Here is a 56,102-nt window from a genome sequence, read left to right as displayed (position 1 = left end):
CCGTTGATACGCTTGATCAGCAACTCGGCGTACTCGCCAGCCGGACGCGGGAAGAACGGTGCGCCGAAGCAGGTGGAGAAGGTCGACTTGATGCCGCCGCCCGAACCCATTTCAGTGGAACCGACCAGCGCGGTGTAGCCGGACAGGAAGTGGTAGGCCGCCTGCTCGTTGTTCAGGATCGAAACCGGAGGCAGAACACCTGTAAGGTCGCAGGTGAGGAAGATCACTGCGTTAGGCTCGCCGCCCAGGTTCGCTTCCGAACGCTTGGCAACGTGCTCCAGCGGGTAGGCCGCACGGCTGTTCTGAGTCAGGCTGACATCGGTGTAGTCGGCGTGCTTGTTGGCGTCGAGAACGACGTTTTCCAGTACTGCGCCGTGCTTGATGGCTTTCCAGATGACCGGCTCGTTCTTCTCGGACAGGTCGATGCACTTGGCGTAGCAGCCGCCTTCCATGTTGAAGACAACGCCTTCGCCCCAACCGTGCTCGTCGTCACCGATCAGGTAACGGCTTTCGTCAGCCGAAAGGGTAGTCTTGCCAGTGCCGGACAGGCCGAAGAACAAGGTCACATCGCCTTCTTCGCCGATGTTGGCCGCGCAGTGCATAGGCAGTACGTCGGCAGCCGGCAGCAGGAAGTTCTGCACCGAGAACATGGCTTTCTTCATTTCGCCGGCGTAGCGCATGCCAGCGATCAGCACTTTCTTCTGGGCGAAGTTGATGATCACGCAACCGTCGGAGTTGGTGCCGTCACGCTCAGGCTCGCACACGAAGTTGGCGACGTTGAGGATCTGCCACTGGTCGCGGCCAGCCGGGTTGAACTGCTCCGGGTTGATGAACAGGCAACGACCGAACAGGTTCTGCCAGGCAGTCTGGGTGGTCATCTTCACCGGCAGGTAGTGCTCGGCTGCGGCCCCTACGTGAACATAGGAAACGAAGTGATCCTGGGCGTTGTTGAACGCCTCGACGCGAGCCCACAGGGCATCGAACTTGTCGGCCGGGAACTTGCGGTTGATCGGGCCCCAGGAAATGGCGTCCTGGGTGGAAGGTTCTTCGACGATGAAACGGTCAGCCGGCGAACGGCCGGTACGGTGACCAGTCTCCACGACCAGTGCGCCAGTATCGGCTAGTACGCCTTCACCGCGTTGCAGCGCTTCTTTTACCAGCTCATCGACGCTCAGGTCGGTGTACACGGTGTTGTTGGCTTGCGTCATGAGATACCCCATCCGGCCCGAGGCCGAGTGCTCCAAACGTTTTGTAGTTGTCTTGAAAAAACTACTACAGCGAAAAAAGTGGCCGGATTATGCCAGAAACGCCCAAAAAAAGTAGGCCCCTCCTGTCAGAACTGCGCTTTTGCGCAATTCGACAGGAGATTATCCTGTGATTTAACGTTTCAGTGACGAGTTTCTGAGGCCACGTCAGTACCGCCACCCGCAAACAATTGCGCCACATCGCTGGCATCGAAGAAGTAGCGCTCGTTGCAGAACTGGCAATCGATCTCTACCGTCCCGCCACATTCGTCCACCAGCGCCTTGGCGTCGTGCTCGCCCAGACTGACCAGCGCATTGCCGGAGCGTTCCCGCGAACAGCTGCAATTGAAGCGCAGTGGCTGGATATCGAACAGGCGCACGGCGTCTTCGTGATACAGGCGGTGCAGCAGGGTTTCGTTGCCCTCTGTCCACTCTTCAGGCTTGAGCGTCTTGGCCAGGGCGACCACATGCTGCCAGCTGTCTTCGCGCTCTTCATCATCCGGCTGGCGATCACGCGGCAGTTGCTGCAGCAATAGCCCACGGGCCTTGCCGCCTTCGGCATTGAGCCAGAAACAGGTATTGAGCTGCTGCGACTGGACGAAGTAGTTGGTGAAACATTCAGACAGGTTGACGCCATCGAGGTCGACGGTCCCCTGGTAGCGCTGGCCCTTGACCGGGTCGATGGTCAGGGTCAGGTGGCCGTCGGGCATCAGCTGCGACAGGGTGGCACAAGCCGGAATCTGGTCCGCTTCGTAGCGGGCCATGCCACGAATCTCGCGCTCACTGGAACATTCCACCATCAGCAGCGGAATCGGCCCGGCCGAACGCGCCTGCAGAATCAGCAGGCCATCGAACTTCATCGCACCCACCAGCAAGGCGGTGGCGGCCATCAACTCGCCGAGCAGCACCTTGACCGGCTGGGGGTACTCATGACGCGCCAACACCGCGGCGTAGCTGTCATCGAGAGACACCCACTCGCCGCGCACATCGCGCTCGTCGAAGATGAAACGTTGGGTGAAATCGGTATCAGGCAAATCGCTCATAGGTTTCGGCTATCTAAAAAATGATGACAAAATGGTTACAAGGGTTGTCGAAAACCGGCGAGAACCCGTGACAGAGCGCTTACAAGGCGCTCCGATTCCTGTTTGCAATAGAGGTATTTTATGGACAATCGACCACTGTTCCAAGCAAGGTGGTCCTGGGGGCCATTGGCAGCCTGTACGCTGCTTCCCATCGCTCTACTGTGTTTCTGGTTATGGCCTTTTGGCCAGATCCTGTGCCTGACTTTCGACGAGTGGCTGTTCCGCAGCCTGAACGCGCCGCTGGCCGATAGCACCACCTGGCGCTACATCTGGACCATCGGCAGCCTACGCCCGTTCGACATCGTCGTCGGCCTGATCCTGCTGGCAGTGCTCATTCGTGGTGACTGGGTGTTCAAGGCTGCTCAGGTTCGCCAGGCATTTTTCGGCTTTCTGGTCACGCTACTCCTCTTAGTGGTGATTCGCGCGCTGTTTTCCAAGTGGGTGGATGCAGCCGGGTGGCAACACAAGAGTCCATCGATGATCTTCGACGACGTCGTGCACCTGAGTGACTATTACCCGAACCTGGAGGCTGCCTGGGAACTCAAGGACCGCTCCAGCAAGAGTTTTCCGGGTGATCACGCCTCGGTGCTGTTGATCTGGGCGCTGTTCATGAGCGTGTTCAGCCGCGGCCTTGCGCAATACCTGGTGGTCTGGGGGCTCGCAGCGCTGTTCATGCTGCCGCGCCTGGTGGCCGGTGCCCATTGGGGGCAGGACGACTACATTGGCGGCTTGCTGATGGCCGTACTGGCGCTGGGCTGGAGCTACTACACGCCGCTGGCGGCCAAAGGCAGCGAGGCGTTGATGCGCTGGACAGCGCCGTTGTTCAAGCTGCTGTCCACGTTACCGTTGGTCGGACGAATGGCGGTGTTGCGCTAGATTTTTGGGGCTCGCAGCAGCCCCATTCAATCGTAACTTCCATGCAGCTGATGAATCTGCCGCCGCTGCTTCTTGGTCGGCCGGCCATCGGTGGTCACGCCCATGGCCCCGGCCTTACGCATCTCAGCCGCCTGTTCACGGCGACGCACACTTTCTTCGGTTTCCTCGTACAACGCCTGCGCCTCTGGGGCACCACGACGCACCACCGACAGCGCCTTCACCACCACCGTGCGCTCATCGAAGCCGGTACGCAGCACGAACTCGTCGCCCACCCGCGGCTCCTTGCCCGGCTTGCAACGCTCGCCCCGGCAATGCACCTTGCCACTCTCGATCGCCGCCTTGGCCAGCGCTCGCGTCTTGTAGAAGCGCGCCGCCCACAGCCATTTGTCCAGGCGAACCTTGTCGTCGTCTTCGGCTTTTTGTGCCATCCCGTTACCTCGGATTCTGTCTTTCATCGAACTGTACTACCTTCACATACGGATGCAAAAAGTCCCCGCCGTGCTTAAAGTTCACCACCTCATTCGCAGGGTGCGCTTCGTGAAGACATTTGACCATTTGACTGTGATCGGCCTGCGCGAGTGGGTCGCCCTGCCTGACCTCGGCGTGGCCGGGCTGCGCGCCAAGATCGACACCGGTGCCAGCACGTCGAGCCTGCATGCCACCGAAGTGGAACCCTTCGAGCGCGACGGCCAGCCCTGGGTTCGCTTCACTGCGCACCTGGGCTCGGTGGTGCAGTTGCGCCACCGCCGCTGCGAGGCACCGTTGGTGACGATGAAAACCATCAAGAGCTCCAACGGCCACGCCCAGACCCGCTACGTCATCCGCACGTCACTGGCGCTGGGTGATGGTGTGTGGGAGGTGGAGTTCACCCTGGCCTGCCGCAAGAACATGCGCTACCGCCTGTTGCTTGGCTCCAAGGCCCTGATACACGGCCAGCTGGTAGTGAACCCAGGCCTGAAATACGTACAAGACAAACCGGCCTTCCCGGCCACCCTTTCCCCTGTCACAGGTGCTGCATGAAGATCGCTGTGCTGTCGCGCAATCCGCGTCTGTATTCCACCCGCCGCCTGGTCGAAGCCGGTACCCAGCGTGGCCACGAAATGGTGGTGATCGATACCCTGCGGGCCTACATGAACATTGCCAGCCACAAGCCGCAAATCCACTACCGCGGCAAGCCGCTGGAAGGCTTCGATGCAGTGATCCCGCGCATAGGTGCTTCGGTTACGTTCTATGGCTGCGCGGTGCTGCGCCAATTCGAAATGATGGGCGTATACCCGCTCAACGAGTCGGTAGCCATTGCCCGCTCGCGCGACAAGCTGCGCTCGTTGCAACTGTTGTCGCGGCGCGGCATAGGCCTGCCGATCACCGGTTTCGCCCACTCGCCGGACGATATCCCCGACCTGATCCAGATGGTCAACGGTGCCCCGCTGGTGATCAAGGTACTGGAAGGCACCCAGGGCATTGGCGTGGTGCTGTGCGAAACGCCCCAGGCGGCCGAGTCGGTGATCGAAGCGTTCATGGGCCTCAAGCAGAACATCATGGTGCAGGAGTACATCAAGGAGGCCGGTGGCGCAGATATCCGGTGCTTCGTGGTAGGCGACAAAGTGATTGCTTCGATGAAGCGTCAGGCCAAACCAGGCGAGTTCCGCTCCAACCTGCACCGGGGTGGCGTCGCCAGCCTGATAAAAATCACCCCTGAAGAGCGCATCACCGCCATTCGGGCGGCCAAGGTGATGGGGTTGAGCGTGGCGGGTGTGGATATCCTGCGCTCCAACCACGGGCCGTTGGTGATGGAGGTAAACTCGTCGCCAGGGCTGGAGGGCATCGAAGTCACCACCGGCAAGAACGTCGCCGGGATGATCATCGAGCATCTGGAGAAGAATGGCGGGCCCAATCAGACCCGGACCAAGGGCAAAGGCTAATTCAAGCCTGTACCCGCCGCTTCGCGGCCAAGCCGCTGCCACAGGTACTGCGCAATCCCTGTAGGTGCGGCTTTAGCCGTGAAGAGGCCAGTGAGTCTCACACAGCATTACGCGGCAGCAGCAGCCCCAGCGGTAACCTGACCCGCGCCTCGATCCCGCCGCCAGACCGGTTACGCAACTCCACGTTCCCGCCATGTTGCGCAGCAATCCGCTTGACGATCGCCAGCCCCAGCCCGGTGCCCTTGCCGCCCCGTGCCCGGTCACCGCGAATGAACGGGTTGAAGATGGTTTCCAGCTCCGACTCGTCAATACCGGTGCCCCGGTCCAGCACACTGAGCACCACATACGGCGCACTCTCGTCACCTGACACATAGGCAGCCACCTCGACCCCCTTGCCAGCATGGTGCAGGGCGTTGCCGATCAGGTTACCCAGCATGCGCTTGAGCGAAACCCGGCGCAGCGGGAACGGTGGAATCGGCTCCAGACACAGGCGCACACGCTCTACCGGCTGGTTGTACGGAGCCACCACCTCACGCACCAGGTCAGCAAGGTCGACCTCTTCCACCGGCTCGTCACGGCCATCGCGGATGAAGGCCAGGAACTGATCGAGAATCGCGTCCATGTCCTCGATATCGCGAACCATGTCATCGCTCAGCTCGTTGTCGCTGTTCAGCAAGGACAGCGACAGACGCAGACGCGTCAGTGGCGTGCGCAAGTCGTGGGAAACCCCGGCCAGCATCAACTCACGCTCGCGCCCGGCCTGCTCGACATCCTCGGCCATCTGGTTGAACGCCTTGTACACCTCGGTCATCTCGCTGGGGGTATCGCTGATCGGCAGGCGCACACTGCGCCCCTGGCCAAGCTGGCGGGCGGCGAACACCAAGCGTTTGAGCGGCTGGTTGAGCTGACGCACAAAAATCCACGCCGAGGCGGTGGACAACAAGCCAATGGCCAGGAACCAGCCCAGCACGTTCCAGATCTTCTGCCCACGCAATGGATGCGGGTACAGCGGCACTTTCAGCCAACCCGGACCCAGGCTTGGCGCATTGACCCACAACGCGGGCGGTGCATGGATGCGCAGGCGCACTTCGGTGTCGTCACCCAGTTCGGCCTGCATCTGCCGTTGGTAGATTTCACTGTAGGGCCAATGCTGCTCGCCTTCGGGCACACCCGAGCCGGTCACCCGGATAAGACCTGCCGCCTCGGCGATCTTGTCGCGGTCTTCTTCGTCGGCGGCCCAATAGGCGCGCAAGGTCAGCGCCACACCATGGCTGTACTGACGGTCGACCAGCACGTCCTCGTTCATCAGCAGGTAGACCAGGGTCAGCGCCTTGGAGAACAGAACGACGATCAACACCAGCCACAGGGTGCGGGCGAAGAAACTTTGCGGAAACCAGAGCGGTGTTTTCATCGACGTCCAGGCATCATTTTCCGGCGTTTCCGTCCGGTACGAACACGTAGCCCACGCCCCAGACGGTCTGGATGTAACGCGGCTTGGACGGGTCCGGCTCGATCATGCGACGCAGGCGCGAAATCTGCACGTCGATGGAGCGCTCCAGCGCATCCCATTCGCGGCCGCGCGCCAGGTTCATCAGCTTGTCGCGGGTCAACGGCTCGCGGGCGTGCATCACCAGAGCCTTGAGCACAGCGAACTCGCCGGTGGTGAGCATGTGCACTTCGTTGCCACGCTTGAGCTCGCGGGTGGCCAGCGACAGCTCATAGTCGCCGAAGGTGACCGACTCGTCCTCGCTGCCCGGCGCTCCCGGCACGCTCGGAGCCTGGCGACGCAGCACCGCCTTGACCCGGGCCATCAGTTCGTCCGGGTTGAACGGCTTGCCCAGGTAGTCGTCGGCGCCCAGCTCCAGGCCCTTGATGCGGCTGAGCTCGTCGCCCTTGGCGGTCAGCATGATGATCGGGATCTGGTTGTTCTGCTGGCGCAGGCGCTTGCAGGCGGACAGGCCATCCTCGCCTGGCAGCATCAGGTCGAGCACCACCAGGTTGAACACCTCGCGCTGCAGCAGGCGATCCATCTGCTCGGTGTTGGGCACCGCACGGGCACGGTAGCCTTTGCTGGTGAAGAAACGTTCCAGCAGGCTGCTAAGCCCCGGATCGTCGTCGACGATGAGAATCTTGTCACCTTCAGCGGTGTTTGGCGTGCCGGTCATGAATAACTCCTCTGATATCGCCGCGCATTATGGCGTAGCCATTGCTGCACGTTGCGTGAGCATTGTTAGCAGATTTTTCCCCCGGCGCCAGTTCTGGCTGGCCGGGCGCCATCACCGCAAGCCGTTTGCGATGGGTATAATGCGCGGCTTTCATCCAGCGCCGCCGGGCAAAAAGCCCACAGGCGACCCCCGTATTCACAAATGTCAGGTGGTTTACATGGACAGCATCAACAGCCGTATCGCCGAGGAACTGGGCGTACGCCCGCAGCAGGTCGAGGCGGCCGTGAGCCTGTTGGACGAAGGCTCGACCGTGCCCTTCATCGCCCGCTATCGCAAGGAAGTGACCGGTAGCCTTGACGACACTCAGTTGCGCCACCTGGAAGAGCGCCTGCGCTACTTGCGCGAACTCGACGAGCGCCGCGCCAGCATCCTTTCCAGCATCGAGGAACAGGGCAAGCTGACCCCGGAACTGGCCCGCGAGATCAAGCTGGCCGACACCAAGACCCGCCTCGAAGACCTGTACCTGCCGTACAAGCAGAAGCGCCGCACCAAGGGCCAGATCGCCCTGGAAGCCGGCCTTGGCGAACTGGCCGATGGCCTGTTCAACGACCCGACCCTGGTCCCGGAAAGCGAAGCCGCACGCTTCGTCAACGCCGAAAAGGGCGTGGCCGACGTCAAGGCCGCGCTGGAAGGCGCCAAGTACATCCTGATGGAGCGCTTTGCCGAAGACGCCGCCCTGCTCGACAAGCTGCGCAGCTACCTCAAGCAGGAAGCCGTGCTCAGCGCCCGCGTCGTGGCCGGCAAGGAAGAAGAAGGCGCCAAGTTCCGCGACTATTTCGCTCATGACGAGCTGCTGCGCACGGCGCCATCGCACCGGGCCCTGGCGATCTTCCGCGGGCGCAACGAAGGCGTGTTGAGCGTCTCGCTGAAGGTCGGCGAAGAGCTGCCCGGCACCCTGCACCCGTGCGAGCTGATGATCGGCAACCACGTCGGCATCGAGAACCGCAGCCGGCCGGCCGACAAGTGGCTGGGTGAAGTGGTGCGCTGGACCTGGAAGGTCAAGCTGTACACCCACCTGGAAACCGACCTGTTCGGCGAGCTGCGCGACAGTGCCGAAGGCGAGGCGATCAACGTGTTCGCCCACAACCTGCACGATCTGCTGCTGGCCGCCCCGGCCGGCCCGCGCGCCACCCTGGGCTTCGACCCGGGCCTGCGCACCGGCTGCAAGATCGCCGTGGTCGACGCAACCGGCAAGCTGCTGGACCACACCACGGTCTACCCGCACGCGCCGAAGAACGACTGGGACCGCACCATTTCCATCATGGCCGCACTGTGCGCCAAACACTCGGTGGAGCTGATCGCCATCGGCAACGGCACCGCCAGCCGCGAAAGCGACAAGCTGGTGACCGAGTTGGTCAAGAAATATCCCGCCCTGAAAATCACCAAGATCATGGTTTCCGAAGCCGGTGCGTCGGTGTACTCGGCATCGGAACTGGCCGCCCGCGAGTTCCCGGACCTGGACGTGTCGATCCGCGGCGCCGTGTCGATCGCCCGCCGCCTGCAGGATCCGCTGGCCGAACTGGTGAAGATCGATCCGAAATCCATCGGTGTCGGCCAGTACCAGCACGACGTGTCCCAGCTGAAACTGGCACGTGGCCTGGACGCGGTGGTCGAGGACTGTGTGAACGCCGTGGGCGTGGACGTGAACACCGCTTCGGTGGCACTGCTGACGCGCATCTCCGGCCTCAATGCCACCCTGGCACAGAACATCGTCGCCCACCGCGATGCCAATGGCCCGTTTGCCACCCGTGCAGCGCTGAAAAAGGTCAGCCGCCTGGGTGAGAAAACCTTCGAGCAGGCCGCCGGCTTCCTGCGCGTGATGAACGGCGACAACCCGCTGGACGCCTCTGCGGTGCACCCTGAGGCTTACCCGCTGGTGCAGCGCATTGCTGCCGATACCGACCGCGACATCCGCTCGCTGATTGGTGACAGCAGCTTCCTCAAGCGCCTGGACCCGAAAAAGTTCACCGATGAAACCTTCGGCGTGCCAACCGTCACCGACATCCTGCAAGAGCTGGACAAGCCCGGCCGCGACCCACGTCCGGAGTTCAAGACCGCCACCTTCCAGGAAGGCGTCGAAGACCTCAAGGACCTGGAACCGGGCATGATCCTCGAAGGCGTGGTGACCAACGTTACCAACTTCGGTGCCTTCGTCGACATCGGCGTGCACCAGGACGGCCTGGTGCATATCTCGGCACTGTCGGAGAAGTTCGTCAAAGACCCGCGTGAGGCGGTCAAGGCCGGCGATGTGGTCAAGGTCAAGGTCATGGAAGTGGACATCCCGCGCAAACGCGTCGGCCTGTCCATGCGCATGAGCGACACCCCGGGCGAGAAGGTCGAAGGCAACCGCGGTGGTAATCGTGGCAATGGCGGCAATCGCCAGCCGCAGGCACCGCGTCAGCGCGAAACCGCCACCGCAGCCCCGGCCAACAACGCCATGGCCGCCCTGTTCGCCAATGCCAAGCAACTGAAGAAGAAGTAATGGACGTACCTCGCGAATACGTCGAAAGCGCCTTCAGCCAGCTGCTGGGCTGCCGCCTGCAACACCTGGACACCGGTGTTGCCGAGGTAGCCCTGGCGCTCGAGCCACAGTTGCGCAACCGTGGCCAGAAGCTGCACGGCGGGGCGATCTTCAGCCTGGTGGACATCGCCATGGGCCTGGCTTGCTCGGCCAGCCATGGCTTTGACCAGCAAAGCGTCACCATTGAGTGCAAGATCAACTACATGCGTGCCGTCAGCGACGGCGAAGTGCTGTGCACCGCCCGTGTGCTGCACGCCGGGCGGCGCACCCTGGTGGTCGACGCCGACGTAGTTCAGGGCGACAAGCTGGTGGCCAAAGCGCAAGGAACCTTCGCGGTTCTCTAGCTCACCAAGCAGTATCTGCGGTATTTTCAGCAGTGCGCTGGCACTGCTGGAACCGCGTAAACCAGGCGACAACGCCAGTTCCTTTCTTCCTACCCTTGTAGACCGTTATCTCTACCCCCATATTGGGGCGACTGACGCGTGAAGGAATACATCTTGAGCGAACTCCTCAACCGCCGCCTGAGCCTGCTCGGCGCCAATCTCCCCCTGCTCAAGCAGTGCCTGCACGGTATTGAGCGCGAATGCCTGCGCGTGACCGATGAAGGTCGCCTGGCCCAGACCCCGCATCCGGAAGCACTGGGATCGGCGCTGACCAACGAGCAGATCACCACCGATTATTCCGAGTCGCTGCTGGAGTTCATCACCCCAGCGCTGGCCGACCCGGCCAAGGTGCTCGAAAGCCTCGAAGAGACCCACCGTTTCGTCTACAGCAAGCTGGGCGACGAATACCTGTGGAGCCCGTCGATGCCGTGCACGCTGCCGGCCGAGGAGGATATCCCGATCGCCGAGTACGGCAGCTCGAACATCGGCAAGCTCAAACACGTCTACCGCAAGGGCCTGGCCCTGCGCTACGGCCGCACCATGCAGTGCATCGCCGGTATTCATTACAATTTCTCGCTGCCCGAAGCGCTTTGGCCACTGCTGCGCGAAGCCGAAGGTAGCACGGAAAATGACCGCGACTACCAGTCGTCGGCCTACATCGCGCTGATTCGTAACTTCCGCCGCTACAGCTGGCTGCTGATGTACCTGTTCGGCGCCTCGCCGGCCCTGGACAAAGGCTTCCTGCGTGGCCGCCCGCACCAGCTCGAAGAGCTGGATGCCGAAACCCTGTTCCTGCCTTATGCCACCAGCCTGCGCATGAGCGACCTGGGTTACCAGAGCAACGCCCAGGCTGGTCTTACGCCCTGCTACAACAACCTGGCCAGCTACACCGACAGCCTGCGCAAGGCCGTTGGCACGCCCTACCCGCCTTACGTTGAAATCGGCACGCATGTGGATGGTGAGTGGGTTCAGCTGAACACCAACATTCTGCAGATCGAAAACGAGTACTACTCGAACATCCGCCCCAAGCGCGTCACCTACACCGGCGAGCGGCCGATCCAGGCCCTGACCTCGCGGGGTGTGCAGTATGTGGAAGTGCGCTGCCTGGACATCAACCCGTTCCTGCCGGTCGGTATCGACCTGACCGAGGCGCGCTTCCTCGACGCATTCCTGCTGTTCTGCGCGCTGGAAGAAAGCCCGCAACTGGACAACGGTGAGTGCGGCCAGTGCACCAGCAACTTCCTGACCGTGGTCAAGGAAGGCCGTCGTCCGGGCCTGGAGTTGCACCGCAATGGCCAGCCGATCAGCCTGAAAGACTGGGCCAGCGAGCTGATCGAGCGTATCCGCCAATTGGCCAATCTGCTCGACCAGGCGCAAGGCTCTGATGAGCACGCCAAGGCCCTGGATGCGCAGCAGGCCAAGGTCGACGACACCTCGCTGACCCCGTCGGCCCAGGTGCTGGCACGCATGACCGAGCATGACGAAAGCTTCGTCCAGTTCTCGATGCGCCAGAGCCGTGTGCACGCCGAGACTTTCCGCGAGCAACCGCTGAGCAACGAAAAGCAGCAAGCATTCGAGACGCTGGCCCGCGAATCGCTCGCCAGGCAGTCCGAGCTGGAGCAAGACGAAGTCGGTGACTTCGACCTGTTCGTCGGCGCCTACCAGGCCAGCATCCTGGCAATCAGCAGTTGATGAGCCGCACCACCACCCCGCGCAAACCGCGCGCCAGCAGCCAGGCCAGGATCGAGGCGATCCTGGCGGCTGCGCGTGAGCTGTTGGCCGAACAAGGGGTGGCAGCTCTTTCTATCTACAGCGTGGCCGAGCGGGCGCAGATTCCGCCTTCGTCGGTGTATCACTTCTTCGCCAGCGTGCCCGCCTTGCTGGAGGCACTTACTGCAGATGTGCACCGGGCGTTTCGCGAAGCCCTGAGCGCTCCGATCGACAGCAGCACGTTCAGCACCTGGCACGAACTGTCACGGCTGATCGAACAACGCATGCTTGATATCTATCACGAGGATGCCGCGGCGCGGCAGTTGATCCTGGCGCAGCATGGCCTGAGCGAGGTAGTGCAGGCCGACCGGCAGCACGACATGGAACTGGGCGACTTGATGCACAAGTTGTTCGACCAGCATTTTCACCTGCCGGTGATGCCACCGGATGTGGATGTGTTTGCCCTGGCCATGGAGTTGAGCGACCGGGTGTATGCACGGTCGGTGCAGCTGCACGAGGCGATCACCCCGCGCATGGCCGAGGAAGGCAAGCGGGTGTTCGAAGCGTATCTGGGGTTGTATCTGCCGCCGTTTCTGGCCAAGCGTTCCAGCTGAGAAATCTGGGGCCGCTTGGCGGCCCTTCGCGGGCAAGCCCGCTCCCACAGAGCCCGCGCGCACCCTGGAGCTTGCGAAGTACCTGTGGGAGCGGGCGTGCCCGCGAAGGGCTGCAAAGCAGCCCCAATATCGACCCGCCGCATCACAGCTTGGCGATAGACACTTCGGTCGACTTCACAAAGGCAATCACTTCACTGCCCACCTGCAACTCCAGCTCCCGCACGGAGCGGGTGGTAATCACCGAAGTGACGATACCCGAAGCCGTCTGCACGTCGATTTCCGACAGTACCGGGCCTTCGAGGATTTCTTTCACAGTACCTTTGAACTGGTTGCGAACGTTGATGGCTTTGATAGTCATGGTTTGTTTCCTTTTGGCTTCTGGGATTCAATGCGCCCAGCGCAGTTGCGTGGGCAGAGGGGCTACAGGATCCGGCTCGGGCGCAGTGCCCGGGGTGGACAGAACACGGTTGAGCACTTCGCTTTCCAGCGCGGCCAGACGGTGCGAACCACGCGCCCGGGGCCGTGCCAGGTCAACAGTGAGGTCGAGCCCGACCTCGCCGTCCTCGATCAGGATCACCCGGTCAGCCACGGCAACCGCCTCGCTGACGTCGTGGGTCACCAGCAGCACAGTGAAGCCGTGCTGACGCCACAGGCGTTCGATCAGTTGCTGCATCTCGATGCGGGTCAATGCATCCAGCGCCCCCAGTGGCTCGTCCAGCAGCAGCAGGCGGGGTTGGTGAATCAAGGCTCGGGCCAAAGCCACGCGCTGCTTCTGGCCTCCCGAGAGCGCTGCCGGCCATTCGTTGGCGCGGTCGGCCAGGCCAACCGCATCCAAGGCCTCCAGCGCACGCGGGCGCCAGTCGCCAGACAGCCCAAGGCCAACGTTGTCGATCACCTTCTTCCACGGCAGCAGCCGCGCGTCCTGGAACATCAGGCGGGTTTCTTCACGGGCCTCTTCCAGCGGCGCGGCACCCGCCAGTAGCTGCCCGGCGGTGGGCTGGTCCAGCCCGGCCAGCAGCCGCAGCAAAGTGCTCTTGCCGCAGCCGCTGCGGCCGACAATGGCCACGAACTGGCCGGCCGGGATGTGCAGGTCGATACCCTTCAAAACTTCGCGCTGGCCAAAGGTCTTGCGCAGGCCCTTGGAGGCCAGCGGGGTGCCACGCAGCAGGCGTGGCGGCTGTTCCTTGAGCACGGTCATGCGCCCTCCTTCCTGGAAACTTGATAGGCCGGGTGCCAGCGCAGCCACACACGCTCCAGGCCTCGGGCCGCAAGGTCGGCAAGCTTGCCGAGCACGGCATACAGGACGATGGCCAGCACTACCACGTCGGTCTGAAGAAATTCGCGAGCATTCATTGCCAGGTAACCGATGCCGGCGTTGGCCGAAATGGTTTCGGCAACAATCAGCGTCAGCCACATGAAGCCAAGGGCGAAACGCACACCCACCAGGATCGAAGGCAGCGCCCCCGGCAAGATCACCTGGCGGAACAGGCCGAAGCCGGACAAGCCGTAACTGCGCGCCATTTCCACCAACGCTGGGTCAACGTTACGGATGCCGTGGTAGGTGTTCAGGTAGATCGGGAACAACGTGCCCAGCGCGACCAGAAAGATCTTTGCCGATTCGTCGATACCGAACCACAGAATCACCAGCGGGATCAGCGCGAGGTGCGGCACGTTGCGGATCATCTGTACCGAGCTGTCGAGCAGGCGCTCGCCCCAGTTCGACAAGCCGGTGATGAAGCCCAGTACCAGGCCGATGCTGCCGCCGATGACAAAGCCCAGGCCTGCACGCCAGCCGCTGATGGCCAGGTGGGTCCAGATTTCGCCGCTGCGTACCAGCTCGACGCCAGCGCTTACCACTGCGCTAGGTGCCGGCAGGATACGCGTCGACAGCCAGCCGGCGCTGACGGCCAGTTGCCATATGGCCAACAGCAGCACCGGCAGCGCCCACGGCGCCAGGCGCTGGGTCAGGTTGGAAGAAGTTGCACGACTCATGGCCAGGCCCTCAGCTCTGCGACACAGATTTGGGCAGGATGTCGTTGGCCACCATTTCGCCGAACGGGCTTACATAACCACCGGTTTTCGGCTGCTCTGGGCGCTGCACATCCAGGTGCGGGAACAGCAGCTCCGCCACGCGGTAAGACTCTTCCAGGTGTGGATAACCCGAGAAGATGAAGGTATCGATGCCCAAGTCGGCATATTCCTTGACCCGTGCTGCCACGGTCGGGCCGTCGCCCACCAGCGCGGTACCCGCGCCGCCCCGTACCAGGCCAACACCTGCCCACAGGTTGGGGCTGACTTCCAGGTTGTCGCGGTTGCCGCCATGCAGGGCGGCCATGCGTTGCTGGCCCACCGAGTCGAAACGCGCCAGCGAGGCCTGGGCGCGGGAGATGGTGTCATCGTCCAGGTGCGAGATCAGGCGCTCGGCGGCGGCCCAAGCCTCTTCGTTGGTTTCCCGCACGATCACGTGCAGGCGGATACCGAAGCGTACTTCGCGCCCTTGAGCAGCCGCTTTTTCGCGCACCTGTGCGATCTTCTCGGCAACAGCTGCCGGTGGCTCGCCCCAGGTCAGGTACAGCTCGACCTGTTCGGCCGCCAGGTCCTGGGCGGCCTCGGACGAGCCGCCAAAATACAGCGGTGGGCGTGGTTGCTGAATCGGTGGGTAGAGCAGCTTGGCGCCCTTTACCTGGATGTGCTTACCGTCGTAATCGACGTTTTCGCCTTCCAGCACCTTGCGCCAGATACGGGTGAACTCGACCGAAGCTTCGTAGCGCTCCTGGTGGTTCAGGTGCAGGCCGTCACCCGCCAGCTCGTCCGGATCACCACCGGTCACCAGGTTGAATAGCGCACGGCCATTGGACAAGCGATCGAGGGTGGCCGCCTGGCGTGCTGCCACGGTCGGCGAAATGATGCCCGGGCGCAGGGCTACTAGGAACTTCAGGCGCTGGGTCACGGGGATCAGCGACGCGGCCACCAGCCAGGAGTCCTCGCAGGAACGCCCCGTCGGGATCAGCACCCCACCAAAACCAAGGCGGTCAGCAGCCTGAGCGATCTGCTGCAGGTAACCGTGGTCGACCGCACGTGCGCCTTCGGAAGTGCCCAGGTACTTGCCGTCACCGTGGGTTGGGAGGAACCAGAAAATGTTAAGGCTCATTGGAGTCGTCTCCTCAAGGGTGGCTCTAGCCGGGGCGGCGCCCCGGCACTGGCAGTCAATCAAGGCGCGCTAGCGACTTTGGCAGGGGGTGTCCAGATCACGTCCTTGATGCTCAGCGGCTTGGGTATCAGCTTGAGCGCCTGGAAGGTGTCGGCGATCTTCTGTTGCGCGGCCACCACCTCTGGGGTCAGCGGCGCAGCGCCGTAGCCTTGGCGTTTGACAGAGGTCAGGGTGATGCCGGCAGGCAGGCCGAGCAGCGGGGCAACCTGGTCGGTAACCTCTTGCGGGTTGGCCTGGGACCATTCACCCACGGCGCGCACTTCCTCGATCACGGTGTTGATCACCGCTGGGTGCTGTGTCGCATAGTTGCGGGTGGCGAGGTAGAACTGGTGGTTGTCGACCAGGCCCTTGCCGTCACGCAGGGTGCGCGCTTGCAGCTGCTGCTCGGCGGCGGCCTGGTAAGGGTCCCAGATCACCCAGGCATCCACGCTGCCGCGCTCGAAGGCGGCGCGGGCGTCGGCTGGCGGCAGGTAGACAGGCTGGATGTCGCTGTACTTGAGGCCGGCGTCTTCCAGGGCGCGGACCAGCAGGTAGTGCACGTTGGAGCCTTTGTTGAGGACGACCTGTTTACCCTTGAGGTCCTTCACCGACTGGATCGGCGAGCCCTTGGGCACCAGGATCGCTTCGCTGTGCGGCGCTGGCGGCTCGTAGGCCACGTAGAGCAGGTCGGCGCCGGCGGCCTGAGCGAACACAGGCGGGGTCTCGCCCGTGACACCAAAATCGATGGAACCGACGTTCAGCCCTTCAAGCAGCTGCGGGCCGCCGGGGAACTCGGTCCATTGCACCTGTACACCCTGCTCGGCCAGGCGCTTCTCCAGCGTGCCCTTGGCCTTGAGCAGCACCAAGGTGCCGTATTTCTGGTAACCGATACGCAGGCTCTCGGCCTGGGCTTGGGTAATGGCGCCGAAGGACACAGCCGCCGCAAACAGGGCGACCAGACCACGACGCAAGAAGACTGTGCGCATGGCGCTCTCCTGTGCGAATGGGGTTCGGGTTGCACCTGCTTGCCTCGTTAACGGGCGAGTAAGGTGGTGAAGCGGGTAATGCCGTTCAGATGCTCCAGCGAGCGCTGATCAGACGTTCGTTCAGTACGCCGGGGGCCACGGGGCGCGGCCGACGGGCCAGGGCAACGTGGAAGGTTTCCAGCGAGTCGTGCAGGCGTTCTTCCAGCGCCTGTACCAACTGCGCGGGCTTTGTGCCTTCTGCGTAAGCCACCTGGCTGTCGTCGGCAAAGATCCCTTGCAGGGTCTCTTGTGCCTTGAGTGCCGACAGCACCGGCTTCAATGCGTAATCCACCGCCAGCATGTGGGCGATGCTGCCGCCAGTGGCGATGGGCAACACGATCTTGTGAGCCAGGGCGCGCTCGGGCAGCAGGTCAAGCAAGGTTTTCAGGGCACCGGAAAACGAAGCCTTGTACACCGGGGTGGAGACGATCAGGCCATCGGCCTGGGCCACCAGCTGTTGAAAGTGTTGCACATGCGGGCTGTCGAAACGGGCATGCAGCAGGTCTTCGGCGGGGAAGTCACGCACCTGGAACGTCACCACTTCAACGCCGCGATCCTGCAGCCACTGGCGCGAACGCTCGAGCAGCACGCCGGAGCGTGAACGGAGACTTGGGCTACCACCGATTGAGACGACCAGCATTGCTGCGCTTCCTTGTGTTCTGTTGGAGGTGACATTAACAGCTGCTACATATATCTAGAAATCATATTTTTTCATTTGTTTATTCCATTATTGTCTTTATCCACGAGAGCCTCTTCGCGGGCGCGCCCGCTCCCACAGGTTTTTTGCAGGCATAAAAAAGGGCCGTCGAAACGGCCCGAAAATCCCTGCTTGGCTAAGAGCAATGCAACGAGGAATCCATTAACGATTGGGTTGAGGGGTCAGGCGCAGATAGGGTTTGACCGCCCGGTAACCTTTGGGGAAGCGCTGCTTGATCTCCTCCTCATCCTTGAGCGAAGGCACGATCACCACTTCGTCGCCGTCCTGCCAGTTACCGGGTGTGGCGACCTTGTGGTTGTCGGTCAGCTGCAGCGAGTCGATCACCCGCAGAATTTCGTTGAAGTTGCGCCCGGTACTGGCCGGGTAGGTAATGGTCAGGCGCACCTTTTTATTCGGGTCGATGATGAACAGCGAGCGCACGGTCAGGGTGTCGCTGGCGTTCGGGTGGATCAGGTCGTAAAGGTCGGACACCTTGCGGTCAGCGTCAGCAATGATCGGGAAGTTGACCACGGTATTCTGTGTTTCGTTGATGTCATCGATCCACTTGTGATGCGAGTCGACCGGGTCCACCGACAGGGCGATGGCCTTGACCCCGCGCTTGGCAAACTCGTCCTTCAGCTTGGCGGTCAGGCCCAACTCGGTGGTGCACACCGGGGTGAAGTCGGCCGGGTGGGAGAACAACACCCCCCAACTGTTGCCCAGCCACTCGTGGAAGCGGATCTTGCCTTCGCTGGAATCCTGTTCGAAATCGGGGGCGATATCGCCGAGTTTGAGGCTCATGGGCTGCGGCTCCTGGGCTGGGTTCTGTACCGTATGGGTTCAATGTGCCTGCAATCGACTAAAAACAAAAGGAATAAATAACGATTTATTTATAGCCAAGATGCATATAAATCTGCAGGCACAAAAAAGCCTCGCATCAGGCGAGGCTTTCTTTGTGGCTACGACTTACAGGAAGCTGTAAGTGTAGTTCACGATGAAGCGAGTTTGGTCTTGGTCGTTAGCAGAGCCCGACCCTGTACCGCGATATACGCCCTGACGAAGGCTGAAGCCCAAGCCTTTGAGCGTACCTTCTTGCAGAACGTAATCAACTCGCGCGTCACGTTCCCATTCAGTGAAGGTGCCGTTGCCGTTAGTGCTGCGGCCATCCTCGCCACGCAGGTAGGCTACCGAGGCTTTCAGACCCGGCACACCCAGACTGGCGAAATCGTAGGAATACTGACCAAAGGTAGTATTTTCGCCAGCCTTGGCGAACTGGTTGATCATGCTATCGGTAAACAGATAGAAGCTCGAGCCGCCGGCGCCTTCATTGGCCAAGCTGCCTTGGTTCAACCACACAAAGCCGCCATCATCACTGACTTGCTGATGACCCAGCATCAGAGCATGGCTACCAAGGGTGTAGGTGAACATGGCGGACCAGGTCTTGTTGTCGACCTCGCCAAGGTTCTTAGCGTAGCCGCCGTTGTTTTTGAACTCGTAACCGGCTTCACCATTGCGCCCGTCTTTGCTGCTATCGAAATAGCGCAAGTCAGTCTTGAACGACTGATCGTCAGCAATTTTAAAGACGTGAGTAGCACCCAGGAAGTGCTGCTTGTAGAAGTCTTCCAGGTTCGAGTAGTAGTACTGCAGGGTCAGGTCAGGGGTTAGCTTGTAATCCAGACCCGCGTAGCGGAACTTGTTACTCTCCTGAGTAGCACCTTGAACCGACAAACCGGTACGGTTGCTCGAAGCACGGCCCATGGCGTGGGTCAGCTGACCGGCGTTGATGGTCAGGTTGTCGATTTCCTTCGACTGGATGGTGCCACCCTCGAAGGTCTGCGGCAGGAGACGGCCATCGTTGGAGACCAGAATCGGCAGGTTCGGCGCCAGGGCGCTACCGTAGTGCACTTCTGTTTTGGAGAAACGCGCCTTGGCGTTGGCACCCAAGCGCGCCCACTGTTTCTCAGCAGAACCGTCGGAATCGCTAGGGAAGAAGCTGCTGCCGTTCGGGTGATAACCCTTACCACCATCGAGATGAATACCCCAGAGTGCTTGGGCATCAACGCCGAAACCTACGGTGCCTTGGGTAAATCCGGAAATATAGTCAAGCTTGAAGCCTTGACCCGACTCACGGTTGTCCGGGCGAGGCTTACTTCCCGGAGCTTCACGGTTGTCGTTGTTGAAGTACATGGTGCGCGAGCTGAGCGACAGTTTGCTGTCCTCAACGAAACCGGCAGCGCCTGCTTGTTGGGCGAGAACCCCCAGTGCCACGGCCAGAGCCAGGCTGGACTTGTACATGTTTTGCTCCTCTACGTTCTAATTTTTGTGTATCTCTGGCGGAGGGGTCTGATGCCCCGCTCACCGGGATGGGCGATTTAGTCCCAAAGCGTGACCGTTAAGTCAATCGTTTCTAAACGTTTCGCGACTTTGGTCTAAGACGCCACCTGCGCTACAGGATAATGACAATCCTATAAATCCAAAATGACTGTTTTATGAATTTGTAAGACTTTTAAGGAATATGTTAGGAACCTTTACTGCCATCCGTTGTAGCAGAGAATCTTCTAATAACTTTTGGTTATTTGCAAACGTTTGCTCATAACCTAATGCCAAATCGTTCTATAGGGTCTTGCAGGCACCTCTGGCTTCGTCAGGGGTCATGGCTTTAAAGCGTTTGGCTCCTAAGCTAATGCAAAAAAGTTATTTATTTTAACTTTCTTAGATCATTTAGCCTTCTCGTTATCCAACACGACTTGCCTGACGAGAGGTTCAACCATGATCCCGCACGCTCCGCTGCGCCTGTTCGCCGCCCTGACCCTCGCCAGCACCAGCTGGTTGGCCCAGGCAGCCGACCTGACAGTGGCCTACCAGACCACTGTCGACCCGGCCAAAGTGGCGCAGGTCGATGGCGACTACGAAAAAGCCAGCAAGGCCAGCATCGACTGGCGCAAGTTCGATAACGGCGCAGACGTGATCACTGCGGTGGCCAGCGGCGACGTGCAGATCGGCTACCTGGGCTCCAGCCCGCTGGCCGCTGCCGCCACCCGCAAGCTGCCGGTTGAGACCTTCCTCATCGCCACCCAGATTGGCGCCGGTGAAGCATTGGTGGCCCGTGACAGCATCAAGTCGCCGCAAGACCTGATCGGCAAGAAGGTCGCCGTCCCGTTCGTATCCACCGGCCATTACAGCCTGCTTGCCGCACTGAAAAGCTGGAATATCGACCCTTCCAAGGTACAGATTCTCAACCTGGCGCCGCCGGCCATCATTGCCGCCTGGAAGCGCGGCGACATCGATGCGACCTACGTGTGGGACCCGGCCCTGGGCGTGGCCAAGGAAAACGGCAAGGTCCTGATCACCTCCGGCGAACTGGCGCAGAAAGGCGCGCCTACCTTCGATGCCTGGATCGTGCGCAAGGACTTCGCCGAGAAACACCCTGATGTGGTCAAGGCCTTTGCCAAAGTCACCCTCGATGCCTACGCCGACTACCGCAAGGACCCGAAAGCCTGGCTGGCCGACAAGGGCAACGTAGACAAGCTGGTGAAGCTGTCAGGTGCCAAGGCCAGCGACATCCCGGTGCTGCTGGAGGGCAACGTCTACCCGCTGGCCGCTGACCAGGCCCACGCCCTGGGCGCGCCGACCACCCAGGCGCTGACGGACACCGCCAACTTCCTCAAACAGCAAGGCAAAGTCGAAGCAGTGCTGCCGGACTACTCGCCGTACGTCAGCGCCAAGTTCCTTCCAAACTGATCCGGAGCCCGTCATGGCCTTGCTCGAACTGGAGCGCATCAGCGCACAGTACCCAGGCGCCAGCACCCCGGTGCTGGCCGACATCAACCTGAGCCTGGGGCCACGCCAACTGCTGGTGGCCCTGGGGCCTTCCGGCAGCGGCAAGACCTCACTGCTCAACCTGATCGCCGGCTTCGTCGCCCCCAGTGGCGGTCACATCACCCTCGATGGCGTGCCGGTGCAGGGCCCCGGTGCAGAACGCGGCGTGGTGTTCCAGGACGATGCCCTGCTGCCATGGCAGAACGTGCTGGGCAATGTCGCCTTCGGCCTCGAACTGGCCGGCGTACCCCGCGCCCAGCGTGAGGCCAAGGCCCGCGAAATGCTCACCCTGGTCGACCTCGATGGCTTCGGCGAACGGCGCATCTGGCAATTGTCCGGTGGCCAGAAGCAGCGTGTGGGCCTTGCCCGGGCGCTGGCGGCCGACCCTCGGGTATTGCTGATGGATGAACCGTTCGGTGCCCTCGATGCCTTCACACGTGAGCAGATGCAAGAGCTGCTATTGCAAGTTTGGCAACGCACCGCCAAGCCGGTGTTCCTGATTACCCACGACATCGAAGAAGCGGTGTTCCTCGCCAGCGAACTGGTACTGCTGGCGCCCAACCCGGGACGCGTAGTGGAACGCCTGCAGCTGAACTTCGGCCAGCGCTATGCCGCTGGCGAATCGGCCCGGGCCATCAAGTCCGATCCAACGTTCATCGAAACCCGCGAGCATGTGCTGGCGCGGGTGTTTTCCCAACGCCAAAGCCTGCAGGAGCGCGCATGAGCAGCCTGGACCTGCCGGTCGCCGGCAAACACGACGCCCAAACCCGGCCAGCTGCCACGCTACGCCGCCCGCTGTCTACCCGCTGGATCAGCACCCTGACCCTGGCCAGCCTGCTACTGGTCTGGTGGCTGGTGACGGCCGCCGGCTGGGTAGAGCCCCTGTTCCTGCCCTCGCCCGGCGACATCCTGGCCAAGGCATGGACCTTGCTCACCCAAGGCTACATGGATGCCAGCCTGTGGCAGCACCTGAGCGCAAGCCTTGGCCGCATCGGTCTGGCGCTGGTGGCTGCGACCCTGACCGCAATACCAGTCGGCATCGCCATCGGCTACAACCGCGTGGCCCGCGGCATTCTCGACCCGCTGATCGAGTTCTACCGGCCCATCCCGCCGCTGGCCTACCTGCCACTGATCGTCATCTGGTGCGGTATCGGCGAGCTGTCGAAAGTGCTGCTGATCTACCTGGCAATCTTCGCCCCCATCGCCATTGCCACAGCCACCGGTGTGCGCACGGTAGACCCGGCCAAGCTGCGGGCGGCGCAGTCGCTGGGCGCAACCAAGGCCCAACTGATCCGCCACGTCATTTTGCCCAGTGCATTGCCAGACATCCTTACCGGCATCCGCATTGGCCTGGGGGTCGGCTGGTCGACCCTGGTGGCCGCCGAACTGATAGCCGCCACCAGCGGCCTGGGCTTCATGGTGCAGTCGGCGGCGCAGTTTCTGGTCACCGACGTGGTGGTGCTGGGCATCCTGCTGATCGCTCTGATCGCCTTCGCTCTGGAAATGAGCCTGCGTGCCCTGCAACGCAAGCTGGTGCCCTGGCATGGGCAGATTCACTGAACTCCATTGTCCACGCCAGCACACTGGCGCCCGATTGAAGAGACCGACATGAGCCTGACCATCACTCCCCTAAGCCCAGCACTCGGCGCCCAGATCAGCGGCGTGGACATCAGCCGCGATATCAGCGCAGAAGAGCGCGATGCCATCGAACAGGCACTGCTCCAGCACCAGGTGCTGTTCCTCCGCGACCAGCCGATCAACCCGGAACAGCAGGCGCGCTTTGCCGCACGCTTCGGCGACCTGCACATCCACCCGATTCACCCCAACGTGCCAGACACCCCACAGGTGCTGGTGCTCGACACGGCGGTTACCGATGTGCGCGACAACGCCGTGTGGCACACCGACGTGACCTTTTTGCCGACCCCGGCACTGGGCGCGGTACTCAGCGCCAAGCAATTGCCTGCTTACGGTGGCGATACCCTTTGGGCCAGCGGCATTGCGGCCTTCGAGGCCTTGTCGGCGCCGCTGCGTGAAATGCTGGACGGGCTGACCGCTACCCACGACTTCACCAAGTCGTTCCCGCTGGAGCGCTTTGGCACCACGCCGCAAGACCTGGCGCGCTGGGAGGCCACCCGGCGCAACAACCCGCCGCTGTCGCACCCGGTGGTGCGCACGCATCCGGTGAGCGGGCGCAAGGCGTTGTTCGTCAATGAAGGGTTCACTACACGCATCAATGAACTGAGCGAACTGGAAAGCGATGCGCTGCTGAGGCTGCTGTTCGCCCATGCGACGCGACCGGAGTTCAGCATTCGCTGGCGTTGGCAGGAGCATGACGTGGCGTTCTGGGACAACCGCGTGACCCAGCATTTTGCAGTGGATGATTACCGGCCGAACCGGCGGGTGATGCATCGCGCAACCATCCTTGGGGATGCCCCCTTCTAGCGGTTGCCCGTCCTGCCCGCTCCCGCAGGTACGACACAGGGTTCGAAACCGGTGCCGTGCCTGTGGGAGCGGGCAAGCCCGCGAAGAGGCCAGGACAGGAGAGCTTGCTCAGCGGACCAGGTGCAGGTACTGCATGTGCCGCTCATACTGGTCGAGGATGTCGTTGATGATCTGCTCCTTGCTGTAGCCCACCAGGTCATAGTTCTGGCTGCCTTCGCTCAGGTGCACCTCCGCCCGGTAATAGCGGCGGTTCTTCAACTCCTGCGTACCCAGCCCCCCCAAGGCGAACGATGGCGTGAAATAGCCACGCATCTGCACCTGGTAAATGAACGGCTGTTCCTCGCCATGGCCAATCTTCAGGCTGACGTTGTCATGGCTAGGATCGTCCTGGGTAATCAGTACCAGGCCTTTCTGCTCGAACACTTCACGCACATCGGCAATCGCCGGGCGCACCACATCATCCATGAAGCGGTACACCTCATCACGCGACGGGAAGTGCACCGCCTGGCTCAGGCGCTGGCGCCAGCCGCCACGACCGCGACGTGACTGGGCGAACGGGGCCAGCGAGTGCATCTGCGCGATCTGCCGCTGCGACTCCAGGTAGAACGCCTTGTGCAGCCCCCACATCATGCACAGCAGAATGAGCGAGAACGGCAGCGACGTCAGCACCACTGCCGACTTCAGCGAATCGATGCTGCCAGCGAACAACAGCGCGCTGGTGATCAGTGCAGTCATCGCCCCCCAAAAGATACGCAGCCAGTTCGGCCCATCTTCATCAGCGTCACCGCCCTTGGCCGACAAGGTCGACAGCACCACGGTGCCCGAGTCGGCCGAGGTGACGAAGAACACGAAGCTGATGAACACCGTGGTGGCGATGACTGCCTTGCTCCAGGGGTAGGTTTCCAGCAGCAGGTACAGGCTCATCGACGGGTTATCCAGCGCCGACTGGCCCAGTGCGGTCATGCCGTGGTTGATCACCTGGTCCAGGGCGCTGTTGCCGAAGATCGACATCCACGCCAGGGTGAAGCCCAGCGGAATCAGCAGCACGCCAAAGACGAACTCACGGATGGTACGGCCACGGGAGATGCGGGCGATGAACAGGCCCACGAACGGCGCCCAGGCAATCCACCAGGCCCAGTAGAACACGGTCCAGCCGCCCAGCCAGCCACGGTTTTCACCATAGGCATACACGTCGAAGCTCTTGCGCGGCAACGCACCCAGGTAGTCGCCCAGGTTCTGGATCAGCGTGTTGAACAGGTGCTGGGTAGGCCCGGCGAACAGCACGAACAGCAGCAGCGCACAGGCCAGGAACAGGTTGATATCGCTCATCACCCGCACCCCCTTCTCCACCCCGGCCACGGCTACGGCCACAGCCGCGCCCATCATCAGGGTGATGAGGATCACCTGCACCCACTGGCTGTGGCTGATGCCGAACAGGTAGTCCAGACCGGCGTTCAGATGCAGCACCCCAAAGCCCATGTCGGCGCCCAGGCCGAACACCGTAGCGATGATGCCGAAGCCATCCACCGCATAGCCGATTGGGCCGTTGATGCGCTTGCCAATCAGCGGGTACAGCGCCGAACGCAGGGCCAGCGGCAGGTTGTGCCGGTAGGCGAAATAGGCCAATGCCATGCCGACGAAGGCGAACACCCCCCAGCCATGCAGGCCCCAGTGCAGGAACAGGATCTGCATCGCCTGGCGCCCGGCCTCGACCGTGCCGGCTTCGCCTTGGGGCGGTTGCAGCATGTGGGTCAGCGGTTCGGAGACACAGAAGAAGAACAGCGTGATGCTGATGCCGGCGGCGAACAGCATGCCGGCCCACGACAGGTAGCTGAACTCGGGTTCGTCGTGGTCGGCACCGAGTTTGATCTTGCCGTAGCCAGACAAGGCGGTGACCACCACGAAGACCAGGTACAGCGTCATCGCCAGCATGTAGTACCAGCCGACCGTGTTGGCCGCCCAGTTCTGCGCCGCCAGCAACCAGTCACCTGCGGCTTGCGGGTTGGAGATGACTACCAGGCCAAAGATGAGGATGAAACTCGCCGCAAAGTAGAACACCGGGGGGTTCATGCGGATCTTGCCATTGGCAAGGGAAGGGTTCGGTGCACTCATAGGGCGTGCACCTCGTCGAATGACGTGAGGTTCGGAATGAACGGGTTCAGCAAAGGAATCCTCCTGTTGAACACCGGCAGCGGACCAGCGTTTTTTCATTGAACAAGCGTTCAAGTTAAACATGGATCGGATTTCAATGCGAATTGGGGCGCTGATTGGTGTCGTCCTGTTCCGGCCTCTTCGCGGGTTAGCCCTCCCCTACATTGGTATGTTCTTTGTAGGAGCGGGCTTGCCCGCGAAGAGGCCAGCACAGGCAATTGCAATGCGGGATCAGTTCTTGTCCTGGCAATCCAGCTGCAGGTTGGCCTGAGTAATGTTGCTTTCAGCCGGCACACTGCGAGTCAGCCACACATTACCGCCAATGGTCGAACCCTTGCCGATGGTAATACGCCCCAGCACCGTGGCCCCGGCATAGATCACCACATCGTCCTCGACGATCGGGTGGCGTGGCAGGCCTTTATGCAGCGTACCCGACTCATCGCTGGGGAAACGCTTGGCGCCCAAAGTCACCGCCTGGTAGATGCGCACGCGCTCGCCGATGATCGCGGTTTCACCAATCACCACACCCGTACCATGATCGATGAAGAAGCTCGGGCCGATCTGCGCACCCGGGTGAATGTCGATACCGGTGGCCGAATGCGCCAGCTCCGAACTGATCCGCGCCAGCAGAGGCAACCCAGCCTTGTAAAGGTGGTGTGCCAGCCGGTGGTGGATGATCGCCAGGATGCCCGGGTAGCACAGCAGCACTTCATCGACGCTGCGTGCCGCCGGGTCGCCGTGGTAAGCGGCCAGCACATCGGTGTCGAGCAGAACGCGCAGTTCCGGCAGCGCAGCTGCAAAGCCCTGGATCAGGCTCAGCGCACGGGCGTCGACGCCCGCCAGCTCAGCCTTGCTTTGCCGTGCTGCGTAGCGAAGTTCAAGACGAGCCTGGGCCAGCAAGGCGGTCAGCGCGGCATCCAGGGTATGGCCGACGTAGAAGTCTTCACTTTCTTCGCGCAGGTCGACTGGCCCCAGGCGCATGGGGAACAGCGCCCCGCACAGTTGCTCCAGAATCTGTCGCATCGCTTCGCGCGACGGCAGCTCGCGCCCGCCCTGCTCGCCAATACTGCGGCCATTACGGGTGCGCCATTGCTCACGGGCCCCGCGCAGGCCAGTGACAATGCTCTGCAACTGCCAATGCGCGGATGAAGGTTGTTCGCTCACGGTTTTCTCCTGCCGTATAGGCCATCTGATTTTGTTGCCAGGCCCGCGAAAGGGCCGAACCTGCCTGCATGCAATCCACTTTACGGCAAATCCGAGGCTTGGAAAAAACAACGCTTTATTCCATCCTGCGCTAAGTCAGGCATAAGCCGCGATGACGGAGTGGGTATCGTCGCCTACCCTCAAAGCAGCCGGCACCTGGCAAAAATCAAAAAATGGAATATTAAAGTGATTTTTTAGTATTTCCCGGCCTAATCAGCCAACCCTATAGTCGCCACCTCACTACCTAGACAACAAGCGCGGGGCTCTGCCATGTCGAAATTCGCCAAACCGCTACTCAACGCCAGCCTGGCCCTCCTGCTGGGTGCCGGCCTGCTCAGCCAGGCTTTCGCCGGCGAGCAATTGAAGACCATCCAGGAAAAAGGCGTCATCAACGTCGGCCTCGAGGGCACCTACCCACCATTCAGCTTCCAGGACGAAAACGGCAAACTGACCGGCTTCGAAGTGGAGCTGTCCGAGCTGCTGGCCAAGGAGCTGGGGGTCAAGGCCAAGATCCAGCCGACCAAGTGGGACGGCATCCTCGCCGCGCTGGAATCCAAACGCCTGGATGTAGTGGTCAATCAGGTGACCATTTCCGAAGAGCGCAAGAAAAAGTACGACTTCTCCGAGCCCTACACTGTCTCCGGCATCCAGGCACTGATCCTGAAGAAGAAAGCCGAGCAGCTGAACATCAAGGGCGCACAGGACCTGGCCGGCAAAAAGGTCGGCGTAGGCCTTGGCACCAACTACGAACAGTGGGTTAAAAAGGACGTGCCGCAAGCCGATGTGCGCACCTATGAAGATGACCCAAGCAAGTTCGCTGACCTGCGCAACGGCCGTATCGACGCCATCCTGATCGACCGCCTGGCGGCGCTGGAATACGCGCAAAAAGCCAAGGACACCCAACTTGCCGGCGATGCCTTCTCGCGCCTGGAAAGCGGCGTGGCCATGCGCAAAGGTGAGCCGGAACTGTTGGCAGCCATCAACAAGGCCATCGACAAGCTAAAAGCTGACGGCACGCTGGCCAAGCTGTCCGAGAAGTACTTCGGTGCCGATGTCACCAAATGATCGCTGAAAGCCTGCAACTCGTTGTCGACTCCGCGCCCTTCCTGCTGAAGGGCGCGGGTTATACGGTGCTGCTCAGTGTCGGCGGCATGTTCTTCGGTCTGGTGCTGGGCTTTGCCCTGGCGCTGATGCGGCTGTCGAAGATTCTGCCGCTGAACTGGCTGGCTCGGGTCTACGTGTCGTTCTTCCGCGGCACGCCGCTGCTGGTGCAGCTGTTCGTCATCTATTTCGGCATGCCGCAAATCGGCATCGAGCTGGACCCGATCCCCGCTTCGCTGATCGGCCTGTCGCTGAACATGGCGGCCTATATCTGCGAGATCCTGCGCGCAGCCATTTCCTCGATCGACCGGGGCCAGTGGGAAGCAGCCGCCAGCATCGGCATGACCCGCGTGCAAGCCATGCGCCGGGCGATCCTGCCACAGGCCTTGCGCACCGCGTTGCCACCGCTGGGCAACAGCTTCATCTCGCTGGTAAAGGACACCGCCCTGGCGGCGACCATCCAGGTGCCCGAGCTGTTCCGCCAAGCCCAGCTGATTACTGCGCGGACGTTCGAAGTGTTCACCATGTACGTGGCGGTCGCGGTCATCTACTGGGTGCTGTGCAGCATCCTTGCGCACTTCCAGAACCGCATGGAAGCGCGGGTCAACCAGCATGACCAGGAGCATTGAGCATGATTGAAGTCAAAGGCCTGACCAAGCGGTTCAAGGGCCAGACCGTGCTCAACGGTATCGACCTGACCGTGCAGCCCGGTGAAGTGGTGGCCATCATCGGCCCCAGTGGCTCGGGCAAAACCACCTTCCTGCGCTGCCTTAACCTGCTGGAAACCCCCGATGCCGGGCAGATCCAGATCGGCGCCATCAGTATCGATGCCAACCGCCCTTTGGGCGGGCAACAGAGTGCGATTCGCCGTTTGCGCCAGCAGGCCGGGTTCGTGTTCCAGAACTTCAACCTGTTCCCCCACCGCACCGCCCTGGAGAACGTGATCGAGGGGCCGGTGATCGTCAAGAAGACGCCCCGCGAGCAGGCCATCGAGCTTGGCCGGCGCCTGCTGGCCAAAGTCGGCCTGGCGGGCAAGGAAGACGCCTACCCACGGCGCCTGTCCGGCGGCCAGCAGCAACGCGTGGCCATCGCCCGTGCCCTGGCCATGGAACCGGAGGTAATCCTGTTCGACGAACCGACCTCGGCGCTGGACCCAGAGCTGGTCGGTGAAGTACTGGCGACCATCCGCGGCCTGGCCGAGGAAAAGCGCACCATGATCATCGTCACCCACGAGATGAGTTTTGCCCGGGACGTGGCTAACCGGGTGATCTTCTTCGACAAGGGCGTGATCGTGGAGCAGGGCGAGGCCAAGGCCCTGTTTGCAGCGCCGAAGGAAGAACGTACGCGGCAGTTCTTGCGCAAGTTCCTCGGGACTGCGGCCTCCGAGTAAACCTGTTCCGGCCCATTCGCGGGTAAACCCGCTCCTACAGTGCACAGATCTTGAGGCATGTGTGTAGGAGCGGGTTTACCCGCGAAGAGGCCGGCACCTCTGTAACCAATCCCCCTTCTATAAATATTCCAAAAAGTTAGTTCATAAAATTTTTATAAATCATTAGGGTATATATACCGGACCACCGGACCAGCACACGTCTGTCGCGATCAGCTGTAGCGACATAACTATTTTGTGAGGTCAGGAATGGTCAGGATCACAATCACCCCAGTGCGTAACGCCAGGGCATTGAGTGCAGCCAAGGAGCGGCACTGATGCCCAGCCAAGCCAACACCCAATTCCATAGCGATCTCGACAGCTCGCCCCCGCTGCTGCCGGCCAAGGTACTGCGCAACGACGCCGAAGCCCTGCAAGCGGCCCGCGAGCTGGCCGAGGTCGCCCGTGAGCAAGCTGCCCGACGCGACCAGCAACGCAAACTGCCCTGGGCCGAAATCGAACTGTTTACCCGCAGCGGTCTGGGCAGCATCACCGTACCCAAGGCCTACGGTGGCCCCGACGTGTCGTTCGCAACCGTCGCCGAAGTGTTCCGCCTGATCAGCGCCGCCGACCCCGCCCTGGGGCAGATCCCGCAGAACCAGTTCGGCATGCTGCAACTGCTGCGCCTGACGGCCAGCGAGGCGCAGCAAGCGCTGATCTTCCGCAGCGTGCTCGACGGCTGGCGCATCGGCAATGCCGGGCCTGAACGTGGCACCAGGGATACCCTCACCCTCAAGGCCCGAATCACGCGCGCCGGCGACAGCTACCGCATAAGTGGCGAGAAGTTCTACTCCACCGGTGCCTTGTTCGCCCATTGGGTGGCGGTAAAAGCCCTCGACGATGAAGGCCGCCAGCGCCTGGCATTCGTGCGCCGGGGAAGCCCGGGATTGCGCATTGTCGATGACTGGTCCGGGTTCGGCCAGCGCACCACCGCCAGCGGTACCGTGCTGCTGGACCAGGTGCCGGTGGACGCGGAACTGGTGATCGACAACTGGCGCCAGCGCGATATCCCCAACATTCAGGGCGCCGCTTCGCAGCTGATCCAGGCGGCGATCGACGCCGGCATCGCCGAAGCGGCTATCGATGATGCGATCACGTTCGTGCGCGAAAAGTCCCGGCCGTGGATTGAAGCCAACGTCGACCGTGCCAGTGACGACCCTTATGTAATTGCCGACATCGGCCGCCTGAAACTCGAGCTGCACGCCGCCGAAGCGCTGCTGCGCAAAGCTGCTCGGGTACTCGACGAGGTCAATGCTGCGCCTATCGACGCAGCCAGCGCGGCACGGGCCTCGATTGCGGTGGCCGAGGCCAAGGTGCTGACCACCGAGATTGCCCTGCAGGCCAGCGAAAAGCTGTTCGAGCTGGCCGGCAGCCGCGCCACCCTTGCCGAGTTCAACCTCGACCGCCACTGGCGAAATGCCCGGGTGCACACCCTGCACGACCCGGTGCGCTGGAAGTACCACGCGGTGGGCGCTTACCACCTTAACGGCACCCTGCCTGCACGGCATTCCTGGATCTGATTTGCTGCCTTTGGGGCTGCTGCGCAGCCCTTCGCGGGCTTTCCCGCTGCCACAGGATTGTCACCGCCTGAACCGGCATCACTTTACCTGTGGGAGCGGGCAAGCCCGCGAAGGGCCGCAAAGCGGCCCCCGGAGAACTCCATGACAATTGCTATCATCACCAGCGACGCCCAAGCCCTGGCCGTCGCCGAAGACATCGCCCAGCAACTGCGCCGCGACAGCGCCCTGCGCGACCGCGAACGCCGCCTGCCGCTGGCCGAACTCGAACTGTTCACCCGCTCCGGCCTGTGGGCCATCAGCGTGCCCAAAGCCTTCGGCGGTGCCGGCGTGTCCAACGTCACCCTGGCCAAGGTCATCGCCCGTATCGCGCAGGCCGACGGTTCGCTCGGGCAGATTCCGCAGAATCATTTCTACGGTCTGGAAGTGCTGCGGGTAAACGGCAGCCCCGAACAGCAACAGCGCCTGTACGCCGAGGTACTGGCCGGCCGCCGTTTCGGCAATGCCCTGGCCGAGCTGGGCACCAAGACCGCCCACGAGCGCACCACCCGCCTGAGCCGTGACGGCGACGGTTTCCGCATCAACGGGCGCAAGTTCTATTCCACAGGCGCCATCTATGCCCAGCGCATTCCAACCTCGGTCGTGGATGAACAAGGTATACAACAGTTGGCCTTCGTCCCGGCCGACAGCCAGGGGCTGCAGGTGATCGACGACTGGAGCGGCTTCGGCCAGCGCACCACCGGCAGCGGTTCGGTGGTGTTCGATAACGTGTACGTCAGCGCAGCGGACGTGGTGCCGTTCCAGAGCGCCTTCGAGCGCCCCACCCCGGTTGGCCCGCTGGCGCAGATCCTCCATGCCGCCATCGACACCGGCATTGCCCGCGCCGCCTATGAAGACGCCCTGCACTTCGTGCGCACCCGCAGCCGTCCGTGGGTCGACTCCGGCCTGGACAAGGCCACGGATGACCCGCTGACGCTGAAAAGCTTCGGCCTTCTGGCGGTCCGCTTGCACGCGGCCGAAGCCCTGCTGGAGCGCGCAGGCGAATACCTCGACCGCGCCCGCGACGACAGCACTGCCGACAACGTGGCCGCCGCCTCCATCGCCGTGGCCGAAGCACGCGCCATCAGCACCGAAATTTCCCTCACCGCCGGTACCACCCTGTTCGAACTGGGCGGCAGCCAGGCAACATTGGCCGAACACAACCTCGACCGCCACTGGCGCAACGCTCGCGTGCACACCCTGCACGACCCGGTGCGCTGGAAGTACCACGCCATCGGCAACTACTACCTCAACGATGCCAACCCGCCACGCCGGGGGACCATCTGATGGCCAAGCAGATTCTGCTCAATGCCTTCAACATGAACTGCATCGGGCACATCAACCACGGTCTGTGGACCCACCCACGGGACACTTCAACCCAGTACAAGACCCTGGACTACTGGACCAACCTGGCACGCCTGCTGGAGCGCGGTCTGTTCGACGGGCTTTTCATCGCCGACATCGTCGGTACCTACGACATCTACGGCCAGTCACTGGACGTCACCCTCAAGGAGTCGATCCAGCTGCCAGTCAACGACCCGCTGCTGCTGGTGTCCGCCATGGCTGCGGTCACCCGTCACCTGGGTTTCGGCCTTACCGCCAACCTCACCTACGAGGCGCCGTACCTGTTCGCCCGGCGCCTTTCCACACTCGACCACCTGAGCAATGGCCGGGTGGGCTGGAACATTGTCACCGGCTACCTCGACAGCGCTGCCCGGGCCATGGGCCTGGCGCAGCAACCGGAGCATGATCGCCGCTACGACCAGGCCGATGAATACCTGCAGGTGTTGTACAAGCTGCTGGAAGGCAGCTGGGCCGATGACGCAGTGGTCGCCGACCGCGAGCATCGCGTCTATGCCTCGCCCGACAAGGTGCGCAAGGTTCAGCACCAGGGCGAGTTCTACAAGGTCGAAGGCTACCACCTGTGCGAGCCCTCACCGCAGCGCACCCCGGTGCTGTTCCAGGCCGGCAGCTCGCCGCGTGGCTTGGCCTTCGCCGGCAACCATGCCGAATGCGTGTTCATCAGTGGCCAGGACAAGGCAGCCACCCGCGCCCAGGTCGACAAGGTTCGCGCGGCCGCCCAGGCCACCGGCCGCGACCCGCAGGCGGTCAAGGTGTTCATGGGCATCACGGTGATCGTCGCGGCCACCGAGCAACTGGCCCAGGCCAAACATGCCGAGTACCTGCGCCACGCCAGCGCCGAAGCGGGCGTCGCGCACTTCGCCGCGTCCACTGGCATCGACTTCGCCGCCTATGAACTGGACCAACCCATTGCCTTCAACCAGGGCAACGCCATCCAGTCAGCCACGCGCCAGTTGCAGGACAACGCCTGGACCCGCCGGCGCCTGTTGCAACAGCACGCCTTGGGCGGCCGCTACGTAACCCTGGTCGGCGCGCCTGAACAGGTGGCCGAGCAGTTGATCGCGTGGATCGATGAAACCGGCCTGGACGGTTTCAACCTGACCCGCACCGTCACCCCGGAAAGCTTCGAGGACTTCGTCGAGCTGGTCATCCCGCAACTTCAGCAGCGTGGCCGCTACAAGACTGCCTACACCGAAGGCACCCTGCGCGAAAAACTGTTCCATACCGACCACCCGCACTTACCCGCCGACCACCCTGGCTCGGCTTACCGCTTTACCCCTACCCCGACTGGAGCCCTGCACCATGCTTGAGAAACTGTTCCGGCCCGTCGCGGCCATTGCCATCACCCTCGGCCTGTGCGCCGGTACCCTTGCTGCCGAGCCGTTGAAGATCGGCACCACCTCGGCCTTTGCCATTCCGCTGGAAGCCGCGGTTGAAGAAGCCCACAAGCAAGGCCTGGAAGTGAAGCTGATCGAGTTCAGCGACTGGATTGCGCCCAATGTCAGCCTCAACAGCGGCGACATCGACGCGAACTACTTCCAGCACATCCCTTTCCTGGAAAACGCCAAGGCTGCTGCAGGCTTCAACCTCGTGCCTTACGCCCCGGGCATCATCAACAACGTTGGCCTGTACTCGAAAAAGTACAAAAGCTTTGCCGAGCTGCCTGAAGGCGCCAGCGTGGCCATCGCCAACGACCCGATCAACAGCGGCCGTGGCCTGCTGCTGCTGGCCAAGGCCGGGTTGATCACCCTGAAGCCCGGCGTGGGCTACAAGGCCACCGAGGATGACATCGTCGCCAACCCTAAAAAGCTGAAGATCCTTCAGGTCGAGGCGGTGCAACTGGTACGTGCCTACGACGACGCCGACCTGGTGCAGGGTTACCCGGCCTACATCCGCCTGGCCAACACCTTCGATGCCACCTCGGCGTTGCTGTTCGACGGGCTGGAAAACAAGGAATACGTGATCCAGTTCGTCATTCGCCCGCAAAGCAAGGACGATCCACGCCTGGCCAAGTTCGTCGACATCTACCAGCATTCGCCAGCGGTGCGCGCTGCGTTGAACAACGCTCACGGCAAGCTCTACCAAGCCGGCTGGGAAGGCTGAAATGAGCCAGGCCAGCGCGCTCAGGGCGCCTACACCCCAAGCACTGCCGCCAATGGCCAGGGAACAGGCCCTGCGCCCCGAGGTCAATGAAGCCCACGTGCGCTTCATCGGCCTGGGCAAGACCTACCCGGGCCAGGCGCAACCGGCCTTGCAAGGCATCGACCTGAACATCCGCCATGGCGAGATCTTCGGCATCATCGGCCGCAGCGGCGCCGGTAAGTCATCACTGCTGCGCACCATCAACCGCCTGGAGCAACCCAGCCAAGGCCGCGTATTGATCGACCAGGTGGATATCGCGCTTTTCGATGAGGACCACCTTGTGGCCCTGCGCCGGCGCATCGGCATGATCTTCCAGCACTTCAACCTGATGTCGGCCAAGACCGTGTGGCAGAACGTGGAATTGCCTTTGAAGGTCGCCGGCGTGCCCAGGGCCGAGCGCCAGCGCAGAGTGCGCGAATTGCTGGAACTGGTCGGCCTGCAGGAAAAACATCACGTGTACCCGGCGCAACTGTCCGGCGGGCAGAAACAGCGCGTGGGCATTGCCCGGGCACTGGTGCACAGCCCCGAGATCCTGCTGTGCGACGAGGCCACCTCGGCGCTGGACCCGGAAACCACCGCCTCAATCCTGGAGCTGCTGCGCGATATCAACCAGCGCCTGGGCCTGACCATCGTGCTGATCACCCACGAAATGGCAGTGATTCGCGACATCTGTCACCGGGTAGTGGTGCTGGAACGCGGCGCAGTGGTCGAGCAGGGCGAGGTCTGGCGGGTGTTTGGTTCACCTCGTCACGAGGTTACCCGCACCCTGCTCGCCCCTTTGCAGGCCAAGCTACCCGCCGCACTGCAAGCCAGCCTCCAGGCCCACCCGGCGAGCGGCAACAGCGCCGTAGTGCTGAAACTGACGGTGCTCGGCGAGCCAGAGCTGTCTGCCCTGTTCAACGACCTGGGCGGGCGTGTGCGTCTGCTGCAGGGCGGCGTGGAAACCATCGGCGAACATGCCTTGGGGCAACTCATCCTCTCGGTGCAACACTCGCCGCACGACACCCATCAATTGCTGGAACGTGCCCGCCGTTGGGCCGAGGACGTGGAGGTATTGGGCCATGTGGATTGATCGCCTGCTGGAAGGCTTGCTGGATACGCTGCTGATGGTTGGGGTTTCGTCACTGATCGCCCTGCTGGTGGGTGTACCCATGGCGGTGCTGCTGGTGACCAGCGACAAGGGCGGGATCTTCGAGGCGCGGCTGCTGAACCGGGTGCTGGGCGCCTTCGTCAACCTGTTCCGCTCGATTCCGTTTCTGATCCTGATGGTTGCGCTGATTCCTTTCACCCGCCTGGTGGTGGGTACCACTTATGGTGTGTGGGCGGCAGTGGTGCCGCTGACCATTGCCGCCACACCGTTCTTTGCGCGGATTGCCGAGGTCAGCCTGCGTGAGGTCGACCATGGTCTGGTGGAAGCCGCACAGGCCATGGGCTGCCGGCGCTGGCACATCGTCTGGCATGTACTGTTGCCCGAGGCGCTGCCGGGGATCGTCGGGGGCTTCACCATTACCTTGGTGACCTTGATCAACTCGTCGGCGATGGCCGGGGCGATTGGTGCCGGCGGGCTGGGGGATATCGCCTATCGGTATGGCTACCAGCGTTTCGACAGCCAGATCATGCTGACCGTGATCGCCATGCTGGTAGCGTTAGTGGCGTTGATCCAGCTGGGCGGGGACCGCCTGGCGAAGGGTTTGAACAAGCGTTGAAATCTGAGGGCTGCTTTGCAGCCCGCTCTCAATCCCAGCGAAGATCCTCAGCCGGCACTGGCCGCCCGAACCAGTACCCTTGACCCAACTGGCACTCCTCCTGCAGCAGGAAGCTGGCCTGTTCCGCCTGCTCGATGCCCTCGGCATGCACCTGCATCCCCATGCTACGGGCCAAGGCGATGATCACCCGCACAATGGCGATGTCGTCTTCATCCACTGGCAACCCAGCCACAAACCCTTGGTCGATTTTCAGCTTCTGCACCGGCAAACGCTTGAGCCGCAGCAGTGACGAATACCCGGTGCCAAAGTCGTCGATGGCCAGGGTCACCCCCAGTTCGCGCAAGCGGTGCAGTTGCTCCAGCGCCACCTCAGGGTCTTCCATCACCGCGCTTTCGGTCACTTCCAGCTCCAGCAAGGCCGGGGCGAGGCCGGTGTCGTGCAGCACTTCGGCTACCTGCCGATACAGCTCATGCTGGCCAAACAGGCGACTGGAGATGTTCACCCCCACAAATGCCAGCTGCCGGCCTTCAGCCTGCCACTGCACCATTTGCCGGCAGGCCTGGCGCAGCACCCAGGTATCGATCTCGGCAATCAGGCCGGTGCGTTCGGCAATCGGGATGAACTCGCCCGGCGGTACCAGGCCGCGCCTGGGGTGCTGCCAGCGCACCAGCGTCTCGACCCCGACCTGTCGGCCTGATGCCAGGTCGTGTACCGGCTGGAAGTACACCCGCAGTTCATCCTGCTCCAGGGCCCGACGCAATTCAGCGGCGGTCTCGACCCGATGCTGGGCGTGGGCGGTCAGCTCTTCGGTGTACAGCGCATAGCAGGCCCGACCGTTGCTTTTGGCCTTGTACAACGCCGAGTCGGCATTGCGCAGCAACTGCTCGGCACCCAAGGCATCGCTGGGGTAAAGGCTGATTCCGACGCTGGCGCTGATGAACAGACGATTGCCGTCGAACTGAAACGGCTCACGCATACGCTCGATGATGCACTGCGCCAGCTTGCCCGCCTGGCCGACCTGCTGGCAGTTCTCGACCAGCACGCCGAATTCGTCGCCGCCCAGACGCGCCAGGGTCACACCGTTACCCAACACCTCCCCCAGACGCTCGCCCACCAGCTTCAGCAACTGGTCGCCAATGGTATGGCCCAGGCCGTCGTTTATGCTCTGGAAGTGATCCAGGTCCAGCAGCAACAAGGCGCAACCGCGCTTGTTGGCCTGCGCCGCCGCCAATGCCTGCTCCACCCGGTCGGTAAACAGCAGGCGGTTGGGCAGGCCAGTCAGCGGGTCGTGGTGGGCCAGGTAGGCAAGCTCCTGCTCCGAATGCTTGATGGCGCTGATGTCACTGAACACCGCCACGTAATGGCTGAGCTCACCTTCGTCGTCGCGAATGGCGCAAATAGTCTGCCACTGCGGGTAGATCTCGCCGCTTTTGCGCCGATTCCAGATTTCACCGCTCCACTCGTCCTTCTCAGCCAGGGTGGCGAAAACCTCCTGGTAGAAGGCCAGTCCATGGTGGCCGGACTTGAACTTGCTCGGGCGCTGGCCGATGACCTCATCCTGCTGGTAGCCGGTGATGCGCATGAAGGCACGATTGACGTGCACGATCAGGCCTTGGCGGTCGGTCACCAGCACACCTTCGAGGGTACTGTCGAACACTGCGGCAGCCATACGCAGCCGTTCACGGTCTTCACAACGCAAACGCGCGCCATGGCCGATGAAATTGAGCAGGCGCACGCGCGACACATAGATCAGCAAGGCACTGAGCAGCACCCAGACCACCACGTTGATCTGCCGCCCCACGGTCAGTGCCAAGGGGTCGTCAGTCATGCTGTGCAGCATCACCTCCGCCAGCGCAAGCCAGAGGATCGAGAGCACCACATACAGCGCAGCCATGCGCAAGGCGTCGCGAACGGAAACAGACATGTCGGGTGGGAAAGGCCATCAAAAAGGAGTGAGCATTATAAAGGCTGAAACATGTCGTGACCTCCTATCTCAACGGTTGACTGGTTTTATTTCCCCGCCAAGGGATAATCAGCCCTTCCCCCTGCATTTCGAGGGTATTTGCACCTATGTGGTATAACGGCCTGCTCGACCTGTCGGCCTGGCAACTGGTCGGCATCACTCTGTTGATGACCCACGTGACCATTGTCAGCGTCACGGTCTACCTGCATCGCTACTCCGCGCACCGGGCCCTGGAGCTCAACGGCGCGCTCAAGCACTTCTTCCGCTTCTGGCTGTGGCTGACCACGGCGCAGAACACCCGCGAGTGGACCGCCGTCCACCGCAAGCACCACGCCAAGTGCGAAACCCCCGACGACCCGCACAGCCCGGTGTACAAGGGCCTGGGCACAGTGCTGCGCAAAGGTGCCGAGCTGTACCGTGAAGAGGCGCGCAACCCCGAAACCCTGCGCATCTATGGCAAGAATTGCCCGGATGACTGGATCGAGCGCAACCTGTACTCGCGTTACAAACTGGGCGGTATCGCACTGATGGCGGTAATCGACCTGCTGCTGTTCGGCACCATAGGCATCACCATATGGGCGGTGCAGATGATGTGGATTCCGTTCTGGGCCGCCGGTGTGGTCAACGGCCTGGGCCATGCCCTCGGCTATCGCAACTTCGAGTGCCGCGACGCCGCCACCAACCTGGTGCCCTGGGGCATCGTCATCGGCGGTGAAGAACTGCACAACAACCACCACACCTACCCCAACTCGGCCAAGCTCTCGGTCAAACGCTGGGAGTTCGACATGGGCTGGGCGTGGATCCGCCTGTTCTGCCTGCTGCGTCTGGCCAAGGTGCAGCGCGTGGCGCCCATCGCCCACCGGGTGGCCGGCAAGGCCAGCCTGGACATGGACACCGCCATGGCCATCCTCAACAACCGCTTCCAGATCATGGCCCAGTACCGCAAGCTGGTGATCGGCCCGCTGGTGAAACAGGAACTGGCCCGTGTCGACGCCTCGGTGCGTCACCGCTTCCGCCGTGCCAAACGGCTGCTGTCTCGCGAAACCAGCCTGCTGGAAGACCGCCACCACGTGCGCATCGAGTCCATGCTCGCGCACAGCCAGGCACTGAAAACCATCTACGAAAAGCGCCTGGCCCTGCAGCAGATCTGGGCGCGCACCAGTGCCAACGGCCACGACATGCTGGCAGCCATGAAAGACTGGGTACATGAGGCCGAAACCAGCGGCATCCAGGCACTGCGCGACTTCGCAGCACAACTCAAGACTTACTCGCTGCGCCCGACCGGCGCCTGACCGCCGTTGATCGGCACGCCCCGCAGCGGGGCGTGCCATTCGGAACTTCGCCCCCACCTCTCCACTCGAATCCGGAATATCGCCTGCGTGGCGGGCCGGATGCTGGCCGCACGCTTTCACGTTGAGACCTGCTCCGTGCACATGGCCAAGAACATTCCAACGATTTTCCCCGGCACCCCTCCTCCCGAAGCCGCCCAGACTTTACTGGCGTTGCTCCACGCCCAAGGAGAGGTTGCCCGCCTGAGTGAGCGTGATCAGCTGTTCAGCTCGTTGCTCGACAGCGTCAACGCTGTGCTCTGGGCCTTCGACTGGGAAACCCGTCAGGTGCTGTACGTGAGTCCAGCCTACGAGCGCATCTTCGGCCGCCCGGTCAGCCTGGTGCTAGCTGACTACAACGAATGGCGTGACAGCATCTACCCCGACGACCTCGAGTTCGCCGAACGTAGCCTGGCCCAGGTACTGCTCAAGGGCGCGGTGGAAGACCGCGAGTACCGCATCCTCAATGCCGACGGGCAACTGCGCTGGCTGAGCGACAAGTGCTACATCAACCAGCAGCACGATAGCGACCGGGTAATCATTGTCGGTATCGCCGAGGACATCACCGAGAAGAAGCAGCTTGAAGGCGAACTGCAGCGCCTGGCCACCACCGACGTGCTGACCCAGAGCAGTAACCGCAGGCACTTTTTCGAATGTGCTCAGCAAGCCTTCGACAGTGCACGTGAGGACGGTACACCGCTGGCTTTCCTGCTGTTGGATATCGACGACTTCAAACGCATCAATGACAGCTATGGCCACCAGGAAGGCGACCAGGTGCTGCAACACATCGCCGACAGCGGCAAGGCCGTGCTACGCCGGGGCGACCTGTTCGGACGCATTGGCGGCGAAGAATTTGCGGCAGTGTTTCCGGGCTGCAACGCCCAGGTCGCGGAGCAGATTGCCGAGCGCTTGCAACGACAGATTCAGCACTTGAGCTTCACCCATGGCCAGCAGACGTACGGGGTGACGGTGAGCCAGGGGCTGACCGGGCTGACCGACGAGGATGTGGCGCTGGACAGCCTGTATGCGCGGGCCGATGCGGCAATGTACCGGGCCAAGCGGCAGGGCAAGAACCAGATAGTCCGCGGCTGATCAGGCGGCACGGGCACTGGCTGTGGCCGCTATTCGCGGGCCTGTGGGAGCGGGCAAGCCCGCGAAGGGCCGCAATGCGGCCCCCGAATCTCAGTTGGAAACCTCGGCCCCAGCCACCGGCGGTTCTTCCTGCGGCTTCACTTCCGGGTTCTCCACTTTGCGCAACCGCCTCAGCTCCGGCAGGCCAAGCTTGAGCAGCCGCGCCGTCTTGCCGCTGGCCACCTTCTCCAGCCCCTGCCCAGCCGGCAGCCGCGACAACTGCCCAGCCAGGTTCATGGCCAGGATCTCCAGCGAGTAAACGCCACCACCCAACTGGTAGATCGCAGCGATCAGCTCGCGCAGTGCCAGCGGCAAACGCCAGCGAGTACGCAACGCCGAGCCGAATGCCGCAGCAAATTCTTCCAGCGATTGCTGCACATTGCGCTCGTCCAGATCCCCCCCGGCCAACCGCCACTCTTGCAGGCAGCGCAACACCGCCAGGTCGCCCAGGCAATGCAGCAAGCCCGCGCAATAACAACGCCCCTCGTCCAGCTCGAGCATGCGCGCCAAGGTGCGGCCATATTCGGCAGTGTGCAGTGACAGGTCCCAGTAACGGGTCGCGTGCTCCGCCAACAGCGGGTCACTGAGGCGGGCGCTGCGCTTGAGGGTCATGCCCAGGATCAGGTTCATGCTTTGGGTACTGCCAAGCTTGTTCAGGGCCTGCAGCAACGTCTGCACCGGGGCTTCACGGTGCAATGCCGCACTATTGGCGGCAGCGATCAGCACCGCCGTAACTTGCGGATCGTTACGCACTTCCTCTTCGAGCACCCTGAGGTTCAGGCCCTGGGGGTTCAGCGCTCGATTGATCGCTACCTGCACATCGGCCAGCAGCGGCCCGCCATCGGCGGTAGCGCGACGCTGCTCAAGGTAGGCTGACAGGGTGGCCCCCGCCTGCAACGCCGGTACCGGGCAGGCGATCTCCTCGCCAACGGCCAGCAGCAACTCTTGCAGGCGCTTGCGCAGGTTATCCAGGTTCAGCGGCTTGCTCAGGTACGCCGTGGGGTGCAGGGGCAGCGCTTCGCGCACACTGGCGCTGTCATTGCGGTTACTCATGAGAATGAACGGCACCCCTGGCCCTTTGGCGCGCACCTTGCGCAGCAGGTCGAGGCCGTCGACACCGGCCAGCTCACGGGCGGCGATGATCAGGTCAGGCTTGCTGGACAAGGCACTGAGCGCCTGCGAGCCGTCCGCGCATACCTGCAGGCGGGCGTCACAGCGCACGCTGAGCAGCATCTCGCTGAGCATGTCCCGTACCCAAGGATCGCCTTCGACAATCAGTACGCTTGGTGGGGTGGGGGCTGCAGCGCTCATCGCCAACTACTCCTGAATAACCTGACACACAGTCCGTCGCAGCTTCCAAAGCCAGTCCTCCGATAACCATAGCGCCACACGGCTTATCTGGGCATAAAAAAACCCGCCTAGGCGGGTTTTTTCTGAAGCGCGTCACATCAGGCGATTTCAGCGAAGCACTCTTCGATGATGGCCAGGCCTTTGTCCAGCAGCGCGTCTTCGGCGGTCAGCGGAACCAGGATACGCAGGACGTTGCCGTAGGTGCCGCAAGACAGCAGGATCAGACCCTTTTCACGAGCCTTGGCGACAACCTGGCCAACAGCAGCAGCGTTCGGGGTGTGAGTGCCCTTCTCGAAGACTTCGACGGCAATCATCGAGCCCAGACCACGGACGTCGCCGATGATCGGGTACTTCTTCTGGATTTCGCGCAGGCCGGCGGTCAGGCGCTCACCCACAGCCTTGCTGCGGTCCAGCAGTTTTTCTTCTTCGAACACTTCGATCACGGCCAGGGCCGCGGCGCAAGCGATCGGCGAACCGGCGTAGGTACCGCCCAGGCCGCCAGGCGCGATGGCGTCCATGTATTCGGCCTTGCCGCACACACCGGCCAGCGGGAAGCCGCCAGCGATGGATTTGGCGAAGGTGGTCAGGTCAGGCGCAACGCCCATCTGTTCCATGGCGAAGAAGGTGCCGGTACGGCCAGCGCCAGTTTGTACTTCGTCGGCGATCAGCAGGATGCCGTGCTGGTCGCACAGGGCGCGCAGGCGTTTCATCAGCTCTTTCGGCGCTGGCAGGAAGCCGCCTTCGCCTTGTACTGGCTCGAGGATGATTGCGGCGATGTCGCGCGGCTCGGCGTCGTTCTTGAAGATGCGCTCGACCGAGGCGATGGCGTCGTCAACGCTGATACCGTGCAGTTCGCTCGGGAACAGGGCGCGGAAGATGCCGCCTGGCATCAGGCCCATGCCAGCGGAGTACGGCACGACCTTGCCGGTCAGGCCCAGGGTCATCATGGTACGGCCGTGATAACCGCCGGTGAAGGCGATGACGCCAGCGCGGCCAGTGGCAGCACGGGCGATCTTGACGGCGTTTTCAACGGCTTCGGAGCCGGTGGTGACCAGCAGGGTCTTCTTGTCGAAGTCGCCTGGGACCAGCTTGTTGATCTTTTCGCACAGCTCTACGTAGGGCTCGTAAGCCAGCACCTGGAAGCAGGTGTGGCTGACCTTGGTCAGCTGCTCTTGCACGGCTGCAACCACTTTCGGGTGCAGGTGGCCGGTGTTCAGTACTGCGATGCCGCCAGCGAAGTCGATCAGTTCGCGGCCTTCAACGTCGATCACGGTCGAGTTCTTCGCGGTGTCGACGAAGATCGGGTGGATCTGGCCGACGCCACGTGGAACGGCAGCTACACGACGTTGCATCAAGGATTCGTTGGTTTTGCTCATAATGCCCTCATTGCGCCGACAGGAATGGCGCTTTTATTCGGGGGCGGCTGGGAGTGCTCGCGAACAGTATTCGTTGATCGACTGTCGTGAACGCCCTGGCCACCAGGTACTGCAATGTAAAAAAGGCCAGCGAGACGTCGCTCTCGCGCCCCGCTGGCAGAGGTAAAGCCTTTACCGTGCTATCAGACGCTGATGCACAGGTATTTGATTTCGAGGTAGTCCTCGATACCGTACTTGGAACCTTCGCGGCCCAGGCCCGAAGCCTTGATACCACCGAACGGCGCGACTTCGTTGGAGATCAGGCCGGTGTTGATACCCACCATGCCGTACTCCAGGGCTTCGGCGACACGGAACACACGGCTCATGTCGCGGGCGTAGAAGTACGAGGCCAGGCCGAACTCGGTGTCGTTGGACATGGCGATGACTTCGGCTTCGTCTTTGAAGCGGAACAGCGGCGCCAGTGGGCCGAACGTCTCTTCCTTGGCGACAGCAGCGGTCTTCGGTACGTCAACCAGGATGGTCGGCTCGAAGAAGTTGCCTTCGATCAGCTTGCCACCGGACAGCACTTTGGCGCCTTTGCTGACGGCGTCCTCGATGTGTTCCTGGACCTTGGCGACAGCCTTGCCATCGATCAGCGGGCCAGTGGTGGTGCCTTCTTCCAGGCCGTTACCGATCTTCAGCTTGGCAACTGCAGCGGCCAGCTTCTCGGCGAACGCGTCGTAGACGCCGTCCTGCACGTAGATACGGTTGGCGCAGACGCAGGTCTGGCCGTTGTTACGGTACTTGGAGATGATCGCGCCCTCGACCGCCTTGTCCAGGTCGGCGTCGTCGAACACGATGAACGGGGCGTTGCCACCCAGCTCCAGGGAAACCTTCTTGATGTCCTTGGCGCATTCTTCCATCAGCTGGCGACCGATTTCGGTCGAGCCGGTGAAGGACAGCTTGCGTACCAGGGAGTTGCCGGTCAGTTCGCCGCCAACTTCGCCGGCGCTGCCGGTAACCACACTCAGCACGCCAGCCGGGATGCCGGCACGGTGGGCCAGCTCGACCAGCGCCAGAGCGGAGTATGGGGTTTGCGAAGCCGGCTTGAGGACCATGGTGCAGCCAGCGGCCAGGGCCGGGCCGGCTTTACGGGTGATCATGGCGGCCGGGAAGTTCCACGGGGTGATGGCCGCGGTAACGCCGATTGGCTGCTTGATGACAATCAGGCGCTTGTCTGGCTGGTGGCCCGGGATGGTGTCACCGTAGATGCGCTTGGCTTCTTCGGCGAACCACTCGATGAACGAGGCAGCGTAAGCGATTTCGCCCTTGGCTTCGGCCAGCGGCTTGCCCTGTTCGGTGGTCATCAGGCGAGCCAGGTCGTCCTGGTTCTCGATCATCAGTTCGAACCAGCGACGCAGCTTGGCCGAGCGCTCTTTCGCAGTCAGGGCACGCCAGGCCGGCAGGGCCTTGTCGGCGGCCTCGATGGCGCGGCGGGTTTCCGCGGTGCCCATCTTCGGCACGGTACCGATGACTTCGCCGGTGGCCGGGTTGGTCACCTTGATGGTCTGGCCGTTGTCCGCATCCAGCCACTCACCATTGATATAGGCTTGCTGGCGGAACAACTGAGCGTCTTTGAGCTGCATGTCGGCTTCCCGAATTGTTGATTGTTGAAAAGCGCCCAAGGCAGGGCATCGAGCGTTTGAAATCTCAAACGAATGCTAAGCGGCTGCTGGGGTGTTGGACAATAGGCTGTTCGAAAAAAAGAACGAATGGTTGCACAGCCCATCTGAAATCGCCCGCAGAATGGCCGCTGAAGGGTAGACGATGCTGCGGCCGGACGTGGGGCGAAACCAAAATTCGTTTCACTGCTTGTCACGGCTAATTTCCCCCCGCCCTGATGCTGGGCTGAAACGATGATGCTGTCGTCATCGGCGCCGTAATCGATGGCATTGGCGTGCGCTCGGTTACGGCCGGTCCCCCCGGCCCACCGTTGTTCATTTCCGATCGGTATTGTCGTGTATCCGCCCCACAGGGATCTGCACAGCCAACACGGTAAAAACAGCTACAGATCAAGGCGATGGACGTCAACGACACAGATGGGTATCATGCGTGCGCGTTGCACTCGTAGCTCAGCTGGATAGAGTACTGCCCTCCGAAGGCAGGGGTCGTGGGTTCGAATCCCGCCGAGTGCGCCATATCAAGAAAGCCCTGGGCCTGAGCCCGGGGCTTTTTCGTTTGTGCGCCATGTCACCTTTCTGGTACTCCCGTGCCACGGGTCATTGATGTTAGCGTGGGCGTCTTCCCGTTCTCCGAACGGGTAACCCATAACAATGATTGGCGAAGGAATGCGCACAACCATGCAGTTGAAAAAACTCACCGCCACCACCCTGTTGCTGGCCAGCATCGGCCTGTTCACCCAGCCTGCCCAGGCCAACCTCACCCAGCAGCAGTCCGCAGCTATCGTCAAAGCCTTCGACGGCAGCGACCCAAGCGACTTCAGGCAATTCCTCGGCAAGCTCAAAGGCAGCGACCTGGGCAAGGCCGACGACCTCGAGGCAACCGTCGACGCCTACCTGGCCGACAAGCCATTGGCCGCCGGGCAACAAGACGAGATCAACCGCCTGCTCGGCCTGTATACCCGCATCAAGTATGGCAAAGCCGCAACCGAAACCCTGCGTGAACTGGTAGCCATCCCCACCTTCAATGTCGAGGGTACGCCGCAGTACGAAAACCCTGAATTCCTCAAGATCGCCGACAAGATCAAGGCCTTGGCCGACCGCTTCGGCCTGGCCTTCCGCAACATCGACAACCGGGTGTACGAGATCTCGCTGGGCAGCGGGAAGGAAGTGATCGGCATCCATGCCCACGCTGACGTCGTGCCGGTCAACCCGGACAACTGGAAGCTGGCCGACGGTACGCGCCTGGACCCGTTCAAGGTCACCCTGGTGGGTGACCGCATGTACGGCCGCGGCACCGAGGACGACAAGAACGGCATCGTGGTGGCGATGTACGCGCTGAAAGTGGCCAAGGACGAAAACCTGCCGCTCGCCCGGCAGTTCAAGCTGCTGATCGACACCACCGAAGAAACCAGCGGTGATGCCATCCCCTACTACTTTGAGCGCAACCCTACGCCCGATTACAACCTGGCCCTCGACGGCGGCTACCCGGTAGTGATTGCCGAGAAAGGCTACGGCACGGTCATGGCCAGCTTCACCAAGCGCCCGGCCAGCGGCAAGGGTGCCGAGATCGTCAACCTGACCGGTGGCCTGGCCACCAACCAGATCCCGACAACGTCGGTTGCGACCCTGATTTCTGACAACCCGGCACAGCTGGTCAAGCACCTGCAGCAAGCCGGCGCCAGATATGTGAAGCAGCATGGAAGCGACTTCAGCATCGACGCCAAGGCCGACGGCAAGCAAGTCTTGCTCACCGTGACCGGTGTTTCCGCACACTCTTCGGAGCCGGAATCCGGCATCAACCCGGTGGCGCGTATGCTCGACTTCATCAATGGCCTCGGCCAGCAGGTGTCGCTCAAGCACAACCACTTTACCGACGCGGCCCGCTACGCCGCCGAAAACTGGGGCCTGGACTACCTGGGCAACAAGCTCGGCGTGGCCTTCAAGGACCCGTTCATGGGCCCGCTGACCACCTCGCTGACTTTTGTCGGGGTGGATGACAAAGGCTTGAAACTGGCGGTGAATCTGCGCATTCCCAAGGGGAAGCCGATCGCCACGATCAAGGACGAACTGGCCGACAAACTGGGCAAATGGACCCGGCAAAGCAACACCTCGGTGGCGTTCGACTTCAGCCTGGACGAGCCGATGTACCGCAACCCTGAAGGCGAATGGGTCAAGGCTCTGCTCGCTGTGGCCACCGAGAACCTGGGTATGAAGCATGAGTTCGGAACCTCGGCCGGCGCGACTTCGGTGCACGATCTTCCCAACGGTGTGCAATTTGGCCTGGCCATGCCGGACGTGAAGTACACCGGGCACAACGACAACGAGTTCAAGACCGTGGAGCAGTTCATGCTGGACTTGCAGGTGGTGAGCGAAATGGTGGCGCGGATCGGCCAGATGCCGAAGCTTTGATGCGCAGTACCGGCCTCTTCGCGGCTTTAGCCGCGAAAAGGCTGTTACAAGCGAACGGCAATGACGTTTTTCAATCGCCTCCATGCCGTTTCCTGCATTGCCGTGCAGAGCGCCGTACCGGATGCTTTAGTTAAACCGAGACAGCGTTTTTTCACCCGCAGAGGCCCGTATGAAGAACGTCGAACAAATCCTCAAGACCAAGTCCCAGCACCAGACCGTGTACACCATCGGCCCGGATGACTCGGTGCTCGACGCCCTGAAACTGCTGGCGGAGAAAAACGTCGGTGCACTGCCCGTGGTTGAGGGTGGCCAGGTGGTGGGTATCGTCAGTGAACGGGACTATGCGCGAAAACTGGTCCTCAAGGGCCGCTCTTCCGCCGCCACGCCGGTACGCGAAATCATGAGCGCACCGGTGGTCACCGTGGAGCCCAAGCAAAAGCTCGATTTCTGCATGAATCTGATGACCGACCGGCACCTGCGTCACCTGCCGGTGGTCGACAACGGCAGATTGCTCGGCCTGCTGTCGATCGGCGACCTGGTCAAGGAAACCATTGACGAACAGGCGAGCCTGATCAAGCAAATGGAGCAGTACATCCGCGGCGAATGAAGCGCCTCAATGGTAGGCGCGCTCCAGCTCGTCCAGCTGATGGTCGAAGCTACGCAAGCGCGCCGACCAGGTGTACACCAGCACTTCCAGGTCACGGTTGAGCACTGCCGTATTGCCGTGGCCGCTGTGCGTGGGCTCGCCGAGGTCCAGCTGGTAGCGTTCGCGGGCCATCGCCTGGGCCACGCTGGACAGGTCGCGAGCATTGGCCAGCCAGTGGTGATGGCGGTCATGGATTTCGCGGTCGAGCACCCGGCACTGGCGCTTCAGCGCATCCAGGCTCTGCTCCAGCGGAGTGCCCCTGAGCTCGCCCATGACCTCTTCGAAGGTACGCCCCGAATGCCAGTAGCTGCCCCAGAAATAACGGTCGAAAACCGTCTCGACGCGGCGTAGCGCAACCTTGGTATTCCAGATGGTCAGCAACGTTCGCCCCTGCACCACTTCGCGCTTGTTCAGGCGCAACTGCTGCCAGGCGATCCATGTCAGCGCCACCAGTGCAACCGCTACAGTGACTGCGGCAGCGGCGTACAGGAAATGCACGGCCTGGTTCATCTGTTGCGTCTGTCTGACGCCATAGAAGTAACTGGCCGTCAGGGTGCCCAGGATCGTCACGGAACACCAGAAACCTGGTGCGTAGGGATCTTTCATCGCGCTATCCCCTTATTGTTTTCCTGAGCATAGCAACGGCCGATCACTCGTCAGGTGCCGCTCGGCGCTTTATTTTCGGGGGCGGCGCAACGCTTCGTTGAGTTGATCGAAGGGCACGGCCCAATCGGAATCTTCAATGATGCTGTCCTGGAGGAATGCCCGCTGAGAGTCGCTCCAGAACGGCGCATCCACCAGCTTGATTTCGTTCTTCAGCGGGGAATGGCTGGTGATGAACTGATCGATACTCGTGGGATCGTCGGGCAAGCCCAGCTGCTTGAACAGTTCGGCAAAGGGATGGATCGGCGCTTCCATGGTTCCTCCTGAGCGCCAGGCAAGCCGTCCACGACGCCCGCCTGGCATTGGTTTGAAAACATCAGCACAGCTCGCGCACTTTGGCGTGCGGCACCAGTTTCATGTACTGCTCCATGCTCATGTGAATCAGGTGATCGTGGTCACCCGCCTCCAGGTAGACATCGCCTTGGCGGGTAAGACTCGGGTCGAGCAGCATTTTTATCTGGTAAGCATCGCCAAGGGCCGGCACGGCACCGCGTTCGCAGTCATTGAACAGGCTCGGCAGACCACTTTCACGGGTCAGATGCCAGGCCCCGGACATACGCACCTTGGTCATGTCCAGGTGCCGGTTGGCCGGTAGAACGGCCATGATGTAGTTGCCATGACGGTCATCGAGCATCACCGACTTGGCCACCCGCTCGGCGGGCACGCCGGCCGTTCGGGCCGACTCCAGGCTGGTGGCCGAATGTGGGTGGGGAATGATGTCGTAGTCGCAGTTGGCCTTGTCCAGGCTGGCCTGCAGGGTCTTTGCCATACGCATGATGCACCTCCGGTTTCGCCCCCCAATTCTCAATTTTAGGCCGGGTACGGGTGGGCGGGGCTAAACTTGTGTAATACGCGCAAATGAGGTGACGACAGGTGATCGCCCGCTGCTGGCGCTGGCTGTTGCTGCTGTTGTTGCTTGGCATCACGCCAGGTGGCCAGGCAGCGCCCGGCGCGGTGTGGGTGCTGAACATCGACGACGCCATCGGCCCGGCCAGCGCCGACTACCTGGTGCGCAGCCTCAGCCAGGCCCAGGCGCAAGGCGCGCAACTGGTGGTTATCCGCATGGATACCCCGGGCGGGCTGGACAGCGCCATGCGCCAGATGATCAAGGCAATTCTCGCCAGCCCTGTACCGGTCGCCAGCTACGTTGCCCCCAGCGGAGCCCGCGCCGCCAGCGCCGGCACCTATATTCTCTACGCCAGCCATGTCGCGGCGATGGCGCCCGGAACCAATCTGGGAGCTGCCACGCCGGTGCGGATCGGCGGTGCGCCTGGCACGCCCAGTGACGACAAAGCCAAAAGCGGCGACGATGAAACCCTCGCACGCAAACAGGTCAACGACGCTGCCGCCTACATCCGTGGCCTGGCGCAGTTGCGCGGCCGCAACGCCGACTGGGCGGAGAAGGCCGTGCGCGAGGCGGTCAGCCTGTCCGCCAGCGAGGCCTTGCGGCTGAACGTGATCGATCAGGTGGCCGATGACCTGCCTGACCTGCTGCGCAAGCTCGACGGCAAAACGCTTCAGGTGGCCGGCCAACCACGGCAGTTGCAGACCGCAGGCGCCAGCGTGGTCGAGCATCTGCCGGACTGGCGCACACGGTTTCTGGCGGTCATCACCAACCCCAGCGTAGCGCTGATCCTGATCATGATCGGCGTTTACGGCCTGTTGTTCGAATTCATGAACCCAGGTTCTGCGGTGGGCGGTGTGGTCGGTGGTATCTGCCTGCTGCTGGCGCTGTATGCGCTGCAGCTGTTGCCGGTGAGTTTTGCCGGGGTGGCGCTGATCCTGCTTGGCATCACCTTCATGATCGCCGAAGCCTTCTTGCCCAGTTTCGGCGTGGTCGGCTTCGGCGGCATCGTTGCCTTTGTGGTCGGCGCATTGATCCTGATCGACACCGACGCCCCCGGTTTCGGCATCCCCCTGGCCTTGATCGGCACCTTGGCGCTGCTCTCGGCACTCCTGATCGGTGGCGTGCTGGGCATGGCTCTCAAGGCCCGGCAACGGGCGCTCGTCAGTGGCGACGCCGGCCTGGTCGGCAGCCTGGTCACCGTCACCCAGGTGATGGCAAGCGACCCCTTCTGTGGTGTCGTGCTGGCTCAGGGCGAGCCATGGCAAGCGCGGTGCGCAACGCCGCTGCAAACTGGCCAGAACGTACGGGTGACCGCGCGCCATGGCGTGATGCTGGAAGTGAGCGCCGCCGCGCCTGCGACGCAAGGAGAATGAGCATGTTCATGCAATTCGGTTTCGGCGCTGTGTTGATCGTGCTGGCCATGCTGGTGCTGTCGGCGTTTCGCATCCTGCGCGAATACGAGCGCGGCGTGGTGTTCCAGCTGGGGCGCTTCTGGCAGGTCAAAGGGCCGGGGCTGATCCTGTTGATCCCGGTGATCCAGCAAATGGTACGGGTCGACCTGCGTACAGTGGTACTGGATGTACCGCCGCAGGATGTGATCACCCGCGACAACGTTTCGGTCAAGGTCAACGCAGTGTTGTACTTTCGCGTGCTCGACCCGCAGAAAGCGATCATTCAGGTCGAGGATTTTCTGGTGGCGACCAGCCAGCTGGCCCAGACGACCCTGCGTGCGGTGCTGGGCAAACACGAGCTGGATGAGCTGCTGGCAGAACGCGAGCAACTGAACCTGGACATCCGCCAGGTGCTGGATGCGCAGACGGATGCCTGGGGCATCAAGGTGGCCAACGTCGAGATCAAGCACGTTGACCTGAACGAGTCGATGGTACGCGCCATCGCCCGCCAGGCGGAGGCCGAGCGCGAACGTCGGGCCAAGGTGATTCATGCCGAGGGTGAACTGCAGGCGTCGGAGAAACTGATGCAAGCCGCGCAAATGCTGAGCAAGGAACCGGGGGCGATGCAGTTGCGCTATATGCAGACGCTGGGGACGATTGCCGGGGACAAGAGCTCGACCATCGTCTTCCCGCTGCCGATAGATCTGCTGAAGGGGTTGGTGGACAAGGAGAAATAGTGATGGGCCAATCGCGGGTTTGCCCGCGAATGGCCTGTATGCGGTCTGTCAGACCGGCGCGCGGCGCAAGGTCGCCAGGAAGGTGGCTGCACCAATGAACAACCCGGCAAAGGTGCGGTTCAAACGCTTCTGCTGTTTGGGCGTGCGCAGCATGCGCAACACATGCGAAGCCAACCCGGTGTATCCCGCCATCACCAGCAGGTCGACCGTGACCATGGTCACGGTGATCGCCACATATTGCGGCAGCAGCGGCGCATGGGGATTGAGGAACTGCGGCAGCACCGCCAGCATGAACACCAGCGCCTTGGGGTTGCTGATGTTGACCAGGAAGCCACGGAACACCAGGCTCAGCGGCTTGCCGATCGGGCGCACGCCTGATTCATCGCTCATGTCCATCGGCAGGGCACGCCACTGCTTGTAGGCCAGGTACACAAGGTAGCCGACGCCAAACCACTTGATGACCTGGAACGCCGTGGCCGAGGCAGCCAGGACGGCACCGACGCCGGCGGCGATGATGGCGATCTGCATGATCAGGCCCAGCTGCAGGCCCAGGGCGTTCCAGTAACCACGCCAGAAGCCGTATTGCAGGCCGCTGGACATCGAGGCAATCGCCCCGGCACCGGGTGAAAGGCTGATCACCCAGCAGGCGGCAAAAAAGCCTAACCATACTTCCATCGACATCACACACCTCGCTCGAACATTTGTTGCAAAACGTTAAGCTAAGGTTTTGGCGAAAAAATAACCAGTGATTTCTGATGGATTTGTGTGGCCTGACCTGGCCTCTTCGCGGGCACGCCCGCTCCCACACCTACAGTGCATTTTCAGACGCTGTGGAATACCTGTGGGAGCGGGCGTGCCCGCGAAGGGGCCAGAACAGGCTCAGTCCGCTTCCGCAGCTGTTTCTTTGTGCAGGGCCTGTACCTCGGCCCCGCGCCAACGCCGCACGGACTTCTGGAAGAACTGACTATTGGGCACCTGCACCAGCGCTCCGCCCGCTTCGGGCACTTCCAGCAGGGTGGTGAACAGCAGGTTGATAGCGATCACTCGGCCTTTCACGCCTGGCTTGTCGAGGGTGTCGACCAGCTCGACCACATCGCCGATGCGAAACGGCCCGACCGTGAAGATCAACACCGCGCACAACAGGTTGGACAGCACGCTCCACATGGCGAAGAAGGCCACCGCCGCTACCGCTACGAAGCCGGAAAGTGCTGTCCACAACACGGTTGCCGAAACACCCATGCGCTCCAGCACGAACAGCAGCGCGCTGCCCATGATCAGCCAGCGCAGGCCACCGCGCACGGGCACCAGCAGCTCCGGCGGTAACGGGTAACGCTGGCCCAGGCGGCTCAGCCCGCGAGCGACGATACGTTGCAGGATGAACGCCGCTGCCAGGATCAAGAGGATCTGCAATCCCAGCCAGAAGGTGTCCATCCATTGCCCTGGCAGCAGCGAACGCAGTTCCTCCATCAGGACAACGCCTCGAGTTCGGCCTGCATGCTTTCAAGGGTTTCCAGCGCTTCCATCCAGGCCTCTTCCAGCTCGCCTTCGCGTTGCTTGAGCCGGGTCTGGCGCGCCAGCAGGTCGCGCAACTCGTCCTTGCGCGCCGCATCGTAAAGGCCACCATCACCCAGCGCGGTCTCGATCTCGGCCAATTGCGCGTGCACCTGGTTGAGCTCGGTTTCCAGCTTGTCGGCAGCCTTCTTGTGCGGTGCCAACTGCTGACGCAAGGCTGCGGCAGCCTGGCGCTGGGCTTTCTTGTCGGTCTTGTCCGGGTTGGCCGGTGCAGTACTGGCCGGCGCACTGCGCTGGCGGTACTCGACCAGCCAGCGGCTGTAGTCCTCCAGATCACCGTCGAAGGTGTCGACCTTGCCGTCGGCCACCAGCAGGAAGTCGTCCGTGGTGCTCTTGAGCAAATGACGGTCGTGGGACACCACCACCACTGCACCGGCAAACTCCTGCAAGGCCATGGTCAGCGCCAGACGCATTTCCAGATCGAGGTGGTTGGTCGGTTCGTCGAGCAGCAGCAGGTTTGGCCGCTCCCAGGCAATCAGCGCGAGTGCCAGGCGGGCCTTTTCGCCACCAGAGAAGTTAACCACCGGCTCGTCGCAGCGGGCACCATGGAAATCGAAGCCGCCGAGGAAGTCGCGCAGCGTCTGCTCACGCTCGGTAGGGGCGATGCGCTGCAGGTGCAGCAGCGGACTGGCCTTGTCGTCCAGCGAGTCCAGCTGGTGCTGGGCAAAGTAGCCTACCGCCAGGTTCTCGCCACGAACCAGGCGGCCCGACAACGGCTCCAGCTCACCTGCAAGGTTCTTGATCAGGGTCGACTTGCCGGCGCCGTTGGGCCCGAGCAGACCAATACGAGCACCCGGGGTCAGCTGCAGCTTGACCTTGTCGAGGATGGCCTTGTCGCCATAACCCAGGCGACCTTCGGAAAGGCTCAGCAACGGGCTGGAAATTTTCTGCGATTCACGGAAGACAAAGTCGAACGGCGAATCGACATGCGCCGCCGACAGCTCTTCCATGCGCTCCAGGGCCTTGATCCGGCTTTGCGCCTGGCGGGCCTTGGTGGCTTGCGCCTTGAAGCGGGCAATGTACTTCTCCATGTGCGCGCGCTGCGCCTGCTGCTTCTCGTAGGCCTGCTGCTGCTGCGCCAGGCGCTCGGCACGGGTGCGCTCAAAGGCGGTGTAGCCGCCTTTGTACAAGTTGAGCTTGCGCTGCTCGACGTGCAGCACATGGTCGACCACGGCATCGAGGAAGTCACGGTCGTGGGAGATCAGCAACAATGTGCCGGGGTAGCCCTTGAGCCAGTCTTCCAGCCACAGGATCGCGTCGAGGTCGAGGTGGTTGGTGGGCTCGTCGAGCAGCAACAGGTCGGACGGGCACATCAGTGCCTGGGCCAGGTTCAGGCGCATCCGCCAGCCACCAGAGAAATCGCCGACACGGCGGTCCATCTGTTCGTTGGTGAAGCCCAGCCCAGCCAGCAACTTGCGCGCACGGGCGTCGGCGGTATAGCCGTCGGCACTTTCCAGCTCACTGTGCAGGCGCGCCAGGGCGGTGCCGTCGTGGGCCTGCTCGGCCGCGGCCAGTTCGGCCTGGACCTTGCGCAGGCGCACGTCGCCATCAAGCACATAGTCCACAGCCAGGCGGTCGAGGGTGTCGACCTCTTGGCGCATGTGGGCGATGCGCCAGTCGCCGGGCAGTTGGCAGTCACCGGCATCGGGCGACAGCTCACCGCGCAGCAAGGCGAACAGGCTGGATTTTCCGGCACCGTTGGCGCCGATCAGGCCGGCCTTGTGACCGGCGTGCAGGGTCATCTCGGCGCCTTCTAGCAAGCGCTGCGGACCACGCTGTAAAGTGAGGTTGGATAGTCTGATCATGATGGTCGCGGAGTCTACCAGCTTCCTCGGCCCATAGCGCGAGTGGAACCATGCACACCGACCTGTGGAATTACGCCCTGGCCCTGTATGCCAGGCCCGGCGTGGAAGCCGCCTGCCTTGAATTGCAGGCACTGGGTGGCGATGTCTGCCTGCTGCTGTGCGCGACTTGGCTGCAAGCACGTGGTGTGGCCGTACTGGGCGAACGTGCGCAAGCACTGCAAGAACTTGCCGAGCCTTGGCAGCGTGACGTGGTCGCCCCGCTGCGCAGCCTGCGCCAGCAATGGCGAACCCCAGCATCGGGTGATGCACAACTGGCCGCATTGCGTGAACAGGTGAAGGGGTTGGAGTTACAGGCAGAAAAAGCCTTGCTGGAGCGCTTGCAGGAACGCTCACAACAGTGGCCCGTGGGCTCCCATGAGCCCGCGGACGACTGGCTGGCCCGGCTGGCACCGGACCAGGCTCTGCATCATGACGCGCTAGTTCAGTTGCGCGTCGCAGCGGCTGCGCTTCAGGACGCCGAAGGTGCCTGAGCCGGAGTACTCACAGGTGCCGACGGTGCAGCAGCAGCCGGGCTCACCGAGTTGGTTGCGGCGGCCGGTGTAGCGGGTTTGGCTTCAGCAGGTTTGGCGGCGGGTTTGGCGGCCGTGCGTGCTGGTGCCTTGGCGGCAGCTGGTTTTGCGGCCGGCTTGGCAGCAGGGGCTTTGGCAGCTGGCTTGGCCGCAGGTTTGGCTGCCGCAGTCGCCTTGGCAGCCGGTTTGGCCGCAGCGGTCGCCCTGGCAGCCGGTTTGGCCGCAGGCTTGGCGGCAGCGGTCGCCTTGGCAGCTGG

Annotated in this window: 52 protein-coding genes, 1 tRNA gene and 1 pseudogene (1 of these 54 running past the window's edge); 28 read left to right on the top strand and 26 right to left on the bottom strand. The window is 62.3% G+C overall.

Going from position 1 to position 56,102, the window contains the following annotated elements:
• Both N5D53_RS20650 and hslO read right to left on the bottom strand, forming a co-directional pair.
• Nucleotides 1–1,208, bottom strand: the 5' portion of a protein-coding gene (locus N5D53_RS20650; protein ID WP_003255806.1) for a phosphoenolpyruvate carboxykinase. The gene continues 334 nt to the left of window position 1, outside the view; 1,208 of the gene's 1,542 nt are visible here — the first part of the coding sequence; its start codon is at nt 1,206–1,208; the stop codon falls past the left edge of the window.
• Between the two features lie 179 nt (nt 1,209–1,387).
• The gene (hslO, locus tag N5D53_RS20645) at nt 1,388–2,287 is read right to left on the bottom strand and encodes an Hsp33 family molecular chaperone HslO (RefSeq protein WP_190869780.1); all 900 of its coding nucleotides are present in this window, start codon (nt 2,285–2,287) and stop codon (nt 1,388–1,390) included.
• A gap of 120 nt (nt 2,288–2,407) precedes the next feature.
• Here hslO and N5D53_RS20640 point away from each other — a divergent pair, with 120 nt between their 5' ends.
• On the top strand, nt 2,408–3,202 hold the full coding sequence (locus N5D53_RS20640) for a phosphatase PAP2 family protein (protein ID WP_104886822.1): 795 nt from the start codon (nt 2,408–2,410) through the stop codon (nt 3,200–3,202).
• 26 nt (nt 3,203–3,228) lie between these two features.
• Here N5D53_RS20640 and N5D53_RS20635 read toward each other — a convergent pair whose 3' ends face one another.
• A complete protein-coding gene (locus N5D53_RS20635; RefSeq protein WP_003255812.1) occupies nt 3,229–3,630 on the bottom strand; it encodes a S4 domain-containing protein in 402 nt (133 codons plus the stop codon).
• A gap of 109 nt (nt 3,631–3,739) precedes the next feature.
• Here N5D53_RS20635 and N5D53_RS20630 point away from each other — a divergent pair, with 109 nt between their 5' ends.
• Both N5D53_RS20630 and rimK read left to right on the top strand, forming a co-directional pair.
• Nucleotides 3,740–4,222 carry an ATP-dependent zinc protease gene (locus N5D53_RS20630; protein ID WP_004576370.1) on the top strand — a complete coding sequence of 161 codons (483 nt, stop codon included), beginning with the start codon at nt 3,740–3,742 and terminating at the stop codon, nt 4,220–4,222.
• Nucleotides 4,219–5,124, top strand: a complete 906-nt coding sequence (rimK, locus tag N5D53_RS20625) for a 30S ribosomal protein S6--L-glutamate ligase (protein ID WP_003255817.1) — start codon at nt 4,219–4,221, stop codon at nt 5,122–5,124. Before N5D53_RS20630 ends, rimK begins: the two co-directional genes overlap by 4 nt.
• 97 nt (nt 5,125–5,221) lie before the next feature.
• On the opposite strand, the gene N5D53_RS20620 is transcribed toward rimK, so the two are convergent.
• Both N5D53_RS20620 and ompR read right to left on the bottom strand, forming a co-directional pair.
• Nucleotides 5,222–6,535 (bottom strand): ATP-binding protein, encoded by a 1,314-nt coding sequence (locus N5D53_RS20620; RefSeq protein WP_104960597.1) that lies wholly within the window; start codon nt 6,533–6,535, stop codon nt 5,222–5,224.
• 13 nt (nt 6,536–6,548) lie between these two features.
• Nucleotides 6,549–7,289, bottom strand: a complete 741-nt coding sequence (gene ompR / locus N5D53_RS20615; protein ID WP_003255821.1) for a two-component system response regulator OmpR — start codon at nt 7,287–7,289, stop codon at nt 6,549–6,551.
• A gap of 217 nt (nt 7,290–7,506) precedes the next feature.
• Between ompR and N5D53_RS20610 the strand changes: the two genes are divergently transcribed.
• The 4 genes from N5D53_RS20610 to N5D53_RS20595 all read left to right on the top strand — a co-directional run bounded on the left by N5D53_RS20610 (nt 7,507) and on the right by N5D53_RS20595 (nt 12,577).
• Nucleotides 7,507–9,831 (top strand): Tex family protein, encoded by a 2,325-nt coding sequence (locus N5D53_RS20610; RefSeq protein ID WP_190869781.1) that lies wholly within the window; start codon nt 7,507–7,509, stop codon nt 9,829–9,831.
• Nucleotides 9,831–10,214 carry a PaaI family thioesterase gene (locus tag N5D53_RS20605; protein ID WP_003255824.1) on the top strand — a complete coding sequence of 128 codons (384 nt, stop codon included), beginning with the start codon at nt 9,831–9,833 and terminating at the stop codon, nt 10,212–10,214. The genes N5D53_RS20610 and N5D53_RS20605 overlap by 1 nt, the downstream gene beginning before the upstream one ends.
• 138 nt (nt 10,215–10,352) lie before the next feature.
• A complete protein-coding gene (gene gshA, locus N5D53_RS20600; protein ID WP_104960596.1) occupies nt 10,353–11,945 on the top strand; it encodes a glutamate--cysteine ligase in 1,593 nt (530 codons plus the stop codon).
• Nucleotides 11,945–12,577, top strand: coding sequence for a TetR/AcrR family transcriptional regulator (locus N5D53_RS20595; protein ID WP_104960595.1), 633 nt, complete (start codon nt 11,945–11,947; stop codon nt 12,575–12,577). Before gshA ends, N5D53_RS20595 begins: the two co-directional genes overlap by 1 nt.
• 142 nt (nt 12,578–12,719) lie before the next feature.
• Here the strand turns inward: N5D53_RS20595 and N5D53_RS20590 are convergent, their stop codons facing one another.
• From N5D53_RS20590 to N5D53_RS20555, 8 genes are all read right to left on the bottom strand, one after another.
• Nucleotides 12,720–12,935, bottom strand: coding sequence for a molybdopterin-binding protein (locus tag N5D53_RS20590; protein ID WP_003255829.1), 216 nt, complete (start codon nt 12,933–12,935; stop codon nt 12,720–12,722).
• A 27-nt stretch (nt 12,936–12,962) separates the two neighbouring features.
• Nucleotides 12,963–13,775: an aliphatic sulfonates ABC transporter ATP-binding protein gene (ssuB, locus tag N5D53_RS20585; protein ID WP_010951617.1), complete on the bottom strand. Its 813-nt coding sequence runs from the start codon at nt 13,773–13,775 to the stop codon at nt 12,963–12,965.
• A complete protein-coding gene (gene ssuC, locus N5D53_RS20580; protein ID WP_020191050.1) occupies nt 13,772–14,569 on the bottom strand; it encodes an aliphatic sulfonate ABC transporter permease SsuC in 798 nt (265 codons plus the stop codon). Before ssuC ends, ssuB begins: the two co-directional genes overlap by 4 nt.
• Before the next feature lie 10 nt (nt 14,570–14,579).
• Entirely contained in the window at nt 14,580–15,728 is a 1,149-nt protein-coding gene (gene ssuD, locus N5D53_RS20575) for an FMNH2-dependent alkanesulfonate monooxygenase (protein ID WP_004576374.1), read from the bottom strand.
• Nucleotides 15,729–15,787: 59 nt separating this feature from the next.
• A complete protein-coding gene (locus N5D53_RS20570; RefSeq protein ID WP_279840714.1) occupies nt 15,788–16,753 on the bottom strand; it encodes a sulfonate ABC transporter substrate-binding protein in 966 nt (321 codons plus the stop codon).
• Between the two features lie 85 nt (nt 16,754–16,838).
• A complete protein-coding gene (gene ssuE, locus N5D53_RS20565) occupies nt 16,839–17,432 on the bottom strand; it encodes an NADPH-dependent FMN reductase (RefSeq protein WP_003255835.1) in 594 nt (197 codons plus the stop codon).
• A 219-nt stretch (nt 17,433–17,651) separates the two neighbouring features.
• Nucleotides 17,652–18,290, bottom strand: a complete 639-nt coding sequence (locus N5D53_RS20560; RefSeq protein ID WP_003255836.1) for a peroxiredoxin — start codon at nt 18,288–18,290, stop codon at nt 17,652–17,654.
• A gap of 165 nt (nt 18,291–18,455) precedes the next feature.
• Nucleotides 18,456–19,784, bottom strand: a complete 1,329-nt coding sequence (locus N5D53_RS20555; RefSeq protein ID WP_190869782.1) for an OprD family porin — start codon at nt 19,782–19,784, stop codon at nt 18,456–18,458.
• Nucleotides 19,785–20,258: 474 nt separating this feature from the next.
• Between N5D53_RS20555 and tauA the strand changes: the two genes are divergently transcribed.
• From tauA to tauD, 4 genes are read left to right on the top strand one after another with little or no spacing between them, the layout of a single operon-like run.
• Nucleotides 20,259–21,230: a taurine ABC transporter substrate-binding protein gene (gene tauA, locus N5D53_RS20550; RefSeq protein WP_020191047.1), complete on the top strand. Its 972-nt coding sequence runs from the start codon at nt 20,259–20,261 to the stop codon at nt 21,228–21,230.
• Between the two features lie 13 nt (nt 21,231–21,243).
• The gene (gene tauB / locus N5D53_RS20545) at nt 21,244–22,032 is read left to right on the top strand and encodes a taurine ABC transporter ATP-binding subunit (protein WP_104960591.1); all 789 of its coding nucleotides are present in this window, start codon (nt 21,244–21,246) and stop codon (nt 22,030–22,032) included.
• The gene (gene tauC / locus N5D53_RS20540; protein WP_047603216.1) at nt 22,029–22,868 is read left to right on the top strand and encodes a taurine ABC transporter permease TauC; all 840 of its coding nucleotides are present in this window, start codon (nt 22,029–22,031) and stop codon (nt 22,866–22,868) included. Before tauB ends, tauC begins: the two co-directional genes overlap by 4 nt.
• 48 nt (nt 22,869–22,916) lie before the next feature.
• Nucleotides 22,917–23,750, top strand: coding sequence for a taurine dioxygenase (gene tauD, locus N5D53_RS20535; RefSeq protein ID WP_279840713.1), 834 nt, complete (start codon nt 22,917–22,919; stop codon nt 23,748–23,750).
• Nucleotides 23,751–23,858: 108 nt separating this feature from the next.
• On the opposite strand, the gene betT is transcribed toward tauD, so the two are convergent.
• Both betT and epsC read right to left on the bottom strand, forming a co-directional pair.
• The gene (betT, locus tag N5D53_RS20530; RefSeq protein WP_010951610.1) at nt 23,859–25,820 is read right to left on the bottom strand and encodes a choline transporter BetT; all 1,962 of its coding nucleotides are present in this window, start codon (nt 25,818–25,820) and stop codon (nt 23,859–23,861) included.
• 312 nt (nt 25,821–26,132) lie between these two features.
• Complete coding sequence (epsC, locus tag N5D53_RS20525) at nt 26,133–27,065, bottom strand: serine O-acetyltransferase EpsC (RefSeq protein WP_003255846.1); 933 nt, start codon at nt 27,063–27,065, stop codon at nt 26,133–26,135.
• A 309-nt stretch (nt 27,066–27,374) separates the two neighbouring features.
• Here epsC and tcyJ point away from each other — a divergent pair, with 309 nt between their 5' ends.
• The 9 genes from tcyJ (at nt 27,375) to N5D53_RS20480 (ending at nt 36,397) form a co-directional block, all read left to right on the top strand.
• A complete protein-coding gene (tcyJ, locus tag N5D53_RS20520; RefSeq protein ID WP_014589324.1) occupies nt 27,375–28,169 on the top strand; it encodes a cystine ABC transporter substrate-binding protein in 795 nt (264 codons plus the stop codon).
• The gene (tcyL, locus tag N5D53_RS20515) at nt 28,166–28,834 is read left to right on the top strand and encodes a cystine ABC transporter permease (RefSeq protein ID WP_003255849.1); all 669 of its coding nucleotides are present in this window, start codon (nt 28,166–28,168) and stop codon (nt 28,832–28,834) included. The genes tcyJ and tcyL overlap by 4 nt, the downstream gene beginning before the upstream one ends.
• A 2-nt stretch (nt 28,835–28,836) precedes the next feature.
• Complete coding sequence (gene tcyN / locus N5D53_RS20510) at nt 28,837–29,595, top strand: L-cystine ABC transporter ATP-binding protein TcyN (RefSeq protein WP_010951607.1); 759 nt, start codon at nt 28,837–28,839, stop codon at nt 29,593–29,595.
• 314 nt (nt 29,596–29,909) lie between these two features.
• Nucleotides 29,910–31,151 (top strand): SfnB family sulfur acquisition oxidoreductase, encoded by a 1,242-nt coding sequence (locus tag N5D53_RS20505; RefSeq protein WP_020191042.1) that lies wholly within the window; start codon nt 29,910–29,912, stop codon nt 31,149–31,151.
• 141 nt (nt 31,152–31,292) lie between these two features.
• Nucleotides 31,293–32,474, top strand: a complete 1,182-nt coding sequence (locus N5D53_RS20500; protein ID WP_190869783.1) for an SfnB family sulfur acquisition oxidoreductase — start codon at nt 31,293–31,295, stop codon at nt 32,472–32,474.
• Entirely contained in the window at nt 32,474–33,859 is a 1,386-nt protein-coding gene (locus tag N5D53_RS20495) for an LLM class flavin-dependent oxidoreductase (RefSeq protein ID WP_274141834.1), read from the top strand. Before N5D53_RS20500 ends, N5D53_RS20495 begins: the two co-directional genes overlap by 1 nt.
• Entirely contained in the window at nt 33,852–34,652 is an 801-nt protein-coding gene (locus N5D53_RS20490) for a MetQ/NlpA family ABC transporter substrate-binding protein (protein WP_274141836.1), read from the top strand. Before N5D53_RS20495 ends, N5D53_RS20490 begins: the two co-directional genes overlap by 8 nt.
• A 1-nt stretch (nt 34,653) precedes the next feature.
• On the top strand, nt 34,654–35,763 hold the full coding sequence (locus N5D53_RS20485) for an ATP-binding cassette domain-containing protein (RefSeq protein ID WP_274141838.1): 1,110 nt from the start codon (nt 34,654–34,656) through the stop codon (nt 35,761–35,763).
• Nucleotides 35,753–36,397: a methionine ABC transporter permease gene (locus N5D53_RS20480; RefSeq protein WP_010951601.1), complete on the top strand. Its 645-nt coding sequence runs from the start codon at nt 35,753–35,755 to the stop codon at nt 36,395–36,397. Before N5D53_RS20485 ends, N5D53_RS20480 begins: the two co-directional genes overlap by 11 nt.
• A gap of 28 nt (nt 36,398–36,425) precedes the next feature.
• Here N5D53_RS20480 and dibA read toward each other — a convergent pair whose 3' ends face one another.
• Complete coding sequence (dibA, locus tag N5D53_RS20475) at nt 36,426–38,321, bottom strand: phosphodiesterase DibA (protein WP_279840707.1); 1,896 nt, start codon at nt 38,319–38,321, stop codon at nt 36,426–36,428.
• A gap of 146 nt (nt 38,322–38,467) precedes the next feature.
• Here dibA and desA point away from each other — a divergent pair, with 146 nt between their 5' ends.
• Both desA and N5D53_RS20465 read left to right on the top strand, forming a co-directional pair.
• Nucleotides 38,468–39,652, top strand: coding sequence for a delta-9 fatty acid desaturase DesA (desA, locus tag N5D53_RS20470; RefSeq protein ID WP_010951599.1), 1,185 nt, complete (start codon nt 38,468–38,470; stop codon nt 39,650–39,652).
• Between the two features lie 99 nt (nt 39,653–39,751).
• A complete protein-coding gene (locus N5D53_RS20465) occupies nt 39,752–40,780 on the top strand; it encodes a sensor domain-containing diguanylate cyclase (RefSeq protein ID WP_064491760.1) in 1,029 nt (342 codons plus the stop codon).
• A gap of 90 nt (nt 40,781–40,870) precedes the next feature.
• Here N5D53_RS20465 and N5D53_RS20460 read toward each other — a convergent pair whose 3' ends face one another.
• From N5D53_RS20460 to gabD, 3 genes are all read right to left on the bottom strand, one after another.
• Nucleotides 40,871–42,130, bottom strand: coding sequence for a response regulator (locus tag N5D53_RS20460; protein WP_010951597.1), 1,260 nt, complete (start codon nt 42,128–42,130; stop codon nt 40,871–40,873).
• Nucleotides 42,131–42,267: 137 nt separating this feature from the next.
• Nucleotides 42,268–43,545, bottom strand: coding sequence for a 4-aminobutyrate--2-oxoglutarate transaminase (gene gabT, locus N5D53_RS20455; RefSeq protein ID WP_003255866.1), 1,278 nt, complete (start codon nt 43,543–43,545; stop codon nt 42,268–42,270).
• Nucleotides 43,546–43,727: 182 nt separating this feature from the next.
• Complete coding sequence (gene gabD, locus N5D53_RS20450; RefSeq protein WP_010951596.1) at nt 43,728–45,170, bottom strand: NADP-dependent succinate-semialdehyde dehydrogenase; 1,443 nt, start codon at nt 45,168–45,170, stop codon at nt 43,728–43,730.
• A 475-nt stretch (nt 45,171–45,645) separates the two neighbouring features.
• Here gabD and N5D53_RS20445 point away from each other — a divergent pair.
• From N5D53_RS20445 to N5D53_RS20435, 3 genes are all read left to right on the top strand, one after another.
• Nucleotides 45,646–45,722, top strand: a tRNA-Arg gene (locus N5D53_RS20445).
• Nucleotides 45,723–45,884: 162 nt separating this feature from the next.
• The gene (locus N5D53_RS20440) at nt 45,885–47,615 is read left to right on the top strand and encodes a dipeptidase (RefSeq protein WP_104960582.1); all 1,731 of its coding nucleotides are present in this window, start codon (nt 45,885–45,887) and stop codon (nt 47,613–47,615) included.
• A 169-nt stretch (nt 47,616–47,784) separates the two neighbouring features.
• Nucleotides 47,785–48,222, top strand: coding sequence for a CBS domain-containing protein (locus tag N5D53_RS20435; protein WP_014589311.1), 438 nt, complete (start codon nt 47,785–47,787; stop codon nt 48,220–48,222).
• Between the two features lie 6 nt (nt 48,223–48,228).
• On the opposite strand, the gene N5D53_RS20430 is transcribed toward N5D53_RS20435, so the two are convergent.
• From N5D53_RS20430 to N5D53_RS20420, 3 genes are all read right to left on the bottom strand, one after another.
• Nucleotides 48,229–48,867 (bottom strand): NADH:ubiquinone oxidoreductase subunit N, encoded by a 639-nt coding sequence (locus tag N5D53_RS20430; RefSeq protein WP_190869787.1) that lies wholly within the window; start codon nt 48,865–48,867, stop codon nt 48,229–48,231.
• Nucleotides 48,868–48,936: 69 nt separating this feature from the next.
• The gene (locus tag N5D53_RS20425) at nt 48,937–49,179 is read right to left on the bottom strand and encodes a DUF2789 domain-containing protein (protein ID WP_104960581.1); all 243 of its coding nucleotides are present in this window, start codon (nt 49,177–49,179) and stop codon (nt 48,937–48,939) included.
• Between the two features lie 61 nt (nt 49,180–49,240).
• The gene (locus N5D53_RS20420) at nt 49,241–49,699 is read right to left on the bottom strand and encodes a YbaK/EbsC family protein (protein ID WP_279840705.1); all 459 of its coding nucleotides are present in this window, start codon (nt 49,697–49,699) and stop codon (nt 49,241–49,243) included.
• A gap of 98 nt (nt 49,700–49,797) precedes the next feature.
• Here N5D53_RS20420 and N5D53_RS20415 point away from each other — a divergent pair, with 98 nt between their 5' ends.
• Both N5D53_RS20415 and N5D53_RS20410 read left to right on the top strand, forming a co-directional pair.
• Nucleotides 49,798–51,144 (top strand): nodulation protein NfeD, encoded by a 1,347-nt coding sequence (locus N5D53_RS20415; protein WP_104960579.1) that lies wholly within the window; start codon nt 49,798–49,800, stop codon nt 51,142–51,144.
• Between the two features lie 2 nt (nt 51,145–51,146).
• Entirely contained in the window at nt 51,147–51,899 is a 753-nt protein-coding gene (locus tag N5D53_RS20410) for a slipin family protein (RefSeq protein ID WP_104960578.1), read from the top strand.
• Between the two features lie 48 nt (nt 51,900–51,947).
• On the opposite strand, the gene N5D53_RS20405 is transcribed toward N5D53_RS20410, so the two are convergent.
• The 3 genes from N5D53_RS20405 to N5D53_RS20395 form a co-directional block, all read right to left on the bottom strand.
• On the bottom strand, nt 51,948–52,580 hold the full coding sequence (locus N5D53_RS20405; protein WP_010951582.1) for a LysE family transporter: 633 nt from the start codon (nt 52,578–52,580) through the stop codon (nt 51,948–51,950).
• Nucleotides 52,581–52,778: 198 nt separating this feature from the next.
• A complete protein-coding gene (locus N5D53_RS20400; RefSeq protein ID WP_010951581.1) occupies nt 52,779–53,366 on the bottom strand; it encodes a mechanosensitive ion channel family protein in 588 nt (195 codons plus the stop codon).
• A complete protein-coding gene (locus N5D53_RS20395; protein ID WP_104960577.1) occupies nt 53,366–55,276 on the bottom strand; it encodes an ATP-binding cassette domain-containing protein in 1,911 nt (636 codons plus the stop codon). The genes N5D53_RS20400 and N5D53_RS20395 overlap by 1 nt, the downstream gene beginning before the upstream one ends.
• Before the next feature lie 50 nt (nt 55,277–55,326).
• Here N5D53_RS20395 and N5D53_RS20390 point away from each other — a divergent pair, with 50 nt between their 5' ends.
• Nucleotides 55,327–55,806, top strand: a complete 480-nt coding sequence (locus N5D53_RS20390; protein WP_064491755.1) for a TIGR02444 family protein — start codon at nt 55,327–55,329, stop codon at nt 55,804–55,806.
• Here N5D53_RS20390 and N5D53_RS20385 read toward each other — a convergent pair.
• Nucleotides 55,785–56,102: pseudogene (locus N5D53_RS20385) on the bottom strand (transcriptional regulator); the annotation flags it as partial. The gene N5D53_RS20390 and the pseudogene N5D53_RS20385 sit on opposite strands and share 22 nt — an antisense overlap.

Source organism: Pseudomonas sp. GD03862 (assembly GCF_029840855.1).
GTDB classification, from domain to species: Bacteria; Pseudomonadota; Gammaproteobacteria; order Pseudomonadales; family Pseudomonadaceae; genus Aquipseudomonas; species Aquipseudomonas alloputida.
The sequence above is the reverse complement of the archived record's forward strand: the minus strand, read 5'-3'. Positions and strand labels throughout refer to the sequence as shown.

What these genes read in the sequence shown, in the direction of transcription:
- hslO (WP_190869780.1), bottom strand. Translation starts at nt 2,287, where the DNA reads ATGAGCGATTTGCCTGATACCGATTTCACCCAACGTTTCATCTTCGAC.
- N5D53_RS20640 (WP_104886822.1), top strand. Translation starts at nt 2,408, where the DNA reads ATGGACAATCGACCACTGTTCCAAGCAAGGTGGTCCTGGGGGCCATTG.
- N5D53_RS20635 (WP_003255812.1), bottom strand. Translation starts at nt 3,630, where the DNA reads ATGGCACAAAAAGCCGAAGACGACGACAAGGTTCGCCTGGACAAATGG.
- rimK (WP_003255817.1), top strand. Translation starts at nt 4,219, where the DNA reads ATGAAGATCGCTGTGCTGTCGCGCAATCCGCGTCTGTATTCCACCCGC.
- N5D53_RS20620 (WP_104960597.1), bottom strand. Translation starts at nt 6,535, where the DNA reads ATGAAAACACCGCTCTGGTTTCCGCAAAGTTTCTTCGCCCGCACCCTG.
- ompR (WP_003255821.1), bottom strand. Translation starts at nt 7,289, where the DNA reads ATGACCGGCACGCCAAACACCGCTGAAGGTGACAAGATTCTCATCGTC.
- N5D53_RS20610 (WP_190869781.1), top strand. Translation starts at nt 7,507, where the DNA reads ATGGACAGCATCAACAGCCGTATCGCCGAGGAACTGGGCGTACGCCCG.
- N5D53_RS20605 (WP_003255824.1), top strand. Translation starts at nt 9,831, where the DNA reads ATGGACGTACCTCGCGAATACGTCGAAAGCGCCTTCAGCCAGCTGCTG.
- N5D53_RS20595 (WP_104960595.1), top strand. Translation starts at nt 11,945, where the DNA reads ATGAGCCGCACCACCACCCCGCGCAAACCGCGCGCCAGCAGCCAGGCC.
- N5D53_RS20590 (WP_003255829.1), bottom strand. Translation starts at nt 12,935, where the DNA reads ATGACTATCAAAGCCATCAACGTTCGCAACCAGTTCAAAGGTACTGTG.
- ssuB (WP_010951617.1), bottom strand. Translation starts at nt 13,775, where the DNA reads ATGACCGTGCTCAAGGAACAGCCGCCACGCCTGCTGCGTGGCACCCCG.
- ssuC (WP_020191050.1), bottom strand. Translation starts at nt 14,569, where the DNA reads ATGAGTCGTGCAACTTCTTCCAACCTGACCCAGCGCCTGGCGCCGTGG.
- ssuD (WP_004576374.1), bottom strand. Translation starts at nt 15,728, where the DNA reads ATGAGCCTTAACATTTTCTGGTTCCTCCCAACCCACGGTGACGGCAAG.
- N5D53_RS20570 (WP_279840714.1), bottom strand. Translation starts at nt 16,753, where the DNA reads ATGCGCACAGTCTTCTTGCGTCGTGGTCTGGTCGCCCTGTTTGCGGCG.
- ssuE (WP_003255835.1), bottom strand. Translation starts at nt 17,432, where the DNA reads ATGCTGGTCGTCTCAATCGGTGGTAGCCCAAGTCTCCGTTCACGCTCC.
- N5D53_RS20560 (WP_003255836.1), bottom strand. Translation starts at nt 18,290, where the DNA reads ATGAGCCTCAAACTCGGCGATATCGCCCCCGATTTCGAACAGGATTCC.
- N5D53_RS20555 (WP_190869782.1), bottom strand. Translation starts at nt 19,784, where the DNA reads ATGTACAAGTCCAGCCTGGCTCTGGCCGTGGCACTGGGGGTTCTCGCC.
- tauA (WP_020191047.1), top strand. Translation starts at nt 20,259, where the DNA reads ATGATCCCGCACGCTCCGCTGCGCCTGTTCGCCGCCCTGACCCTCGCC.
- tauB (WP_104960591.1), top strand. Translation starts at nt 21,244, where the DNA reads ATGGCCTTGCTCGAACTGGAGCGCATCAGCGCACAGTACCCAGGCGCC.
- tauC (WP_047603216.1), top strand. Translation starts at nt 22,029, where the DNA reads ATGAGCAGCCTGGACCTGCCGGTCGCCGGCAAACACGACGCCCAAACC.
- tauD (WP_279840713.1), top strand. Translation starts at nt 22,917, where the DNA reads ATGAGCCTGACCATCACTCCCCTAAGCCCAGCACTCGGCGCCCAGATC.
- betT (WP_010951610.1), bottom strand. Translation starts at nt 25,820, where the DNA reads ATGAACCCCCCGGTGTTCTACTTTGCGGCGAGTTTCATCCTCATCTTT.
- tcyJ (WP_014589324.1), top strand. Translation starts at nt 27,375, where the DNA reads ATGTCGAAATTCGCCAAACCGCTACTCAACGCCAGCCTGGCCCTCCTG.
- tcyL (WP_003255849.1), top strand. Translation starts at nt 28,166, where the DNA reads ATGATCGCTGAAAGCCTGCAACTCGTTGTCGACTCCGCGCCCTTCCTG.
- tcyN (WP_010951607.1), top strand. Translation starts at nt 28,837, where the DNA reads ATGATTGAAGTCAAAGGCCTGACCAAGCGGTTCAAGGGCCAGACCGTG.
- N5D53_RS20505 (WP_020191042.1), top strand. Translation starts at nt 29,910, where the DNA reads ATGCCCAGCCAAGCCAACACCCAATTCCATAGCGATCTCGACAGCTCG.
- N5D53_RS20500 (WP_190869783.1), top strand. Translation starts at nt 31,293, where the DNA reads ATGACAATTGCTATCATCACCAGCGACGCCCAAGCCCTGGCCGTCGCC.
- N5D53_RS20495 (WP_274141834.1), top strand. Translation starts at nt 32,474, where the DNA reads ATGGCCAAGCAGATTCTGCTCAATGCCTTCAACATGAACTGCATCGGG.
- N5D53_RS20490 (WP_274141836.1), top strand. Translation starts at nt 33,852, where the DNA reads ATGCTTGAGAAACTGTTCCGGCCCGTCGCGGCCATTGCCATCACCCTC.
- N5D53_RS20485 (WP_274141838.1), top strand. Translation starts at nt 34,654, where the DNA reads ATGAGCCAGGCCAGCGCGCTCAGGGCGCCTACACCCCAAGCACTGCCG.
- N5D53_RS20480 (WP_010951601.1), top strand. Translation starts at nt 35,753, where the DNA reads ATGTGGATTGATCGCCTGCTGGAAGGCTTGCTGGATACGCTGCTGATG.
- dibA (WP_279840707.1), bottom strand. Translation starts at nt 38,321, where the DNA reads ATGTCTGTTTCCGTTCGCGACGCCTTGCGCATGGCTGCGCTGTATGTG.
- desA (WP_010951599.1), top strand. Translation starts at nt 38,468, where the DNA reads ATGTGGTATAACGGCCTGCTCGACCTGTCGGCCTGGCAACTGGTCGGC.
- N5D53_RS20465 (WP_064491760.1), top strand. Translation starts at nt 39,752, where the DNA reads ATGCTGGCCGCACGCTTTCACGTTGAGACCTGCTCCGTGCACATGGCC.
- N5D53_RS20460 (WP_010951597.1), bottom strand. Translation starts at nt 42,130, where the DNA reads ATGAGCGCTGCAGCCCCCACCCCACCAAGCGTACTGATTGTCGAAGGC.
- gabT (WP_003255866.1), bottom strand. Translation starts at nt 43,545, where the DNA reads ATGAGCAAAACCAACGAATCCTTGATGCAACGTCGTGTAGCTGCCGTT.
- gabD (WP_010951596.1), bottom strand. Translation starts at nt 45,170, where the DNA reads ATGCAGCTCAAAGACGCTCAGTTGTTCCGCCAGCAAGCCTATATCAAT.
- N5D53_RS20440 (WP_104960582.1), top strand. Translation starts at nt 45,885, where the DNA reads ATGCAGTTGAAAAAACTCACCGCCACCACCCTGTTGCTGGCCAGCATC.
- N5D53_RS20435 (WP_014589311.1), top strand. Translation starts at nt 47,785, where the DNA reads ATGAAGAACGTCGAACAAATCCTCAAGACCAAGTCCCAGCACCAGACC.
- N5D53_RS20430 (WP_190869787.1), bottom strand. Translation starts at nt 48,867, where the DNA reads ATGAAAGATCCCTACGCACCAGGTTTCTGGTGTTCCGTGACGATCCTG.
- N5D53_RS20425 (WP_104960581.1), bottom strand. Translation starts at nt 49,179, where the DNA reads ATGGAAGCGCCGATCCATCCCTTTGCCGAACTGTTCAAGCAGCTGGGC.
- N5D53_RS20420 (WP_279840705.1), bottom strand. Translation starts at nt 49,699, where the DNA reads ATGCGTATGGCAAAGACCCTGCAGGCCAGCCTGGACAAGGCCAACTGC.
- N5D53_RS20410 (WP_104960578.1), top strand. Translation starts at nt 51,147, where the DNA reads ATGTTCATGCAATTCGGTTTCGGCGCTGTGTTGATCGTGCTGGCCATG.
- N5D53_RS20405 (WP_010951582.1), bottom strand. Translation starts at nt 52,580, where the DNA reads ATGTCGATGGAAGTATGGTTAGGCTTTTTTGCCGCCTGCTGGGTGATC.
- N5D53_RS20400 (WP_010951581.1), bottom strand. Translation starts at nt 53,366, where the DNA reads ATGGAGGAACTGCGTTCGCTGCTGCCAGGGCAATGGATGGACACCTTC.
- N5D53_RS20395 (WP_104960577.1), bottom strand. Translation starts at nt 55,276, where the DNA reads ATGATCAGACTATCCAACCTCACTTTACAGCGTGGTCCGCAGCGCTTG.
- N5D53_RS20390 (WP_064491755.1), top strand. Translation starts at nt 55,327, where the DNA reads ATGCACACCGACCTGTGGAATTACGCCCTGGCCCTGTATGCCAGGCCC.